The following is a 57,671-nucleotide window of genomic DNA, read 5'->3' on the forward strand; positions in this document are numbered from 1 at the left end:
AAAATTACGTGAGTGATCCATTGCCCTTCGGTAACATTTTTATATGAGTTGACACGGCGCTTCCGCCGTCTCCGCCCGGTCGAATCCTTCCGGCATGCGGGGGACGAAGGGAAGGTGCAGGAGCCGCAGGCGCCATGCCGAGCGGCGGCTTTCGAATCCGGCATGCAGCACCCCGATGTCCAGTTTCACGGTATTGTCCGCCTCTTGCACGGCCAGCCGGTACAGATTGTATCGGCCGTTCTCATAGTCGAAGGTCAGCCCGTCATCCTCATAGAGCTCGAAGACACCGTACGCGGCGCCCGAACAATGGATATCCAGGTACAGCACGTCGGATTCCATTGACGCGGCTGACTCTGCCGGTTCGACATATGGGATGATTGCGCCTTCCTTGACGAACAACGGCAGCGTGTCCAGCGGCGCGTGAGCCAGGATGTGGCGGCCGCCTTCCCACTTCTGCCCCGTCCAATAGTCGTACCAGACGCCGCGGGGCAAATAGACCACGCGGTGCTCCGTGCCGGGCCGATAGATCGGCGCAGCCAGCAGCCGCTCGCCGACCAGAAACTGATCGCACAGGTTTGCCGCGTACGGATCGTCCGGATAGTCCAGCACCAGCGGCCGCATGACGGGCAGGCCGGTGTGCGCCGCTTCGCGGAACAGCGAATAGAGATACGGCATGAGCCGGTAGCGCAGGCGGATCGCTTCGCGGCATATCCGCTCGATTTCCGGTCCGAAGCTCCAGGGCTCCTGACGGGAGGAGGACAGCTCGCTGTGATTGCGGAAAAACGGGAACAGCGCCCCCGCCTGCGTCCATCGGGCCAACAGCTCTCCGCTCGCATGGTGGGCGAATCCGCCGACATCCGGTCCGGAGAACGGAACGCCCGACAGCCCGAGGTTCAGCACCATCGGCATCGCCATGGCCAGATGCTCCCAGAAGCTGCGGTTGTCCCCTGTCCAGACGGCCGCGTACCGCTGAATGCCGGCGTATCCGGCCCGCGTCAGCACGAACGGACGCCGGCCTTCCAGCAGCCGTTCCAATCCCTCCGCGGTCGCTTTCGACATCAGGAGGCCGTACAGGTTGTGGACCTCCCCATGCGTGACCGGGGAACCGTTGTTGCCGTGCAGCGTGTCCGTATCCATCGTCTTCGTATCGTTGAATACCGCGGGCTCGTTCATGTCATTCCAGATGCCCTCGATGCCCAGGTCCGTGTAAAACCGGTGCAGGCCGCCCCACCATTCCTGCACCCGGTCCTCCGTAAAATCGGGAAAGACGCTCATGCCGGGCCATACCGGTCCGACGAACGGCTCGCCGTCCGTTTTCCGGCAGAACATCCCTTCCGCCGCGCCTTCATCGTAGACGCGGTAGCCCGGATCCAGCTTCACGCCGGGATCGACGATCGGCACGACCCGAAAGCCGAGCGCCTTCAATTCGGCGATCATCGCCTTCGGATCGGGAAACCGCTCCGGATCAAACGTAAAGACGCGATAGCCGTCCATATAATGAATGTCGAGATAGATGGCGTCGCACGGGATTTTCTTCTCGCGGAACGTACGCGCAAGCCGCAGCACTTCATCCTGCGTCATGTAGCTGTACCGCGACTGGTGGTACCCGAGCGCCCATACTGGCGGCAGCTTCATTCGCCCCGTCAGCGAAGTGTACCGCCGCACCACATCCTTCAACTGCGGTCCGGCGATCCAATAGTAATCGAAAGGTCCGGTTTCCGTCCGGATCGTGAACGCGTCGGGCTCGCCGCGCATGTCGAAGCACGACCTGCCCGGATTGTCGAGGAATATCCCGTACGCGCCTCGCGGCTCATGGACGAGCAGGTACGGAATCGACTGGTACAGCGCTTCGATCTCCGGCACATGGGGAGCGTAAACGTCGGAGTTCCACATTTCGTACCGTTCTCCCCGTTTGTCGAGAAACCCGGTCTTCTCCCCCAGCCCGTAATAATGCGTCTGTTCGCTTGACGCGAATCGGGCGCTCACCGCCTTCGAATCGTTCCAGGCCATCGGGGACTGGCAGGCCAGCAGCTGCCCTTCGCCGCCGAAGAACCGTATGGCGCAGTCCCGCTTCGCGATTTCAACCGTTGCGCCCTCCGTCTCGATTACATAGGCCGCGTCGCGTTCCTTGACCGCAAACGGCAAGCACGTCTTCGTGCCGACGACCGCGGCCGTCGTCCCCATGTCCGGCTCGTCCTCCGCCGCGGCTTCAGCGAACAGTTTGATCCGGATCACGCCTTCCAGCGCCGGACGGACGGCGAGCAGGCCGTGCTCCGCGATGATGGTGACGCCGTGCGCTTCCCGCTTGCATTGCTGCGCTCGTCCGAGCGAACGCGTAAATTCCGAGCCCGCATCCTCCCTCGGCCTGTCGGGCGTGATCGCCTCGCTGGTCAACATCAGTTGGCTTCCTCCTTAACCTTTCACGGAACCGAGTGTGATTCCCTTGACGAAATATTTTTGCAGAAACGGATAGATCACCAGCAGCGGCAGCATGGAAATGAAGATCTTCGCCGCGTTCAACGTCTGGTCGGACAACATCGTGAGCCGCTTGGCGGTCTCTTCGTCCACCTCCGTCGGATCGAAGGCGACCGCAACCTGGCGGATGTACGACTGCAGCGGATAATGATCGTTCTTCGTCATCAGGACGAGCGCCTGGAAAAATTCGTTCCAATGGTACACGATCGTAAACACCAGAATCGTCGCCATGACCGGCATGGACAACGGCAGAAGCACGCTGAAGAGGATGCGCCACGGTCCCGCTCCGTCGATCAGCGCGGATTCTTCCATTTCTTTCGGCAAGTTGCGGAAGTAGTTCATTACGAGAATGATGTTGAATATCGGAAGCCCGCCGCCGAGCACCAGCCCCCAAATGCTGTTGATCATCCCGAGATCCCGCATCGTGATGTACCAGGGGACCAGCCCGCCGTTGAACAGCATGCAGAAGATCAGCAGCCACATCACGTAGTTTCGTGGTCTGAACTCCTTGGCGCTCTTGGAGAGCGGATAGGCCATCAGCAAGATCACGAGGAACGAGAGCGCGGAAGCGTACAGCACGCGCTGGACCGAAATCCAGAAAGACCGGAAAAACTGATGATCGCTGACAATCGCCTCATAGGAACTCAGCGTGAAGCCTTTGGGCCACAGAAACACCTGCCCGGCGGCCACGTACGATTTCTCGCTCAAGGAGATCGCGAGCGTGTACCAGACGGGCAGGATGCACAGAACGGCGATCGCAATCAACAAGAGCACGTTCAGGCCGTTGAGCAGTCTGGACACGATCGATTGTTCGGCTACCACATCTTCACATCCTCACACTCAGAAAACTCGATAGTTCGCGAAGCGGTAGGCCAATCCGTACGAGACGGAGATCAGAATAAGTCCGGCAACGGATTTCAGCAGCCCAACCGCCGTAGCCAGACCGTACTGCATATTGATCAGACCGGCCCGGTACACCCAGGTGTCGATGATGTCCCCTGTCGAATAGACAGCCGGATTGTACAGATTGAAAATCTGGTCGAAGCCGGCGTTCAAAATGTTGCCCAGGCTGAGCGTTCCGACCAGCGCGGCAACCGGCAGCACGCTCGGCAGCGTAATGTTGAGCAGCCGTTTGAACTGGGAAGCGCCGTCGATGGCGGCAGCTTCGTACAGCTCCGGATTGATCGAGGTCAGCGCCGCGAAGAAAATGATTGCGGCGAAGCCGAACTCCTTCCAAATGTCGCTCCCCACCACCAGCGCCGGGAACAGGTCCGCGCGCGCGAAGAAATGGACGGGTTCGGCGCCGAGCGCTTCCAGTACCCGGTTGACGGGACCGTGCAGCGAGAACATGTCCAGCAGGATGCCGGCGACAATGACCCAGGACAAAAAATGGGGCAGATAGACGATGGTCTGCACCGTTCTGCCGAACAGCCGGTTCTTCACTTCGTTCAGCATGAGGGCAAATACGAGCGGTACCACCAGGTTGCCCACCATTTTCGCAAACGCGATCGTTACGGTATTCTTGAACACTTGACTGCTGTCGTCGAGCTCGAACATGTACTCGAAATGTTCAAGACCGACCCAGGGGGACTTCAGGATGCCGGCGCCCGGGTTGAAGTCCTTGAACGCCATGAGAATGCCGTACATGGGGAGCACATTGATGAAAAACAGCCAGACGAGCCCCGGGATCAGCATCAGCCAGAAATGCTTGGTGAACGCTCTGTTGAGCATGACGCATATCTCCTTGTCGGCAGGGAGATCAAGACAGGCGGGCTCCGCCTGTCTTGACCTTGCGGTTCGTTATAGCAGTTCGTTGACTTCCTTGGTGATCTGATCGCCGCCCTGATCCTTCCATTTGGCGACGAACGCGTCAAATTCGTCGAGCGGCACGGTGCCCAGTATGATCTTCAGGAACGTTTCGTCTTCCAGCTTCTTCAGATTCGCCCATTTCATCTCCATCGTCTTCGTCTGGGAGGTCGCGATGCTCCGCACATAGTTCACATCGGCATCCACGAAGGTCGAACCGCCGTTCAGGTGAGCGTACACGTGCGGGAAGAAGGCTTGGTCCGTTTCCTTGTCCCAATACTGGATGTCATAGTTGTCGTACGGCTCTTTCTTGATGTCCTTCGCGTGCTTGGCCAGATCGGTGGCGAAACCGTAGTTGACCGCATCGTAATCTTCGATGCTCATCTCGCCCGCGAGATATTTCCGCAGCGAATTGACGGCGTATTCCAGCTGGTCGCCGGCACCGCCGATGATGAACAGCGGAATTTCCTGCGACGTCATTTCCTTGCCCTTGACCGCCTCTTCATAGCTGGGATCCTTGGCGCCCCAGTGGATGTTGAGCATCTTGATGACGGCTTCGGGATGCTTGTAATTTTTCTTCACCACGATGAACGTGCTTCCGGTCGCCTGGTTGGAGTTGAATTTGCCTTCCGCATCGAGCGGCGCGATGTACGGACGCCAGTTCGCGTTCGGATCGTTCTTGATGCCGTCGATAATCGAATACGGCGACCACCACGGTCCGAAGAAAATGCCGGCTTTGCCGCCGATGACGACTTCCTGGCCGCTTTTGCGCATGCCGATTTCCTTGTCCAGGATGCCTTTGGCGTACCAGTCGCGCATCATGGCCAGCGCCTCTTTGGTCTCCGGCTGGATCGAACCGTACACGGCCTTGCCGTCCTTGTCCTTGATCCAGATGCCCGGATACGCGTTGTGGGCGAAGAACAGCGGCGAGAAGTTGAAGAAATGGTCGGTGGAAGTCAGGAACGTCGCATACAGCGATCCGCCCTGGCCGGTGCCCACGATGCCCACCGTGTTTTCGCCGCCCATCTTGTTGTCAATGAACGCCTTCGCAATATTCTCGATGTCCTGCAGCGTTTTCGGCGGTTCAAGCCCCAGCGCGTCGAGCCAGTCCTTGCGGATCCAGGTGAGCGGCGCCGAAGGCAGCGTCGTTTCCGGAAGCGCATACAGTTTGCCGTCGAATGTGACGCTCTCGAGCAGGCCGGGGTTCGAATCATATATCCGTTTCACGGCGTCGGAAGCGTATTTCTCGTAGACTTCCGTCAAATCCGCGAGCTGACCCGCCTTCACCATCAGCTTGAGCTGCGACTCGTTCACGAGCATCGCGTCCGGCAGATCGTTGCTGGAAATGGCCAGGCTCACTTTCTGGTTGTAGTCGGCGGTCGACGCTTCCCAGGCGTGTTTGACGACAATGTTGTACCGGTCCTTGAGCCAGCGCGTATAAGCATTGTCTTCCGCCGTGTCGTTGCCGTTGAACTTGTAGTTCGGATCGATCGCCCGGCCGATCGACACCTCGACCGGTTCCGGATATTTTTCGAACGGATCGATGACTTCCTGTTCGGCGCCCGAATTGACGCCGCCGTTCGAAGTTGCGGCTGCGCCGTTGTTGTCGTCCGCCTTGTTGCCTCCGCAAGCGCTTAACAATCCGGCGACAAGCAGCGCCGCCATGATGGTCAGCCAAATTTTGCGCATGGTCTTCCCCCTCAGGTTAATGGTCGTTTGGCAATATGACTATAGCACGGAGACGGCGCGCGCCGGGATAGAAAACGATGGGGATTTCGGGTCGGTTTCCTCACGAAAAAAAGGGATACGTTCGAAAATTGTCACCCCTCGTTTCGAACGTATCCCTACCTGAAGGTCGATATTTTTTATTCGGAGCCGTCGACGGCGGCCGCTTGTCGGTATTCGCTCGGCAGCATGCCCACCTCTTCCCGGAACAGGCGGCTGAAATATTTTTCGTCGCTGTAGCCGACCTGCTCGGCAATCCACTGTACCGTCTTCGTCGTATGGGCCAAATATCGCTTCGCCCTTTCCATCCGGATGGCGCGCACGTAGTCCGTGTAGGTCCGGCCGACGATGTTCTTGAAGCACTGGCTGAAATAACTGCTGCTCATGTTGACCATCTGGGCGATATCCCCCGCGGTCAGCGGCTGGTTCAGCATCTGGTGGGCAAGATTCATCGCCTTCACGATGCTCTGTTGAATCTCGGGCGAGTACATCGGGCGGGCGTTGGTCTGCCGGATGGCCTCCCGTGTGCCGCTCAGCCACGACTCGAAGTGGCACCAGCTGGGGAAGAAATCGTCGATGACGATCAGTTCGGGCAAGATGGGGCGGTAAAGCCGGTTCCATTCGTCCGCCAGGGAAAAGAACATGCGCGCCAGCCTTGCCGGTGCGAGCCGGATTCGCCGCAGTTCGTCCGTCATGGCGGCAAAACGGCCGTCGTCATAGATCCACTCGAACGAAACCCATCGCTCCCTGATGCGATCGATGTCCTCCGCCGTTCCCGCCCCGTCGCCCTCCGGCGCCGCGGCATCGCGCCGTACGGTCCAATGCGGACGCGACGGATCGTAATCGTAGAACAGTCCGGTTCTCCGGTAATCCCGAATGAGCCGCAGCAGCGCTTTCCGGTCCATGCCCTTCACGTTGCGGAACAACACGAGTGCGCCGTCCGGGCCGGGAAGGCGCTCATCCGGCGGCACGCGCGCCCAGACCCACACGCCGGCCTCCGCCTCGACCGCCTGTTCCGGCACCGCGAAGTCCGCATGGTCCGTTCCCGTCCCGCCGACCGGCGACGTCAAGGCGTACAGCGCGTACACCTCGTCCGCCTGCCCGAGTTCGTCCGGTCTGGGCAGCGGCGTCTCCGCGGCGGTTTTCTGCCGGAGCAGCGCGGCGATTCTGCCGAGCACTTCCTCGAACTGCTCGCTCTCCAGTTCGATCTTGGCGATGTAATCGAGGGCGCCGAGCCTGAGCGCCTCCTGCACATACTCGAAATCCTGATGCAGCGTCAACACGACGATCTGGATGTGCGGATACCGCCGACGCACCTCCCGCATCAGTTCGATGCCGGACATGACCGGCATGGCCAGGTCCGTCACGAGCAGGTCGACCTGATTCTCTTCCATGAATTTCAGGGCGTTCTCGCCGTTGTTGGCCTCCCCGACCACTGTCATTCCGAATTGCTCCCAGGGCATGGCCGAGATCAGCCCTTTGCGAACCAGCTTGTCGTCGTCGACCACCATTACGCGAATCATGCGTCAAGATCGCCTCCGGATGCGGGCAGGCTGAGCATGACCGTCGTTCCCCGGTCATGCCCGCTTTCGATCTCCAGGCGCGCCTTGTCGCCGTAATGTGCCTTGAGGATGCGTCGGACATACCGCATGCCGATGCCCATGCCCACCTTCTCGCTTTCGTTCGCGTCGTCGTGCAGCAGCTTATCGATCGTCTCCCGGGACATGCCCGCGCCATTGTCCCGGACTTCGATCTCCAGACGGTCGTCCCGCAGCCGGATGCCGACGTAAATATACCCGTCGTCGCTTACGCCGTGATAGAGAGCGTTCTCAACGAGCGGCTGCAGAATGAAACGGGGACTGGGCAGCGACAAGGCCAGCTCATCCACGTCGATGTCCACATCGAACCGGAAGTCGTACCGGATTTGCTGCAGCTGCAAATATTCTTTCAACGCCTGAATTTCGTCGCCGATCGTGGACGTCTCTCCCTTCTTGCCAAGATTGTAGTACAGCAGCTTGTTCAGGGAGAGCACCACGCGGTCAATCTCTTTCTGCCCGTTCATGACCGCGAGCCAGTGAACGGTATCGAGCGTGTTCATGAGAAAGTGCGGGTTGATCTGGTACAGCAGCTTTTCGACTTCCAGATCGGCTCTCCGCCTCTCCTTCTGCTCGATTTCCTCGTACAAATTCCAGATCTTCCGCTTCATGCTCCGGATCTGGTAGAGCGTGTAGTCGAATTCCGGGATGCGCGTCAGTTCCGTTTCCTCCGGCGCATGGGACAGAATCAGGGATTTGATTTCCTTGTTGAACTTGTCCAGCGGCTTGTACACCATCTTCCGGAGCAGCCACGCGAAAAATACGGCGATCAGCAGCACGACTACGGTGAATCCCGTAAATTGCCACAGCCAGCGGTTTCGCTCCAGGTTCAGTTCATTCTGGGGCAGAATGGAGACGATGCTCCATCCCTGATTGCTCGTCTCCTTGCTCCAGAAAAAGTTCCCGTAGTAGCCGGAGTCGGACAAGGACTCGGCGTCGTACGCGGGAAACCGGGTGGATTCGGGAAAGACCTCCCGGTTTTCGCTGAACGCGATCATGCCGTCGTTATCCAGAATGAGCAGCCGGCGTGAATCGGATTTCCGGTTCTGAGGCGCGAACAGGGTTTCCAGCGCGTTGCGCCCCGTCTCGATGTACAGGTAAACGTTCCGGCCTGCCACATTCACTTGCCTCATCGTGCTGAACACATACTGGTTGATGGAATCGTTGTAGCTCCGGTGCGGCCCGTAATACGTAATTTCCGGGTAACTGGCCATGATCGACAGCCGTTCCGGCGCAAACGGAGTCCGAACCCGGAAATTTTCGAACTGGACTGCGCCCGTATCCGGGTAATAAAACAGCAGCAGACCGATGTTCGGATTGGAGAAGGTGATCACGTTCAGCTCGCTCTTGATCTCGTTGAACAGCTCGACGCGCTCGTAAGGCTGGTCCGTCTGGTGCAGCCGTTCGATCAAGGCCGGGATCCGGCCGCCGATCGCGAGCTGCTGCGAAACGTGGTTCAAGTTGTTGAGCGTGTTCTCCAGCGTCAGCAAGTCCTGTTTCAGCCTTCCCTGAATGGTGCTCTCGACCTTGTTGTCGATGATCGAGTCGATGGTGTAGAACGAAAGGAAGCCAAGGCAAACGAACGGCGTCAGGATGCTGACGAGAAAGATGAGAATGATCCGCTTCTTGAACGTGACCGGTCTGAACCGAATCCCCATGGCTTTGATGCTATCGATCCCCTTGCCGGCGGATATCGTGCTACAGCCCAGTATAGTACAACGTCTTTTATTTTTCTATTTACTCTTTGTGCCTGCCATGGTGCCTGCTCTCCGCCTTACGCCGCCGGCTGCTCCATCAGCCCGGCCGCGATCTGCTGAACCGGCGTCAGCAGCAGCCGGTACAGGAGCGCCGCTTCTTCCTGCCGCTTGAGCAGATCCGCGCCGTCAAAGACCGGAACGCCGCTCGCCGAAGGCGCCACTTCCGGACCGTGCAGTCCCAGTGCGACCATCATGCGCACCGCGGGCAGCGCCCATTCCGCGGTATTCCCTTCCACCGGAACGTCGGCGAAGATCGTTTCCGGGAACAGCAGTTTGTAGGCGTTCCAGACGATGACCGCCGCTTCCTGGCGCGTTGCCGGCCGGTCGGGATCGAAACGGCCGTCGCTGCCTCCGCTCACCAAGCCGAGCTCGGCCGCCGCCTGGATGTACGGCGCCAGCGGATGGCCCGCGATATCGGTGAACGCGTACGTGTCCGATGTCGAGCCGCGTACCGCGCTCACGGCCATCAGATGCCAGACCAGCTCCGCCCGGGTCACCGGACGCCCGGGCTCGAACGTCAGGCCTTCCTCGTTCGGGTAGTAGCCGAGCGACTGGATGCCGAGTATGAACGGCGCATACGGATGATCCGCCGCCACATCTTCATACCCGACGGGCGTCTCTCCCTTGCGCGCATAGCCGAGCGGATTGAGCGCCGACTCCTTCATATAGACCGTTCCGTCTTCATCGACCCGGAATGCGGCGAAGCGCTGCATCATCTCATCGACGAACAGGTTGCCGCCCGCATGGCGCAGGCTGCGCTCTCCGATGAGCGCGTCGGACAGCGTCAGCGTGCCGTCTTCGCCCTTCTCGACCGCATAGACGATGGAAGGCAGGCGCAGGTCGGCATACAGCCCTTCCAGATCCTCGAGCCGGACGGCCGGATCCTGCCCGAACGCCTCAAGATCGGCGGGCGCCCCGTACGACGGGAAGAACGACGCCATGAACTGCATATAGAACAGATCGCGCAGCGCGCCCATCTGATTGTACGTCAGGAAGACGCCGGTTTCTTCTTCCGGCAGAAGCAGCAGCATCGAGCTGTTGCCCGGCAGATCGCCCAGCTTGGTCAGCACGTCGCGGCTTGCGCCTGCCATCGGAAGCTGCGCGGCCGATTCGAAGCCGTAGGTCGTATCCGGCAGCAGCGGATGGATGGCGTTCCGGTATTCGCTCATTGCGGCGACGGATTCCGCGGAGAGCACCCGGGCGCCGTCCGGAGCCGCGCCTTCGTTCAGGAACGCGATCATGAACTTGCCGATATCTTCCGCCGTCGCTATCATGCCGCCGTGGGGCATGACGGTCGGACGGAACACATACGGCTCGATCGGTTCGCTGCCCGGCGCTGTGTATCCCGTCGCCAGCCGTTCAAGATTTTCCCGGTTCAGAATGAATCCGCTGCTGTCCATGCCGAGCGGCCCGAACACATGGTTCTGCATGTAATCTTCGAACGGTTCGCCGCTTACGTTCTCCACGATCAGCCCGAGCAGCAGATAGGCGAAGTTGTCGTACATGTAAGCCGTGCCCGGCTCGCGGACGACCGGCGGCATGTGCTGCTTCGCATAGTCTTCAATCGAAACGTACAGATCGAAGTCCCCGTGCAGATCTTCGCTCTGCGGATCTCGGACTTCGAAACCGCTGCGGTGCGTCAGCAGATGGGCCGTCGTCACCGGCGTGTCGAACGGGTTCTCGAATTCGAGGCCCGGCAGATAGGTGCGGATGTCCTCATCAAGGTCGATCTTCCCCTGCTCGACGAGCTGCATGACCGCGACGGCCGTGAACGTTTTCGAGACGGACGCCATCCGGAACAGGGTATTCGCCGGATCGACGGCTTTCTTCTTCGCGTCCGCGAATCCGAAGCCTTCCTGCGCGATCACTTCGCCGTCCTTCACGATGACGACCGCGGCTCCCGTATAGAACGGTTTCGCTTGTTCGGACGCGAAGAACGCTTCCAGGAACTCCGCCGCCGACTCCGCCGTCAGCGGCTCCCCCGCCGGCTGCTCCGCTGCGAACGCCTGCAGCGGCACGGCCATCAGGAACGCGGCGGCCAGCGCCAGCATGCGCAGCGCGCGCGGCAGCGTGAATGTTGCGGATTTGCTCAAATTCATCAAGTTTTCCCCTCCCATGTAATGGTTCATGTATTGCTCGGACTGCCAACACTGCTACATACGTTTTCCGTGCTATCCGCGTTCCGCCAAATAGACCAGCAAGACGACCACCAGAATCGGCGCGAGGAAAATGATCCATGCGAGCGGGCGGGCAAAATTGAACGTCCAGCCGATGCCGAACCTCTTCTCCAGGAACAGCGCGGGGTCGTCGGGATTGAAGTAGAATTGTCCAAGGATCCAATATTTGTCGTCGTCGCGGTTCACCTTGCCGTCCGCGGCCGGGGGCGCCTCTTCCGGCAGCCGGATGCGGCTTCCGCCCTGCCCGGTGACGAAACCGAGCCGGACGGCCCACAGCAGGGTGATGATGACAATCGACAAGATGAAAGCCAGCTGGACGCTGAAGTCAAACCCGAGAAGCTGCTGCAGCGGAATCGAGCCGAACAGGACGATGAGCAGAAATCCCGTCACCAGGGTGAACGCGGACCATTTGCGCCGGAAAATCAGGTTGCGCCGCAGCGAATTGCGCGGATTGGCGGCGTCGATCTGCTGTTTGCTCGCGGAGATGCTGTAGTTCACGACGGCGAAAATGGCGATCATCAAGAGCTGAATCCACACCGGGAAGAGCACGATTCCCGGACTTTTGTCCACGACGTTCGTCGGCGTGCCGTCCATGCCGTACTGCATGACGATCCGGTCCGGGAAGTCATCGTAATAGGCGATGCATATCCAGGCCGTGGCGGCCGCGACGAGCAGATGGGGAATGAACCAGGCCATGGAGTAGGCGCGTTTCTCCCGGTAAAATTCGGTGTCGACGACCGTCTGCTGCATCCCGGCGGACACCAGGCCGCGCTGCTTCTTCATCGCCCGCATGCGGAAATGAAACCGCAGGTACAGCGCCAGATGCACTGCCAGCATGACCCCCACCGCCGCCGGCAGCAGCCAGCCGAGCTGCTCCTCGTCCAGTCTCGCGGCGGCAATCAGAGAAGCGATGACGACCAGCAGGCTGACCGCCCCCGTCACGGTCGCGTAGGTCCGGCGCATGGCGCTGATCTCGGGGTCGTCGAAATATTTCTCCTCGATTGATACGCCGAAACTTTCCGTTCGCCGCGTCAGGTACGGCATGCACGTGATGATCACGCCGAGCGGCAGCGTTACAATTGCAAGCAATGCGAATCCGATGCCGTTCATGTCAGGATTCCTCCTTCGTGAAATGTCTGTAGATGCGTCTGCACATGTCAAGGAAATCGGCTTCGTCCATCCGGCGGCAGACCGCTTCGGCAACGATCGGGCGCATCTGCGATTCGAGCCTGCTGCGGAAGGCTTCGTCGGCCGGCGGCATCGGGTCCGGTCGGACGAGCGCGCCGCGCTGCCGGTGCACCTGGATGAATCCTTCCTGCTTCAGATGGGTGTATGCCTTGTTCACGGTGTGCAGGTTGATGCCCAGATCCGCAGCCAGCGCCCGCACCGACGGCAGCGGCTCGCCCGGCTTGAGCTCTCCGGACGCCATTCCCTCGATGATCTGGTTCGTGAGCTGCACATAGATCGGAACATCCGACTGATAATCAATTTGAATCAGCATGCCCGGCACCTCCGTTCTGTATGACTGTTCTATTTGTAATATAACAGTTGTCTCATAAGAAGTAAAGCAATTCTTCTGTTTTGAATGTGCCGTTTTCTATGTGTATAATTTTGAATGTCCGCTGACGCTCGGGCTTGTTCGCGGGCGAGACTACAATGGGGCTGATTTTTTATGGGTGTTGCGAAGAAGAAACGGCTGCTGCACGAGGCGCAGCAACTTCTGATGATCGCCGTCGGGGCCGTCATCGCGGGGATCGGACTCGAACTGTTTCTCGTTCCGAACGATATTCTGGACGGCGGCGTCATCGGCCTGTCGATCATCGCGGCCAAAATGTCCGGTCTGCCGATGAGCATTTTTATCGTGGTACTCAATCTTCCGTTCCTTTACATCGGCTTCCGCAAGATGGGGCTGCGCTTTACGTTCCATACCCTGTTCGGCGTCGCCATTCTTTCGGCGACCACCGCTTACCTGCACCATTTTGAACCGATCACGGACGACATGTTCCTGGCCACCATCGTCGGCGCGGTCATTCTGGGCGCCGGCGTGGGCCTCGTCATCCGCACCGGCGGCGCGCTGGACGGCACCGAAATTGTCGCCATTCTGGTCAGCAGGAAGAAACCCGTCTCCGTCGGCCAGTTCATCATGATCATCAACGTGTTCATTTTCCTGCTGGCGGCGATGCTCGTGTTCAGTCTGGAGACGGCCATGTACTCCATCATCACCTATTTCATCGCCTTCAAGATGATCGACATCGTCGTCGAAGGTCTCGAGGAATTGAAGTCGGTCAATATCATCTCGGACAATCCGGAGCCGATCGCGCAGGCCTTGACGAAGAAATTGGGCCGGGGCATGACGTACATATACGGCGAAGGGGCGTTCACGGGCGAACCGAAGAAGATCATCTACATCATCGTCAGCCGGATCGAACTCAGCGATCTGCGCGAAACTGTACACGAGCTCGATCCGAAGGCCGTCATTGCAATCGAGAACGTCGCGGACGTCTCCGGCAGCAACTTCAGAAAGAAGGCGGCGCATTAAATCGAGTAGGAGGGGGCGGCTAGCCCCCGATCTCTCACACCACCGTACATGCAGGTCCGCATACGGCGGTTCCGAAAGGTTAACGAAACGCCATATAGCGATCAAGCAGACTGACAAGCCCTTGCGACCGCCAATAGCGGGTGTCAAGGGCATTGTTTAGGTTGCGGGACATTTCCCATGGGCCACGGCGAGAATTAGCCATGATATGGACGAAGTATTCCGGCACACTCAACGCCCGGAGTTACACGTTGACGTGTCCGTACCCGTTTCCATTGCTTCCACAGACACATGCGCAGCCGTCGGCGAATCCATTGGTCGAACGTCGTGCAGTGCGTTTTCGCCGAAGCCAGTCGGAAGTGTCCAATCCAGCCCACCATGTACTGGTTCAATTCCCGAATTCGTTGATCCATGGAGACGGGCCGGGTTCCGGAGGTCAGCTCTCTGATGCGACTCTTGAAGCGCTCGACCGTCTTCGGAGCCAACCGGATGGTCGCTTCCCGATCGGGAAGAAAGCTGAATCCAAGGAACCTCCTCTTCCACGGCCGATCCACCGCGCTTGCCAGCCCCCATTCCGGACTTTCACCGTAGAGATGACGCCTATGCCGGGCGTACTGCGGCAAAGGCTTCGCTCCCGATGGGAACGAAGCCTTTTCTGCTGCGGGCATGGACCGTATGAAGGCACGATTCCGACGTGGTGCATTTTTGCACTCTATCCGGATCATTTTGCGGGCATTCGGTGAAATGTGGTGCAAATCTGCACCCTATCAAGCCTTCCGGCATTTGACGAGCGAAATGTGGTGCATTTTTGCACTTGATTGCCGGTCAGACGATGCGAATCCGCACGGTCTCCCGCACCGCGCCATCCCGCCCGGCCGCCGCGACGCGGATTGCCAGGCGCTCCCACACCGCCTCGAGCGCATGGCGCTTGTCGAACGTCCGCCATGTGTTCATGTTGAGCGGATCGTCATAATCCAGCAAGTAATCCGCAGGAAAATGCGACTTGCCGTGCTCCGACCCGGTGAACCAGAAATACTCGACGAGCGGCGCAAGCCACTCCCGATCATCCTTCAGCGGCGACGCCGGATCCGCGATCCGGAATTCGCCCGCATCCGCCGTTTCGGCCGCCGGTCCAGCCCCCGGATCATGCCGCTCTCGCGCGGCTTGCCGGACCCGCTGTTCCTGCAGCCGCCGGCAAGCTTCAAGCCGCTCTTCCAGCCGGTCCGCCGGGATGCCGGCCCATCGGCATGCTTCCGCCAGCCCGTCCGGCTCCACATCCTGCACGATCACCGGTGGATGCGCCGCCAGCGATTCGATTCGGTATCCCATTCCGTTCATGAAGATGTCGCACTTCGCGCCGGCCGGCGCGGGCCGAATGCCGACGCTGTCCGCCAGCGCGGCGATCTCGCCATTGTTGAGCCTGCCCAGCGTCGCCACGCCCAGATCCGGCGGCAGCTCTCCATATTCTCTCACAAACCCCGTGGTCTGTATCCGCCCCTGCATCGCGCGCCGGTCCCGGGCCAGCACCAGCATCAGCTTGAGCAGCAGCCTGCTGCGTTCGAACGGTTCCATGCCGTCCTCCTTCTCGTCCGTTGTCATTACCTTGCTCCATTATCGCGCGCCGGTCCCGGAATCGCAAGCGCCGCCTTCCGGCCCTGCGGTCACCTGCAGCGCCGGCTTCACCTTCATGCCGAACGCTCCGCCTGCAGCGGCAGCTCCACGATCACCGCCGTGCCCTGCCCCGGCACACTGTCGATGCGCAGCTCCGCCCGCCCGCCGTACAGATGCCGCAGCCGCTGGCGCGTATTCGCGAGCCCGATATGCCGCATCCCGCTCCCGCTTCGCGCCGGCGGCCGCTCCAGCACTTCGGCGAGCCGCTCCGCCTCGATGCCGACGCCGTCGTCCTCCACGCGGATGACCAGCGTATGATCGTCCGCGCAAACCGCCGAAATGCGGATCGTGCCATGCCCGTCCTCGTCCGGACAGATGCCGTGGAAGATCGCGTTCTCGACCAGCGGCTGGAGCAGGTGCCGGGGCACCAGGCCGTCCATCGCCCGCTCGTCGAGCTGCCACTCGACCTCGAACAGGTCCGTATAGCGGTACGCCTGAATCGCGACATAGTCCTTGAGCAGCGCAATTTCTTCGCGCAGCGTCACGAGCGCGTGCTCGCTGCCCGTGCGGGCGGCATCCTGCAGCAGGCGGATGAAGGAGCCGACCATCTGCACGATGTCGTCATTTCTCCCTCTGCGCGCCATATAGATCACCGCATTCAGCGTGTTGTAGACGAAATGCGGGTTCAACTGGGACAGCAGCAGATGGAGTTCCAGCTCCCTTTTCTCCTGCTCGTGGCGGATCGATTCCTCCAGATGGACGCGCAGCTCGCGGACCATCCGGTTGAACCCCTGCCCGAGCCGCTCCAGCTCGTCTCCCGTGCGGATGTCGACGGAGACTAGCAGATTGCCGCTGGAGACGGTATTCATCGCCTGGTACAGCCTGAGAATCGGCCTGGACATGCGGAGAATGGCCGGCATCATGAGCAGCAGGTTCAGCGCCATGCTGACCAGCGAGAACACGACGAGCAGGTAGATGACCACCCGTCCCCGAATCAGCAGCGCGCCCTTGTCGATGACGGCGGCCAGCTTCCAGTTCTGCTTCTCGAACTTGTCGACCAGCACGACCGCGCCATCCCGCTCGAACCGCTCTCCGGCATCGGAAGTGTCCGCGAAGATGCCGGCGGCCGCTCCGATTTCGCCGCGCGCATACAGCACATCGCCGGCGTCGTTCAGCCAGACGAGGCCTTCGAACCCTTCGCTGCCGTAATCGAGCAGTTCCCGAAAATGGCTGTAATCAAGGTTGACGATGAACTTGCCGATCTCCCGGTTCGGCTGCGCAATGTCGCGCACCGCCACGATGAAGCTGATCATCTCGCTCTCCTCGTAAGCACTCGCCGTCAGCAGCATCCGGTGCGGCACGGTCAACGCGAACTGCGCGCCGGAGCGAACGAAGTTGGCATACCACGGTTCCTGCAATTTCCCGGCAAAATAGTCGTCATACCCCGCCTCGCTCCAGAACGTCTGGCCGTCCGGCAGCACGAGCGCGAAACTTGCAACCTCCTTTCGCAAGCCGCGGTAGCTGTCCAGATGATCCATCGTGCGGTCGAACAACGCGAACTGATCGTAGATCGGCAAGTCGTTGTACGTTTTGAAAAAAGACTGCACCGGTTCCGAAATGATCAGCGTGAACGCGAAGTTGGCGATATCATCCGACATGTACTCCAGCTGGCGCGCCGTCTGGGCGAGTTGCGCCCGATCTTCCTGGATCATCTGATCCTTCAGAATGTATTCGAAGAAGAAGTACGTGAACATGCCCGAAATGACAAAATTGACGCACGCCGTCAGGACGATCCGCTGCAGAATGACCGACCGCAGACGCTTCACGGCAGGCACTCCTCCCGAAACTGATGGGGCAGCAGGCCGGTCACGCGCTTGAACATTCGGCTGAAGTGCTGCGGCGAGCGATAGCCGACGCGCCCGCTGATATCCGCCATCTTCGCGTCTTCTTCTCGCAGGATGCGCTTCGCCTGCTCAATGCGAATTTCCGTGAGCACATCAAGATACGTCCGGCCAAGTTCGCGCTTGAACAGGTGATGCAGATACGAGGCGCTGATGCCGACAGCGCGGGCGGTATCCTCGATGCGCAGATCTTCCGCATAGTGGGCGCGGATATGCCCGATCGCCTTGCGCAGCTTGCCGGACAGCCGGTTCTCCCCGCTGCCGGCCGTCTGCGCGAACGCCGCGGCGAAGGCGCGCGCGATATCTTCGATGCGGAAGGCCGGCCCCACGGCGTGCGCGGCAAGCGGATCTTCCTCCGGCAGGCCGGCGGCGGTCCGGCGCTCGTTGTACAGGCGCGTCAGGATGTGGACCGTCTCGTACAAGCCCGGCAAATCCCATTCCGGCGTCTTCAGGCGTTCGAACAAGCTTATGACAGCGCTTTCAATCAGCTCGGGATGACGGCTGTTCAGGCCATGCGCCAGCTCATCGAGCCGGACGCCGCCCGCGCATGAGCCCGCCCGCCGCGCCGGATACGGCACCGGCACGGCATCCGCGTCCACGACCGCCTGACAGCCGCAGAACACCGCGTGCCGGGCCGCCTCGATGGCCTTGCCGAGCGCATCCCGGAGAGCGGCCCCTCCGCCGCTGCTTGCGGCATGGAAGCAGGAGACGCCGGAGCCGAGGCGTCCGGCCGCGCGCGTCCGCACGGCGGCGGCCGCCGTGCGGAGCGATTCCCGCGACAGACCGCGCGGACCGCTGAACAGCACGGCCAGCCGGCCCGTACCCGCCGTGAACGCGCCGATCCGTTCCCAGCCGGAGACGGCCTGCGGAATTTCCGCTTCGGGAAGTGCAAGCCCTCCCCCCGGTCCGGACGGTTCGGGGACATGCGGCACGCTGGCGAATGGCCGGTCCGCCTGCAGCAGCACCACCCCGTAGACCGATCCCGGCGCGTCCGGGAACCGTCTGCCCAGCACGGCCTCCCGCAGGCGCTCGGACCGCTCGGCGGCCCGCCTCGCCTCGTCCGCTTCCCAGGCCGCCCGCGCTTTCGCCAGCTCTTCCAGCAGCCGCGCCTCGTCCAGTTCGTACTTCACCAGATAGCCCGACACGCATCCGAGCGTCAGCGCCTGCCGCGCATATTCGAAATCCGCATGGGCACTCATGACAATGAACCGGATCCCCGCGTTCCGCTCCGCCGCGGCCCGGATCAGCTCCAGCCCGTCCATGATCGGCATGCGGATGTCGACGATGGCAATGTGCGGCCTGAGCTCGAGGCACATGGCGAGCGCGCGCTTCCCGTTCGTCGCCGTCCCGGCGATCTCATACCCGTGCGACTCCCAGGGGATGAGCGTCTGCACATGATCCAGCGTGATCCGCTCGTCATCCACAATGAGAACGCGCATCGGCCGCATCCGCATCACTCCCGCATCCATGGCATTCTGTGCCTTCGATTATACATGAAGCATCCGGAGACGAGGCAAGCGGAGTGCAGAATTCCGACCAAGATTGCAGAATCGGCGTATTTACGCCCTTTGCCGGACCCGTGTATAGTGGGAGGCACGAACCATCCCGATGCACACCGATAAAGGAGGATGCCGTTCACATGACCATTCGTAAGCGCTTACTCCCTCTGCTTGCCGTTCTCTCGTTGCTGGCCGGCCTGCTCGCCGGATGCGGCGGCGGAAGCGGCGGCAAGGGCGGAGACGACGGTGCCGGCGGGAATTCCGGAGGAAGTTCCGGGGAAGTTTCCGGCGGCTCGGGTGAACTGAAGGGGGAATTCGTGCTCTGGACGTGGGAGCCGGAGCATCCGATCGCTCTCGAAGCCTTCTACCGGAAATATCCGGGCATCAAAATGAAACGCGTGGAAGTGGCGGCGGAAGACGTCCCGAAGAAACTGCAGACGACGATCGCATCCGGCGGCGAGCTTCCGGACGTCATCCGGATCGAACGCGGCCAGAAGGCGAAAATCTTCGACATGGACATCCTGCAGAACCTCGAGGCTGTGCCGTTCAATGCCGATCTGTCGGTGCTGTTCGAGTATGACATCGCGGCCTTCTCGATGAACGGGCACATGGTCGCCATACCGGACGACATGAGCGTCTCGGGCATCGCCTACATCAAGGAGCTGGCGCGGGAACATTTCGGCACGGACAATCCGGAAGAGATGGAAAAGCTGCTTCCGGACTGGGACACGTTCATCGCGAAAGGGCAGGAGGTCGTGCAGAAGAGCGGCGGCAAAGTGCTCATGTTCCCGAGCCTCGGCGGCGTATGGGACATTCTGAAGGGGCAGCGGTCCGAGCCGTTCTTCGACGGCGATACGATGAATACGGACGTCGTGCGGGAACGCGTCGCCCTGCTCGTCAAATTCCGTGACTCCGGCATCGTCGGCAAACTGGACCAATGGACGCCGGCGTGGAACGCCTCGTTCGCCACAAGCGACTACATGTTCGCGGTCTCGCCGGTCTGGATGCCGCAATACGTCATCGGTCCGAACGACCCGGCGGACGACCGCTGGGCGTTGATGGTCGCGCCGGGCGGCGGATTCATCCGGGGCGGCTCTTCCCACGGCATCCCGAAGGGCGCGAAGAACGCCGAACTGGCGTGGAAATGGATCGAGTTCACGTCCATGTCGCAGGAAGGCGCGGAAGCGCAGAAGACGGACGGGGTTTACACGCACTACAAGCCGGCCTATGAAGATCCGGAGTTTACGAAGTGGAACTGGCGCAACTTCGGCGATCAGGATATCGGCAAGAAGTTCTTCGTGGACATCTCGAATGTCACGACCGACGTGCCGGAGAACCTGAACGATTCGCTGCTCGACGAAGCGATGGCCATCATCATCCAGACGCTGGCGAAGGACAGCAGCTTCGGCTTGGAGGATGCGATGGCGCGCATTGAACAGGAACTGAAAGCGAAGAACGCCAACATCGTCATCAACTGACCCAAGCATGACAGGCGCGCGGCTCGCGGATGCGGCCGCGCGTCGCCATCCCCGGCGGACCGGCCGGGTCCGTCCGGAATCCCACGCGCCAGGAGGGTGGAGCATGGAAGCGGCCAAACGCAGGCGGATGCCGTATCTGTTTCTCTCGCCGTATCTGTTGTTCTACGCGGCTTTCGGGCTGTTCCCGATCATTTTCTCGTTCTATGTCAGCCTGACCGACTGGGACGGCATCCGGGACAAAACGTTCATCGGGCTGGACAACTACCTGCATCTGTTCAATCCGAATTCCTACTTCTTCAAGTCGATCGGCAACACGCTGCTCTTCGTCGCCGTCTCGCTGCCGCTGCAGATCGTCCTCGGCCTCGTCATCGCGACGCTGCTCTACAGCCGCGCGGTGAAAGGGCGGGCGTTCTTCCAGCTCGTCAATTTCATGCCGTATATCGTCACGCCGGTCGCGATCGGCCTCATGTTCAACCTGCTGTTCGACTGGCAGGCCGGCGTCGTGAACAAGCTGCTATTGCATTTCGGCTTCATCGACGAAGCGATCTACTGGCTCGGCGAGGCGTTCTATGCGCGGATGGTCATCATCCTGATGCTCGTCTGGAAAGGGTTCGGCTACACGATGATCTTCTACCTGGCCGGGCTGGCGAACATTCCGAAGGACTTGCTCGAGGCGGCCCAGGTGGACGGGGCGACGGGCCTGCGCGCCTTCTTCTCGATCACCTTGCCGCTGCTCCGGCCCGTCACGATGTTCATCGTCATCACGGGCATCATCGGCGGGTTCCAGCTCCTCGAGGAACCGATGCTGCTGCTGTCCGGCTCCGGCATGGGGTCGTCATCCGCCGTCATCGGCGGACCGGACCGCTGCTGCCTGACGGCCGTCTGGAACATGTACGACACGGCGTTCGGCAGCACGACGCGCTACGGCCTCGGCGCCGCGATCGCCTGGGGGCTCTGTCTCATCATCGCGCTGTTCTCGTTCCTCGGCGTGAGACTGTACAAGGGGGATGCGGAATGAAGATGAACATGACGCTGCGCTCGATACTCGCCACGACGGGCATCGCGCTGCTCTCCCTGTTCTCGCTGCTGCCGTTCTACATCATGATCATCATGGGCACGCATGTGAACGAGGATCTGTTTCGCAAGATCGTCCTGTTGCCGGGCAGCTATCTGATCGAGAACTTCAAGACGGTGGCGGCGAGCCGTTTTGATCTGGCCTACTGGAACAGCTTCGTCGTGTCGGCCGCAAGCACGGTGCTCTCCGTCTTCGTCAGCGCATTCGCGGGTTTCGCCTTTGCCAAATACGATTTCAAACACAAGAACCTGATCTTCTCCGCCATCCTGCTGACGATGATGATTCCGTCGCAGCTCGGCATCGTCGCCTACGTCATCGAAATGCGCTACCTCGGCCTGTCGGGCACGCTGATGCCGCTCATCCTGCCCTGGATCGCCAACGCGTTCGGCGTCTTCTGGATGACGCAGTTCATCAAGGGCGCCGTGCCGAACGAAGTGCTCGAGAGCGCCCGGATCGACGGCTGCTCGGATCTCGGGCTGTTCTTCCGCATCGTGCCCGCGTTCATCATGCCGGCGGTTACGACGCTGTCGCTGCTCGTGTTCCTGTGGTCCTGGAACAACTATCTGCTTCCGCTTATCATCATCAACAATCCGGATCTGTATACCATTCCGCTCAGCATCACGACGCTCGGCGACGCGTACCGGACCGACCTCGCCGCGCAGATTCTCGGGCTGTCGATCGGCACGCTGCCGGTGCTTATGCTGTTCGCGTTCGGCTCGAAAAGTTTCATCCGCGGGCTGACGGCCGGGTCGGTGAAAGGCTAGGCGCCCGTGGCCTTCTCCCTCAAAGAAAAGCGACCGCCAGACCCGCGAGGGTCGTGACGGTCACGGCAAGGAACGATTTGGACGAGATCATGTCGGTCACCCGAGGACGATGCGGTCATCGGACAGTTTGTGGCCGCTGATTTGTTCGAATTCGCCGAGCAGCCGCTCGACGGTGAGCGACTTTTTCTTATCCGGATCGATGTCCAGGATGATGCGGCCCTTGTCCATCATGATGAGCCGGTTGCCGAGCCGGATGGCCTGTTCCATATTGTGCGTCACCATCAGCGTCGTCAGCCGCTGCTCTCTCACGATCGTCTCCGTCAGCCGCGTGATCAGATCCGCGCGGGCCGGGTCGAGCGCCGCCGTATGCTCGTCCAACAGCAGGATGCGCGGATTCGTGAACGTCGCCATCAGCAGGCTGAGCGCCTGGCGCTCCCCGCCCGACAATAGGCCGACTTTTGCGCGCAGCCGGTTTTCCAGGCCGATGCCGAGCCGGGCGAGCTGCTCGCGGAACATCTCCCGTCTCCGGCGGGTCACCCCGAGCCGGAGGCCGCGGCCCTGCCCTCGCTTGTAGGCCATCGCCAGATTCTCTTCGATCGTCATGCGTGGCGCGGTGCCCGCCATCGGGTCCTGAAACACGCGGCCGATGAAGATGCTGCGCTTGAACTCGGGCATCTGGGTGACGTTCTGGTTGTCGATCAGCACGTCCCCCATGTCCGGGCGCATCGCGCCGGAGATGATGTTCATCAGCGTCGACTTGCCTGCGCCGTTGCTCCCGATGACGGTCACGAAGTCGCCCGGATTGAGCTGCAGGTTGATGCCGGCGAGCGCCGTTTTCTCGTCGACGGTGCCCGGATTGAACAGCTTGTAAATATTCGTCAGACGAAGCATCAGCGTCCCGCCTCCGATCCCGCCAGCTCGCGAGAGCGTTTGTAGGCCTGCTTCTTCATCGTCCACGATCGCGACGCCGTCGGCACGACGAGGGCAATGATGACGATGATCGCCGTGATCAGCTTGACGTCCGACGACTCCAGCCAATCGACGCGCAGCGCGAGCGCCACGACGATCCGGTAGACGATCGAGCCGAGCACGACCGCCAGCGTCGCGCGGAAGACGGTCTTCGCGCCGAACAGTGCTTCGCCGATGATGACGGACGCCAGACCGATGACGATCATGCCGATCCCCATCGAGATGTCGGCGAACCCTTGCTGCATGGCGATGACCGCGCCGGACAGCGCCACCAGGCCGTTGGACAGGCTGACGCCGATAATTTTCGTCGTGTCCGTATTCGCCCCGAAGCTGCCGATCATTTTCGCGTTGTCACCGGTCGCCCGCAGCGCCAGCCCGAGATCGGTCTTGAGGAACGCGTCGATGAGCAGTTTGATGATCACGATCACGACCGCGATGACGATCAGCAGCATCCATCTGCGGTCCCGTTCAATCGGCGGAAAGATCGTGTCCATGCCCAGCAGCGACATGTTGGGCCGGCCCAGAATGCGCAGATTGATCGAATAGAGCGCAATCATCATCAGAATGCCGGACAAGAGGCCGTTGATCTTGCCCTTCGCATGCAGCAGGCCTGTAAGCGAGCCGGCAACAAGCCCGCCGGCAAGCGCCGCCGCCGTCGCGAGCCACGGGGAATAGCCGGCGTTGATCATCACTGCGGCGATCGCCCCGCCGGTCGTGAAACTGCCGTCGACCGTAAGGTCCGGGAAATCCAGAATCCGGAACGTGATGTAGACGCCGAGCGCCATCAGGGCGTACAGCAGCCCGGCCTCCACCGATCCGGACATCGAAGTCCAAATTGCTTGCATGATGCTCGTCCTCCTGACACACGAAGGGAGTGAACGAAAGACCGCTCACTCCCGTTGTCGTCCTTTTACTCGATAATGTTGTTCTCCGGATCTTGCACGACTGCTTTCATCTCATCGGTCACGTCGATGCCTTGCTCAGCAGCCGCCTTCAGGTTCAGGATGAAATCGAGTTTGTCCGGAAGCGTGACAGCGAGTTCAGACGGTTTCTTGCCGTTCTTCAGAATCTCGACAGCCATCTGTCCGGCCTGGTAGCCGTGGTCGAAATACTTGAACCCGACGGTGGCAAACGCGCCGCGCTCTACCGTATCGCGGTCGCTGGAGAAGAACGGAATGTCATTCTCGTTCGCGACCTGGATGACCGCATCGACGCCGCTGACGACCGTGTTGTCGAGCGTGATGAAGAACGCGTCGGCGCGGCCGACCAGCGACTCGGCTGCCTGTTTCACTTCGGAAGTGTTCGCGACTGCCGCTCTGACCGCCTGGATGCCGTGCTTCGCCAGTTGCTGCTCGGCGTTCTCGGCCATGACGACGGCGTTCGTCTCGCCTTCGTTGATGATGATGCCGACCGTCTTGACGTCCGGGAAGTGCTCGGCGATGAAGTCCATGAGCTGCTGGACGGCAGCCGGGTTCGTGTCCGAGGCGCCCGTGACGTTGCCGCTCGGCGCTTCCATGCTGTCGACAAGCTTGGCTGCCAGCGGATCGGTTACGGCAGCGAACAGCACCGGCGTATCCTTCACCATCTGGGCGACGGATTGCGCGGACGGCGTCGCGATGGCCAGCACCAGATCATTCTTGTCCGCCGCGATCTTCTGCGCGATCGACAGGTTGTTCGTCGAGTCCGCCTGCGCGTTGTTGTAGTCGATCGTCAGGTTGACGCCTTCCTCGAGACCGGCATCTTTCAGCGCCGCGATGAATCCTTCACGGGTTGCGTCAAGCGACGGATGCTCCACATACTGGGAGATCGCGATCCGGAACGACTGCTCCGCGCCCCCGTCCGGTTGCTCCGCATTTCCGGCCGGCTGTTCCGCGTTCGTGCCGCCGGACGCATTCGAATTGCCTCCCGCATTGCCGCCGGCATTGTCATTCTTGCCTTGACCGCAAGCCGCCAGCATGACGGCCAGCAGGCCGATCAATAACAAGTACCCCGCTCTTCTCATATCCCACTTCTCCTCGTCATAACGGACGTTGATCCAGCTTGTACAATTCCGCGGAAAGAGCGCCCCGCCGCGAAGGCGAACGCTTGAAACAAGCAGCTGCGCGGAATGTAAGCGTTAACATCCATAAAGTATGAAGTAACATAAACTATGATATAAGGAGTGTCAAACATTAGTCAATTGATAAAATTTACGAATTTGGTCTCACTTGAAAATTAATTTAATTAATTAACATTTCTGCATGTCGATACGTCATTTTCTTGCGGGAAACCGGCCGGCCGTGGCGTAGTCGAACCGGTATTCTCCTGATCCGATCTCCACTTCCACGCCGTGATCCGTCGCGGCGATTGACTGAACGCCTTCCGGATACGAACCGTCCGCTCCAACGAGCCTTCCGTCGATGTTCAGACCCCCGACCGCCGCCCCGCGCAGCACCACCCGGGCCGTCGTATTGGCCGGGACGGTCGCTTGCACGCGTATCCGGCCGCCGTCCGTCTGCCATGACGTCTCGATCCTGCCGTACATGGACCGATACGATGTCTTCGCGCGGCTTAGCAGCCCCGCGCCGAACAGCGGCTCAATATGAAGCCGCTTGAAACCGGGAACGGCGCTGTCCATGTCCAGACCCGCAACCCTTCGGTACATCCATTCTCCGACGGCTCCGTATGCGTAGTGGTTGAACGAGTTCATGTCGTCGCTCCAGAACGTGCCGTCCGGCTTGATGCCGTCCCAATGCTCCCAGATCGTGGTGGCGCCTTTTGAAATGGAATAGATCCACCCCGGGTATCCTTCCTGCAGCAACAGGCGGACGGCCGTGTCATGATAGCCGTAATCGGACAGCACCAGGCAAAGATAAGGCGTTCCGAGGAAGCCCGTCGTCAAATGATAACCGTTCCGAATGATCATTTCGTTCAGATCCCGGGCGATGCGCGGCGCGGCGTCTCCCGCCAGATCGAAGGCGAGGGCCAGCACTTGGGCCGTCTGCGTCTGCGCCGTCATTCGTCCGTCGCCGGTGATGAATTCGTTGCGGAACGCCTGGACGACTCGGGCATGCAGCTCGCCGTATTTCGCCGCATCCTCCGTCTTGCCGAGCACGCGGGCCGCTTCGCTCAGCAGCCTCGAGGAGTAAGCGTAATACGCCGTGGCAATCAGCGGCCGCGGCGTGGCGCCGACATAGCTTCCCTCCTCGGCATCCAGCGCCACCCAGTCGCCGAAATGAAAACCGGTATTCCACAGGTATTCGTTGTCGCCCTGGGCGCGGATGTATTCGACCCACGCCTTCATGCTGTCATACAGCTCGGCAAGCAGCCGGCGGTCTCCATAGTAACGGTACACCGTCCACGGGCAAATGACCGCCGCGTCTCCCCAGCCGGAAGAGTTGGCGTCGCCGATCACGTCGGGAACGACGAACGGCACACCGCCGTCGGGGCGCTGTTCGGCCTTCAGATCGCGCAGCCATTTCGTGAAGAAAGGACCGCCGTGATAATTGTACAGCGCCGTGGCGATGAACACCTGGGCATCCCCGGTCCAGCCGAGCCGCTCGTCCCGCTGCGGACAGTCGGTCGGCACGTCGAGGAAGTTGCCGCGCTGCCCCCACCGGATGTTTCGCTGCAATTGGTTGACCCTTTCGTCGGAACAAGAGAATTCGCCCGTAAGCGGCATGTCCGAATGCATCACTTCCCCGACGAAGGCGTCGAGCGGCAGCTCGTCTCCCGGCCAGCCTTCGACTTTCACGTAGCGGAAGCCCATAAAAGTGAAATGAGGCGCGTACGTTTCCCGGCCTTCTCCCCTGGCGGTGTACACAACGGTTTGCTTGGCCGTGCGCAGATTGCCGAAGTAAATGTTGCCGTCCTTGTCCAGCACTTCCGCGTGGCGTAGCACAATCGTCGTGCCTGCCGGCGCCTCGAGCGTGAACCGGATGCGGCCGACCATGTTCTGGCCCATATCCAGCACCTTGTCGCCGGCCGGCGTCACGAAGGATGCGATCGGCCGGATCGTCTCCGTCACGCGGACCGGCCAGTTCTCCTGCGGCACGAGGGTCTCCATCGGCAGGTCGATCGTTTCCGCCGGCGCCCAGTCGTCATCCGCATAGCCCGCTACACTCCAGCCGTCCCGCTCCAGGCGGGCGTCGTACGTCTCGCCGTCATAGATCGTCGAGTACGTCACCGGGCCGGTCGCCGCGCGCCAGGATGCGTCGGACGCGACCATTTCTTCGCTTCCGTCTTCGTAACGAATGTGGAGTTGAACCAGAGCCGCTCTTCTGTCCCCGTATTTGAAATTCCTTTTGTCGAATGCGAGGCCGCTGCGGTACCAGCCGTCGCCGAGATGGACGCCGACGGCGTTGGCCCCGGCCCGGAGCAGCTCCGTCACATCATAGGTCTGGTATTGCAGCCGGTACTGGTAGCTGGTCCAGCCGGGCGACAGTTCTTCGTCGGACACCCGCCGGCCGTTCACGTACAGTTCGTACACTCCCGCCGCCGTGGCGTAAATCCGGGCCTCCTTCACGCCGTCCTTCACCCGGAACGCCTTGCGCAGCAGAAACGCCGCGTCCGTCTGCGGATCGATGGCGGAAGCCGCCGGCGCAATCCACCTCGCCTGCCATTCGGACCGGTCCAGCAAGGTCGTCTCGAATACGGCCGGCTCGCTCCAGGGCGATTCCTCGCCGGCGTCATCCCATACCTTGACCCGCCAGACATACTTCGTGCGCGATGCCAGCTCCGGCCCGCCGTATTCCACCAGCACGGATTCGCCGCTTTCCACCCTGCCCGAATCCCAGACCGGCCGGTCGAAATCGCCGTCTTCCGCGGCCACCGCAAGCCGGTACGCCCGCTGCAGGACTCCCCGCCGGCCGGCTTCCAGCCGCCAGCTGAGCCGCGGCCTGCGCACGCCGACGCCGAGCGGATTTCGCCGGTATTCGCAGGTCAAATCCGTCGCAACCAAATTCCCCATAAGCGTTCCCTCCTCCGCATTCGCTCATCTCGAGTTCCATCATTATACAAAGGATCGTTCCGATTGGGAAGCATTTGTTATATTCAAATAGATTATTATATGGAATAAACAAAGCCGCATCTGCGATGCGGCTTCAATAATGCAAGCATGATTCATTTCTCTTCCGCGAGCTCCTCCAGCACCCGTTCGACCATCTCACGGGTCACGCGGCTCATGCCGTTCTCCGCCAGCTCCCGAAGCGTGGATGTGCGCAGGAAGTTGAGCGACGGCGATCCGAACAGATGGGGCATGTGGCGCCGGACCGCCCGTTCCGCGCGTTCGTCGGTCAGCAGTTCCAGCAGCCGGCTAGACGTCGTGTACCGCTTGCGGAACAGATTCACCGCCTCGTAGGCGAACCGATATTCTCCTGATCCGATCTCCGCTTCCACGCCGCGATCCGTCGCGGCAATCGACTGGACGCCTGCCGGGTACGAACCGCCCGCGCCAACGGGCTGACCGTCGATGCTCAATCCCTCGACCGCCGCCCCGCGCAGCACCACCCGGGCCGTCGTATTCGCGGGGATGGACACCTGCACCTGCACCCGATTGCCGTCGATGCTCCATGCCGTCTCGATCTTGCCGTACATGGACAGATGGGACGTCTTCGCGCGGCTCAGCAGCCCCGCGCCGAACAGCGGCTCAATATGAAGCCGCTTGAAACCGGGAACGGCGCCGTCCATGTCCAGACCGGCAACTTTGCGGTACATCCATTCCCCGACGGCGCCGTAGGCGTAGTGGTTGAACGAGTTCATGTCGTCGCTCCAGAATGTGCCGTCCGGCTTGATGCCGTCCCAGTGCTCCCAGATCGTGGTCGCGCCTTTGGAGATCGAGTACAGCCAGCCCGGATAGCCGTCCTGCAGCAGCAGGCGCATAGCCGTGTCGTGGTAGCCGTGATCGGACAGCACCATGCACAGGTACGGCGTTCCGAGGAAGCCCGTCGTCAGATGGTAGCCGTTCTCGATGATCAGATCGTTCAGATCCCGGGCGATGCGCGGCGCGGCGTCTCCCGCCAGATCGAAGGCGAGCGCCAGCACGTGGGCCGTCTGCGTCGGCGACGCCATCCGGCCGGTCTTCGTGATGAATTCGTCACGGAACGCCTGGACGACGCGGGCATGCAGCTCGCCGTACTTCGCGGCTTCATCGTCCCTGCCGAGCACGCGGGCCGCTTCGCTCAGCAGTCTCGAGGAGTAAGCGTAATACGCCGTGGCCACGAGCGGCAGCGGCGTCGCGCCGACGTAACTGCCTTCCTTGGCGTCGAGCGCCACCCAGTCGCCGAAATGGAACCCGGTCTCCCACATGTATTCGTTGTCGCCCTGGGCCCGGATGTATTCCACCCACGCCTTCATGCTGTCGTATTGCTCGGCGAGCAGACGCCGGTCGCCGTAATACCGGTACACCGTCCACGGACAGATGACCGCCGCGTCGCCCCATCCGGACGAGCTGTGGCCGTCCGCCACGTCGGGAATGACGAAGGGCACGCCGCCATCGGCTCTCTGCTCGGCCTTCAGGTCGCGCAGCCATTTCGTGAAGAAGGGACCGCCATTGAAGTTGTACAGCGCCGTGGCGATGAACACCTGGGCGTCCCCGGTCCAGCCGAGCCGCTCGTCCCGCTGCGGGCAGTCGGTCGGCACGTCGACGAAGTTGCCGCGCTGACCCCACTGGATGTTCCGCTGGAGCTGATTGACCCGCTCGTCGGAGCAGGAGAAGTCACCCGTCCGCGGCATGTCCGAATGCATCACTTCCCCGACGAAGGCATCGAGCGGCAGCTCGTCTCCCGGCCAGCCTTCGACTTTCACGTAGCGGAAGCCGAGGAACGTGAAACGGGGAGCGTAGGTTTCCTTGCCTTCACCTTTGGCGATGTAGGTGACCGTCTGTTTCGCGAAGCGCAAATTGCCGAAGTAGATGTTGCCGTCCTTGTCCAGCACTTCCGCATGGCGCAGCACGATCGTCGTGCCGGCCGGCGCTTCCACCGTAAAGCGGATGCGTCCGACCATGTTCTGCCCCATGTCGAGCACCTTGTCGCCGGCCGGCGTCACGAAGAAGGCGATCGGCCGGATCGTCTCCGTCACGCGGACCGGCCAGTTCTCCTGCGGCACGAGAATATCCATCGGCAGGTCGATTGTTTCCGCCGGCGCCCAGTCGTCATCCGCATAGCCCGCTTCGCTCCAGCCCTTCCGCTCCAGGCGGGCGTCGTACGTCTCGCCGTTGTAGATCGTGGAGTACGTCACCGGGCCGGTCGCCGCGCGCCAGGACGCGTCGGTCGCGACCATCTCTTCCGTGCCGTCTTCGTAGCGGATGTGGAGCTGCAGCAGGGCCGCGCGCCTGTCCCCGTACTTGTAGTTCAGTTGCTCGAATCCCATGCCGCTGCGGTACCAGCCGTCACCCAGATGGATGCCGACGGCATTGTCGCCGGACTTCAGCAGTTCCGTCACATCGTAAGTCTGGTACTGCAGACGGTATTGATAGCTGGTCCAGCCGGGCGACAGTTCTTCGTCGGACACCCGCTGTCCATTCACGTACAGTTCGTATACTCCCGCTGCCGTGGCGTAAATCCGGGCCGCCTTCACGCCACCCTTCACCCGGAATGACTTGCGCAGCAGGAACGCCGCGTCCGTCTGCGGATCGATGGCGGAAGCCGCCGGCGTGATCCAGCTTGCCCGCCATTCCGAGAGCTCCAGCAGCGTCGTCTCGAACACAGCCGGTTCGCTGGCGGCCTCCCGGCCGGCGTCATCCCATACCTTGACCCGCCAGACATACTTCGTGCGCGATGCCAGCTCCGGCCCGCCGTATTCCACCAGCACGGATTCGCCGCTTTCCACCCTGCCCGAATCCCAGATCGGCCGGTCGAAATCGCCGTCTTCCGCGGCAACCGCGAGCCGGTACGCCTGTTGGAGGATTCCCCGCCGGCCGCCCTCCAGCTTCCAACTGAAGCGCGGCCTGCGCACGCCGATGCCAAGCGGGTTCGTCCGGTATTCGCAGGTCAAATCCGTCACGATCAAGTTCGCCATTTATAAGTCTCCTCCGTCCTCATGTTTCCGTTATCCTTTGACGGATCCGGCCACCATGCCCGCCACAATTCTCTTGTTGAAGAAAATGAACAGAATCAGCGGCGGAATCGTAATCAGCAGAATGTCGGTAAACAGCAGATTCCATTTCGAAATGAACTGGCTCGTAAAGTTGTACAGGGTAAGCTGCAGCGTGACGTTCTTCGAACCCGGCAGGAAGTAGAGCGGATTGACGAAATCGTTGAAGATGACGACCGCCTGCGTCACGATGATCGTCGACGTCACCGGTTTGAGCAGCGGGAAAATGATCTGGAAAAACAGCCGGTAACCGCCGTATCCGTCCACCACCGCCGCTTCGTCGATATCTTTCGGGATGGTGCCCATGAAGCCCCTGTACAGCATGACGCAGAACGGGAAGCCGAGCGCCACTTCCACCAGCACGAGGCCGGTCATCGTCTTGAACAGACCCAGGCCGTTCAGCACCCAGATGGTGGGCACGACCGCGGGCGGAATGATCAGCCCCGCCAGCACGAAGAAGGAAATCCAGGGCGAAGCCTTGTCCTGGCGGCGTTGCATGACGAAGGCCGCCATGGAGCTGACCACGGTCAGCACCACAATGGACAGCACCGTGAGCAGCGTGCTGTTCCAGAATGCGCGGACCAGCATGTAGTCGCGGAAGACGAACACTTCCTTGATGTTCTGCCACAACCGGATCTCCGTCGGCCAGTCCAGATTCATGCGCGCCGCTTCCTGCGGGTTCTTCAGCGCCGTCAGGATGACGAAATAGAGCGGCACCCAGAACAGAATGATGCTGAGCGCCACCGATACGATTTCGATGGTCAGCAGACGCCCCTTTCTGCTCACAGGTCCACCTCCTTCCGGGTCAGGAAACGGGACAGCGGGAAGGCCAGCAGGCTGACGAACAGGAACAGGATCACGTTGCCCGCCGTCGACAGACCGTAGAAGCCGGCCTGATACTGCTTATAGATAATTGAAGCGATGACGTCCGTGGAAAATCCGGGGCCGCCCTTCGTCATGGCCCAGATCAGATCGAAGCTGCGCAGCCCGCCGATGAAGGCGAGGATGATGACCGAGTTGGTCGCCGGACGGCTGAGCGGCAGAATAATATGCCAGAACTTGTGCCACGAGCCGCCGCCGTCGATCTGCAGCGCTTCGTAATATTGCTCGGGAATGGACATGATCCCGGCAATATAGATCACCGTCGCAAAACCGACGCCCTTCCACACGTCCACCATCGCGACGGACAGCAGGGCGATGGACGGGTTGCCGAGCCAGTCCGGACCCTTGATGCCGAAGAACGACAGCGTCTCGTTGATGAGCCCCGTCGTCGGATGCATCATGACGCTGAACGTGATGCCGACGGCGATGGTGCTGACCAGTGTCGGGAAGAAGACAACGGACCGCAGATAGTTTTTGATCCGGAGGGCGCCCGTGAGCAGCACCCCGAGCAGCAGACCGAGCACAACCTTGAGTCCGCACGTGACAACCGCGTAAATAAACGTGTTCCGGAACCCGATGGACAGATAAGGCTCCTTGAAGAACGTGATGAAGTTGTCCAGTCCGATGTATTCCCAGTCCGACAGCGTCCAGCGCGTCAGACTGAAGAAGAAGGACAGAAATGTGGGGACGATGAAAATGATGATGTAAACAATCGCCGCCGGCACCAGGAAGCTGTAACTGTAAATCTTTCTTTGCAATTTGCTCAAGCGGATCTCCTCCCGATACTGAAGCAAACGGCTCTGCCTTGCCGCAGAGCCGATTGCCCGTTGAGCGGATGGTGCCGGGTATTACCAGCCTTCCAGACCGAGTTGCATTGCCTGCTTCGCGACGTCCTGGTCATACAGGGCCGCCGCGTCTTCCGGGGAGCGCATGCCCGCGCCGACTTCGACCGTCAGTTGCTCCAGCATCGGCCCTTTGACCGGGGACAGGAATTCGAGTGCCGGAGACGTCTGGCCTTCCGCATTGAAGTAAGGCATCATGTCTTTGACGACTTGCGGCACATCATCCGGCAGTTCCGCGCCTTTGACGACGAACGGACCGGATGGCGTGGTCACGCCGGAGATGATTTCCGCGCCTTCCACCGATGCGATGAACGCGAGGAACTGTTTCGCTTCTTCCGGATGCTTGGTGTTGGCCGAGATGTAGGCCGAGTCCGGCATCCACACCGTCAGGCCGACTTTGTTCGGATCGTCGCCGGGTTGGGCGAAAAAGCCGATGTCGTCGATGAGATCCGGGAAGTTTTGCTCGATGACCGGAACGGCGAAGCTCAGCATCGGATAGTGCGCGCCCTTGCCTTCCGCCAGCATCGCCAGCGCGGTGTCATAAGTGGTGGCCAGCAAATCTTCGTTGTAGTAGCCGACCGTCTCGCCGAGCTTCTGGAAGCTGCGCAGCGCGGCTGGCGTGGTCGCGTACTTCGCCTTGTTCGCCGTGTAGTCGTTCGCGAAGTTCGGCTCCGCTTGCTGCACGTTGTAGTAGTCCGCCAGCACGATCAGCTGGCTCGTCCAGGTATCCTTGTAGGAACCGATGATCGGCGCGACGCCGGTGCCTTTCAGCTTGTCGAGGTTGGCCATCAGTTCGTCCCAGGTCTTCGGCACGGACAGACCGTGTTCTTCATAGATTTTCTTGTTGTAGAACCATCCGCCGGCGACCGAGGAGCGGAACGGCACGCCGAACACTTTGCCGCCCGAGGATACGACCGGGAGGTACGATTCGAGCAGGTTGTCCAGGAACGCTTCGCCCGACAGGTCGAGCAGATTTTGTTCCGGATTGAGCGCCTGCAGAAGCGAGCCGGAGTTGTAGAAGAAGACGTCGTTCATGTCGCCGGTCGCCAGGCGCGTCTTGACGAAGTTGTCGCCTTCGGTGCCTTGCGGGCGCGTTTCCAGCTCGATTTCGATGTGGGGATTCTTCTCGGTGAACGCCTTGCTCAGGGCTTCCCCGATATTGATGGAATCCTGGCTGTTGTCCACGAGCAGCGACAGTTTGACTTTCTCCTTCTTCTCGGCCGAGCTTCCTTCGGACGCGCCGTTCGTGCCGGACGTACTGCCGCCGCTGTTGCCGTTGTTGTTGCCTCCGCAAGCGGACAGGAGGCCGGCGAGCAGCAGCAGGCATGCCAGAATCATGCCGATGGATTTGCGTTGCACGGATGGTATCCCCCTTTGATGTGCGATAGTCGCGGTTGCAGGTCCCGGGTTCCCGCTTGCGTCCATTTTAATTGCAAACGCTTCCTTCATAAATCGCGATCTTTTTTGGATCGGGGTCCGAATTTTTAGTGCCGGCCGGATGCTCATGACGACAACTGGGAATCCCGGTATTGTCCGGGCGTCATGCCGGTATGCCGCTTGAATACTTCGCCGAAATGGCGGGGATTCATGTAGCCGACCCGGTCGCTCACTTCGCTGATCTTCATGCCTTTGCGCAGCAGCGACTTGGCCAGTTCCACCCGGTTGCGGGTCAGGTACTGAATGAACGTCTCGCCGGTCGTTTCCTTGAACAGCACGCTCAGGTAGGCGGGATGGAGACCGACGAAGGACGCCGTCTCCTGCAGGGACACGTCGCGGAAGGCGTTCTGCACCACGTATTCCTTGGCCTTCTCGATCGCCGAATGCTTGTCCCGGTCCCGGCTCGCGGCGGCCTGTTCCGCAAGCCGCTTCAGCCGCTCGCGGAACCATTCCGACAGCCGGCCTTCGGCGGCGGCTTCGGCGATCTCGATGTGGGGTTTTCCGGACGGGTCCCGATGTTCGCCGACCGCTTCCTCCGCCGCGTAAATGATTTTCAGCATTTCGCTCTCCACCGTGTCGGGGTCCGGCTTCGACTCGAGGATCTCCCGCAGGAAGCGGTCCGCCTCCTCCGCGACCATCGTTCTGCTGCCCGCCCGCAGCGCGAGCAGGATCGCCTCTTCGAGGGCCGACAGGTGGCTCGGGTTGTCCGATCCGGAACCGAGCTCGCCGAACCGGACGGCTCCGCGGATGCCCAGCAGTTTGGCGGCCTTGTGCGCCTGCACGGCCTCCCGCCAACTGGCGTGCGCCTCCTCCGGCGGATGCGTCAGACTGATGCCGACCGCCAGGCCGGCGTCGTCCAGTTCGTCAACCAGGCTGTCCCAATGGGCGGACGGAAGGTCCATATAATGGAACATCACGGCCAGATGATGCTTGTCGTCCCGCAGATGGATGGCGCGATAGGCCGGATGCTCCGGCAATCGGAACGGCTCCGCGGCCGCCAGCACGGTGACGCCGGCCACGCGGTCGCCTTCCGGGCCGAATTGCTCCCGCCAGGCCTGCTCCGCCTCCTTGCCGAACAGCAGCAGCTCCCAGACCGCCTTCTCGAGCAGCGCCTCGTCGGTATCCTGCAGCTTCCGCTCCATCGATCGGATTGCCGATTCCCGCTCGATCCGGCCGAGCACCTTGCCCAACGCCCGCTCGATGGCCTCCTCCGTGATCGGCTTCTCCACGTAGTCGGCCACGCCGAGGCGGATGGCCCGCTTGACGTACTCGAACTCGTTGAATCCGCTGAACACGATGCAATGCGTATCGGGCGCTTCCGAGAGCACCGTCTCGATCAACTGCAGTCCGTCCAGTCCCGGCATGCGGATGTCGGTGAGCACGATGTCCGGCTTCACCCTGCGGATCAGTTCCAGGGCGGACAGTCCGTCTTCCGCCGTGCCGACCAGACGGATCCCGAGGCCTTCCCAGTCGATCATGATGCTCAGGGCTTCCAACACGATATACTCGTCGTCACACACGACCGCCTTCCACATGCACCGATCCCCCTTTGCCAGGATTGAAGCGAATCTCGATCCGGGTTCCGTCGCCGGGCGAGCTCCATACCGTGAAGGCGCAATGGTCCCCGTAATAGAGCCTTAGCCGTTCCCGCACATTGCGCAGCCCGTATCCCTGCTCGATGAGCGCGATATTCTCCATGCCGACACCGTTGTCTTCCACGACGAAGACCAGCTCGTCACCGTCCTGCCTGCCCGTGATCCGGATCAAGCCGTCCCCCGGCTTCGGCTCCAGTCCGTGATACACCGCGTTCTCCACCAGCGGCTGCAGGATCAGCTTGAGCATCTCATATTTCATCACATCCGGCTCCACATCCATTTCAAGGCGGATGCGTCCCTTGTAGCGGATGTTCTGGATCGTCATGTAATGCTCGATGTGCTTCAGTTCCTTGAAGACTGGGATCGTCTCCTTCCCCTTGTTCAGGCTGAGCTTGAAGCTTTCCGACAGCGCCAGGGCCATCGTGGCGGCTTCCTCCGTCTTCTTGAGCCGGGTCATCCAGTAGATGGAGTCCAGCGTGTTGTACAAGAAGTGGGGGTTGATCTGCGCCTGCAGCGCGCGCAGCTCCGCTTCCCGTTCGCGCAGTTCCGCCTGGATGAGCCGGGCGTCCAGCTCCATGTTCTGATACGCCACGCGGAGGAAGGTTTCTCCGATTGTCCCGACTTCGTCGTCATTGAACTTCACGTTGAAATCGAGGGTGCCCTTGTTCCAGTCGACCATCATTTTCTTCAGCCGCAGCAGGGGGCGCGTAATCCCGCCGGATACCAGGTACGAAATGGTGAGCGCCACCACCGCGATCAGCGCGGCGATGAGTCCCGTGTAGGTGCCGATCCGGTTCGACCGGGCAAGCAGTTCCTCTTTTTGGAGGAGATGGATGAAGTGCCAGCCGGTCGAGACGTTGCGATAATCGCTGACCAGATAGCCTTCGTTTTCCCATTCGGCGATCAGATCGTCATAGGTGACGGCCTCGTCCCGCGGGCCGCTCCACGCCTCGGGATAGAGGATATGCACCGCATCGTCCGTCGCGTCGACGACCACGAAATGGCCGTAATCCCGGGTGGCCTGAGAAACGTTCTGGAACAAGGAGACGGACAGATTGGTGACCAGCAGGCCGAGCGGTTTTCCCTGAATGCTCTCCGGGTCGCGGAACAGCTTGACGGTCGAGAACGAAGTTGTCGATCCGTCCAGCACGTTGTAGCTGAAGAACACGACGCGCCCCTGCGCCTCCACCGCTTCCCTGTACCAGTCCGATTGTTCGATCAACGTCTTCTTATCCGGCCCCTCGTACTTCCCCGCATTGTCCGGCCGTCCGAGACAGTAGGTCTGATAATAGTTGTCGAAAATGCACAGCGAATCGACGAAACGCGTATCGAAGGAGTTGCTGTTGATGACGCGCTGCAGCCGGTTGATGGTCAGTTCGTTCATTTCACTGAGCTCCCGGCTGTTGCGGATTTTGCTGTTCCTGAGGTCGTCCAGAATCTCGTCGTTCAGCACGATGAACCGGTTCAGATTGATGATGTTGCGAAAGAGCAGGTCGGCCACTTCGCTCGTCGTCTGCAGATGGTCGCCGTTCGACTCCAGAATGGACTCCGTCAGCGTGTCCCTGGCGATGTTGAATGACAGAAATCCGAGAAAGAACAGGGGCGGAAGGGATACGACAATCATCGCCGCAAACAGGCGGTCGCGGATGCGGAGCCGGCGGAATCGGGCCATCCATTGTCGTTGTTTCTCGGGCATGACGCATCCCCACCCTCGATCGCTTTTGTCCGAACCTTTCGGGAGTTCAATCATTATAAAGAGTCTCACGGAAAATTGAAAGCGCTTCTTATTTGGGTGGATGTCCGAATTTTTAATGCGGCCGACAAAAAAAGCCGGCCAGGATGATTCCCGACCGGCTGCTTTGACATTTCGGTTTCATGATGCAAAATGAATCCGCCATTCGCTCGCACACTCGTCCGTCTTGATATACAGATCGCCGCCTTGCACCGCGTATCCGCCCGGCTGCAGCACGTGCGGCACTTCGACCCGGCGCAGATCCCTCGACGCGCCGTCCGTCACCGACCGGACGCCAGGCACATCGCGCACGACGATCGTGACCGCCGGAGCCGCGCACCGTCCGTCGAGGCGGACATGCAGCCCGTCCGGCGTACGCTCCGCCTGAATGCGGACGCGGCTTCCCAGATCGTCCTCGAACGTCTCGTCCAGGCGCTCCCGCACGAACAGGCTGAACGTCAGGTTCACATAGCCGTCGACGCGGTTGCCGACGTCGCCCGGCAGCGCATAGTCTTCCGGCAGGTTCCAGGCCACGACGCTGTCCTGCCGTTGGAACACCGGTATGTCCTCGATGGCGGCTTCAACCCGCACCATACGGCCGCCCAAGACCGAATCGCCGCCGAACAGCGGCAGCCACAAGCCTGCCGGCAGGTAAACGTCCTTCACGGTCCGCCCTTCCTCCACGACCGGCGCGACGAGCAGCGCGTCTCCGAACATGTATTGCTCCTTGAGCCGGGCGCAGCGCGGATCGTCCGGATACGCGAGGGCCATCGCCCGCATCAGCGGAATGCCTGTCCGGCTCGTCTTGATCGCCTGGTCATAGATATAAGCCAGCAGGTTCATCCGCAGGTCGGCGTAACGCTTGTACAGCGTCAGCACCCACGGCTTGCCCGTCCGCTCCGCCACGTTCCACGGTGTGCGATCCTGGTTGAACTCGCCCTTGGATTCGGCGTGGTATTGCATGACCGGGCAGAACGCCGCCATCTGCGCCGACCGCACGTACAGTTCGGCGGTCGGGATGTCGCCGTGGAAACCGGCCAGATCCCAGCCCCAGAACGGCAGCCCGGACATGCCGCTCGCAAGCCCCGCGATGACCGAGCTGCGGAACGCCTCGAAGGTGGAGCGCTCGTCTCCGGCCCAGTGCAGCGGGTAATTCTGCGCACCGGAATAGCCCGCGCGGCTGAACGTGACGGCGTCGCCGCCGGTGAGCTCCCGGGCGAAGTCGTAATAGGCGCCGACGTATTCATTCGGATAGAGATTGCGCATCTCGAGGCCGCTCCGTCCGTCGTGAAAAACGACATCCCCGTAGATGCACTCGCCCCCGTCCGTCTTGAAGCCGTCCACGCCGATGTCCTCGATCAAATACCGCCGCTTGCCGAACCACCATTTGCGCGTCAGCGGGTTTGTAAAATCGGGCACGAGACTGTCCTTGAACCATTCATAAGGCGGAATCCGGTACGGCTCGCCGTCCGCCCGGCGGACGACCAGCCCGTGCTCCAGGGCGGTCTTCTCGTCTTCATCCCGCTGGGCATGGGGAAGACCTTCCATGAACTTGATGACCGGAATCTGCCACAGCAACACGCGGATGCCTTGGGCGTGAATGTCCTCGACCATCCGTTTCGGATCCGGCCAGCGCCCCCATTCCGGGAAGCGGAAGTCTTCGTACCGGTGCGCGTCCAGACCGGGCTTCGGCTCATACTGGCAGTCGTTGAAGATGTAGAACGTCGCCTCGTCGCTCCATTGCTCCAACACGATCACCGTGGCCGGTATCCGGTGGCGGACCGTCTGCTCCACCTGCTCCATCGTGACCGCCTGGCTGTCCCAGTTGTTGCTGGACATCCACGGTCCGAACGCCCACTTCGGCGGCAGCGCCGGCTTGCCCGTCACGTCCGTGTACGCCTGAAGCACATCCGACGGCGCGCCCGGGAACAGGTGCAACTCCGTGCGGGGACGGTCGGGCAGCACGTCCACTTCGGCTTCGAACCGGTCGCTCAGCCGGGTACCGAACCGGAAGACGGCATACATGCCCGTATGGAGGTACAGGCCGTACCCCTTCGAGCTGATCGCGAGCGGGACCGGGATATACGTCCGCATGCCCTGGCTCCGGTATTGGTTGAACACATAGTGATCGACGTCGCGGCCGGCGTACTCCAGGTCGGCGTACCGCTCGCCCGTGCCGTACATCCGCTCGTCCGGCTCCAGACGCAGATTGAGCCGCAGCTTGTGCACGGCGCCATCCCCGTCGGTGAGCGCTTCGAACGGCGCCGTCCCATCGAGGTCGTACGTCCGCGCGACGATCCGGCCCTGTGCGTCGCGCAATACCAGATGACCGCTCTCGGCGTCCACGCGCAGCCTGTAATTCCCGGCGACAATCTCACCGTCCCACGCCGGATCGTCCGCCGCCTCCAATTCGCCGCCGACATCGAAAACACAGCGCAGCGACCGGCCGTTCTCGACGGTAAAGGCAATGCGCGGATAAACGGCACTTCCTTCGAGCGGGCGGAAGATCAGCTCCGCTCCGCCCTCCCGCTTGCGCAGCGACGCCGGCTCAAGCGCCCGCCAGCCCCGAACCCGGAACGCGTGCGGCTCGGACACTGCCGTCGTCTGCTCGTCAGTTGCGACGAACCGGTAAGCCACCCGGCTGCCAAAGCCGAACCTCCCCAGCTCCGCGCGCCAGACCGGCAGGCCGTCCTCCGAAACGCCGGGTTCCATCGGGATGGACGCTGCGCTCTCCCAGTCGTCCCCGTCCGCCGCCAGCTGCACAACCAACTTCTGCGACGGGCGATACGGCTCCGTCCGGACACTTACCGTCACCGCGTCGCCTTCTTCGGGATCCCTGGGGAACCGCTCAACCGCTTCCTTAATATACGGAGAGCGGCTGCCGGCAGGCCGGTGCGCGATCCGCAAGCTCCGGCCGCCCGCGGGCCCGGAAGCGGACTTCTGCTCCAGATTGATCCTCGCAATTTCGTACACGATGCAGGCCAGATCGCTGTCCCGCGGGGGACCGGACGTCTCCAGATCATACCGGGCATAGAGCGGCACGACTGCGGAGGCGATGTCGTATTCCGCCAGCTTCCCGTCACGCTCCTGCTGCCGCCGGACGGTTTCCAGCAGCTTCGCGGCCCTGGCGAGGTTGCCGCGCTCCGAGTAATACCAGGCGAGGAGCGCCGTCAGATCCGGCCGGACGCATCCCCCGTACCGCGTATCGTGCAGTGAGAACCGGACACCGCCGTTTGCCAGATGTTCTTCCAGCCAATCCACCGCGCCCGTCAGCACAACATCTCCGGCATTGAACAGGCCGAAGGGAACCGCCGCGATGCCGATGTCGCCGGTGATCTCGCGGCTGCCCAGCACGCCGGTCACGCCGCCCTGGTGCATCATGCCACTGAACACGAATTCGCGGATGTCCCGCAGCAGGCGCCCCGCCTCTTCGTCCTGCAGATGGAGGGTTGCCGCCCGAAGTCCGCCGGCGGCAATCGCCAGATTGCCGAGATACACGGCGCGGCCGTCCGGAACGAGCCAATGCGGATGCGGCCGGTTCCATTCACGGCCGATGACGGCCACGGCCTTCCGCGCGGCGCCGGCGTATTCCTGCAGCGCGTCCGCTCCTCCGGAAGCGGCCGCGTATTCGCCGAGCGCCCACAGCCAGAAGGCGGACTCGAGAAAATCTTCCCGCTCCTCCACCCGAACCGCCAGTCGCCGCAAGTACGTCCCGCATTCGTCGTACCGCTGTTTCATTTTCACATCGAGGTAGCAGAGAAATGCCGCCGTCCTCACGTCCAACTCATCCAAGCGGGCGCGAATGGCATCCAGTTGTCCCAGCACATCGTTCATCCTTTCACACCGCCCACTTGCAGGCCGGCTTTGAAATGTTTCTGCGCGGCGAGATAGACGGCCACGATCGGCACGATCGAGATCAGGCTGCCCGCCATCAGCGTGTTGTAGTCCGTCGCATATTGCCCGCTCAGCTTGCTGAGCGCGAGCGGCAGCGTCATCTTGTTCGGGTCGGACAGCATGACAAGCGGCCACAGATAATCATTCCATGCGTCCATGAACGCGATAACGGCAAGCGTAGCCAGAATCGGCGCGCTCAGCGGCAGCATCAGCCGGACGAAGATCGTGCGGTGGGTGGCGCCGTCCATCACCGCCGCGTCGAGATACGCGTCGTTCACCGTCCGCATGTGCTGACGCATCATGAAGATCGCGAACGCGTTGAAAATCGACGGCGCGATGAGACCCGTGAACGTATTGATGAGCTGCAGTTCTTTCATCACCAGGAAGAGCGGGATGAACGTGACCTGCTGCGGAATCATCATCGTCGCGAGCACCGCGGCAAACAGGATGTCGCGGCCCCGGAACCGCATCTTGGCGAACGCGTACGCCGCCATGGCGGCCGCCGCCAGCCTCACGACGGTCGTCAAACCCGCGACGAATGCGCTGTTCAGGATCGTCCGTGCGAACGGGAAGACATCGAACACCTTGCGGTAGCCTTCGAAACTGATCTCCTCCGGAATCCACTCGATCGGTACGGCGGTGAGCGCCCCTTTGCTCTTGAGCGACGTACTGATCATCCAGAAGAACGGGATCAAAACGATGACCGCGATCGCCGTCGCCATCACATAGAAGAAAAAGGGACCCGCGTATCGCCTAAGCATCGTAATGCACCCACTTCTTCTGCAATTTGAGCTGCAGCCATGTGAACAGGAAGATGATCGCGAACAGGATGAAGGAGAAGGCGGAAGCATACCCCATCTTGAAATAACTGAACGCGTAGCGGTAAATGCGTTCCACCATGACCTGCGTCGCCCCGTGCGGTCCCCCGTCCGTCATGATCATCACCTGCGGGAACAGCTGGAACGAGAATATGAGGCAGATGACCGTCACGAAGAACGTGATCGGCGACAGGAGCGGCAGCGTAACGTGCCGGAACCTCCGCCAGGGGCCCGCGCCGTCAATCTTCGCCGCTTCATAGTAGGACGAATCGATGCCTTGCAGCCCACCGAGAAAAATGAGTGCGAAGAAACCCATATCCTTCCAGATGCTTGCGAGCACGATGCCCGGCATTGCCCAATTCGGGTCGTACAGCCAGCCCGGCCCCTTGATGCCGAATTGGTTCAGCAGATCATTGACGCCGCCGTATTCCGGGCTCAGGATCGATTTGAAGATGAGCGCCCCGGCCACCCAGGAGGTCAGCACCGGAATGTAGAACAGCACCCGGTAGACGGAGACGCCCCGGTAAGGACGGTGGAGCAGCATCGCCGCAGCGATGGACGCGATCAGGATGAGCGGGATATAGAGCACGATGTATACGGCGGTGTTTCGCAGCACGCGCCAGAACTCGTCGCCGCCGAGGATCGAGGCATAGTTGTCCAGACCGACGAATGCCGGCACACCGTCTTTCGGCGCGATCGGTTTGAGCCCGTCCCAATCGGTGAAACTGAGCGTGAACGCCCCGGCCACCGGGATGAGGTTGAACAGGATCAGCCCCGTCAGGCAGGGCAGGAGAAACCAGATCGCCGCGAACCACCCGTTATGCTTGCTTACGCGCGGCATGCTTCCCTCTCCTTCAAGACTTCAAGAATGGCATGATTGGTGCCAGAATCAATGAACGGTGTTACTGCAGCTTGATTCGCTGCTCAAGCTCCTTCTGTGCATCCCGGAGCGCGTCGGCGGGCGATTTCACGCCGTCGCGCGCGGCTTGCAGATGCAGCCCGATAATGTCGGTCATCTCCGCGTTCTGTTCCACGACCGGCGGCGTAACCAGGTAGTTCAGCGAGTCGAACACCGCCTTCTTGTTGTTCGGAGGCGTCACCTGCAAATACTTGTCGAGCACGTCCTCATAATTGACAGCCGGCAGTTCCCAGCCCGCGTCGACGCGGATTTGCGCCGCTTCCCTGCTGGCCGACATGAACTTCAGCCACTCGAACGCCGCCTCGGCCACCTTGCTGTCCTTGTTGATGACCAGGCCGTTGGAGAAGAAGTGCGTCGCCTTGGCCGTGTTGCCCGGCTCCACTTCGATATCCCAGTTGAACGTGATGTTCTGGGTGAAGTCGGGGAACGCCCAGATGCCGGTGACGAGCATGCCCAGCCTGCCGGATTTGAACAGATCCCAGTCGCCCATGCCGGCCATCTGCGCTTCCGTCGGCATGACGTTCGTCTTCAGCACGCGGTCCACCATGTGTTGAAGCGTTTCCACGTTTTGCGGCGTGTCGACCGTAAATTGCGTCATGTCCGCGTTCATCAGGCTGCCGCCGTTCTGCTGCACCTTTTTGTAGAATTCCCAGAACTGGATCGGCTGATAGATGCCGAAAATATTGTCCCCGAGCGACCGGATTTTCTCCGCCGCCTGCTCCGCGTCCGCCCAGGTCCAATCGCTCGTCGGATAGCTCACATTGGCCTGGTCGAACAGATCTTTGTTGTAGAACAGCACGACGTTCGAGAAACTGGCCGGCAGTCCGTACTGCTTGCCGTCCGTGCTGAATGCTTCCAGCGCGTTTTTGTTCAGCACCGATGTATCGAAGCCGCCGAACATCGGCGTCAGGTCGAGCAGCACGCCTTTCTTCGCGTACGAGACGAAGTTTTCGTAGTTCAGTTCGTAGGCGTCGGGAGCCGTGCCGCTCGCCACCCGGGTCTGCATCTGGGTGAAATAGTCGTCATAGGCCAGCGTCTCGATTTCGACCTTGATGTCCGGATGCTGCTTTTCGAACTCTTCTTTCATTTTCTGCAGATGTTTCTCGTTATCTCCCGAAGCGGAGAAGTTCGTGAACTTGACCGTGACCGTCTCAGACTTGCCGCCGGAATCGCCCGAACTTTGGTTGCCCTGTGACGATCCGCCACCGCTGTTCGATGTTGTTCCGCCCGTGTCGCCGGTCGATTTTCCTCCGCCCGAGCAGCCCGCAATCAGCATCGCCATGACCAGCAGGCAAAGCGCCAGTAATTTCCACTGTTTCCCATTCCACTTCATCGCTGATTTCCCCCTATTGCGTGGTTTGTGCCAAATGCCTTGTGCCATCTGATAACCCAAACGATCGAACGCCGAATCTCGGGTCTCACCTCCGATTCAGACTAAGCCGCGTCAATCCGCGCATTTCCGGGATCGGCGGCTACAGCGAACGCACGGTCTGCCGCTCCACGATGGACAGCGGGATCTCCTCCATTTTCCTGTCGACGACGTCCGGTTCGTCGGATTCGATAATCTCGAGCAGCAGTTCCGCGGCTTTCCTTCCTTTCAGGGCGATATCCTGCCTGACCGTCGTCAGCGGCGGCACGAACATGCGCGACAGGAAGATGTCGTCGAACCCGATCACCGAGAGGTCTTCCGGGACGTCCTTGCCGGATTCCTTGATCCCTTGGATGACGCCGAAAGCGACCATGTCCGCCGTCGCGAAGACCGCCGTAATCTCGGGATGGCCGGCGGCGATGGCTTTGCCGGCTTCGTAGCCGTACGCGTAGCTGACCGAATGCTCGAACACGTAGTCGGGATTGTAGAAAATGCCCGCTTCCTGCAGGGCGCGCTTGTATCCGAGGAACCGTTTCTCGACGACGCCATCCTTGCGGATGCTGCCGGTGACAAGTGCAATATTGCGGTGCCCGCGGTCGATCAAGTACCGGGTGGCCAGATAGCCGCCCTGCTCGTCGTCGATGCCGACCTTGCTGAAATAGGTGTCGTTGATGTAGCTGTCGATCAGCACGATCGGGATCTTCACTTCCTTCAGCTCCGCGTAGAACTGCTCGGGATAGATGCCCATGATGATCGCGCCGTCCAGATTGCGCTGCACCGAGATGTCCAGGTAGCTTTTGCCCTTGTCGACGCCGGACAGGATGAGATGGTATCCGTGCTCGCGCAGCTTCGATTCGATGTTGCTCACCATTTCGCTGTAGAACGGATTCTCGAGAATGAGCTGCTTGCTGTCCTCGGTCTGCGGAATGATGACGCCGACCAGCTTGGACGCGTTCTTCACCAGGCTCCTGGCCGAGAAATCCGGTATGTAGTTGAGCTCCCGGATTGCTTCGCGGATCTTCTCGACCGTCTCGGGCGACACCCGGTTCTCCTTGCCGTTGAGCACGTACGACACCGCCGCGGTGGATACGCCGGCGTGTCTGGCCACGTCTTTGATCGTCGTTCTTCGCTTCAAGATCATGACCCCTTTAATGTTAAGCGTTTAACCTCGGTTTGAAAAAAATATGCGGGAAACATGGGGGATTGGCACGGACAAGCCGAATTTTCTCCCGTGTATTCGCAGTGATTTGGTTCGTTATTACGCTTGTTTCCCGTTTTTCTGTGTGGAATCATGCTGTGAGGGCACCGGTTTTTATTAAACGTTTAAGTTAAGTATAAACGCTTTCATTTTGGATTGCAAACCCTTATTTTGCTCCGGACGGACTCCCGAAGGCCATCTAGTGCAAACATACATCACATTCGGCCTGTCAGAGACGGAAAGGCTTCATGTGATGCAGATCCGCAGGATATGGATCGAATTTCGCAAAAACCGCGCTCATAAAATGTAAGAATGCATCCGGTCAACGCTTCATCAGGTTAATCATTCTTTCGGTTAAATATTCATAAGACCGCGAAGACCGTTCCGGCCAGCCCGAACAGCAAGATCGTCCGAAGCATGCTGCCGCTCAATCCGAAATCGTAACGCAAATCCCTGACCAGCAAGAACAACAGGCCAAACCCGGCACCCAAGATAAAATAAACCGCCTCCCGCGATACAAACCGGTGTCTGCTTCGATATGCAATGCGGTCCGCCATCACGGACGGGATGCCGACAAGGAGATAGAAGGCGGCAAGGACCATGCTCCCCGTAAAAAACACATATCCAAACGAATCGTTGTCCGGCGCGTTCCTCTGGTTGAACGTAAATATCGCCGACAGGGGGATGGCGGACAGGAATGCGGAAAAGGTTTTGGCCATCATCATATTCGGTTCTCCCTTCTCTCCGGCCGGCCACGTTAACGCCCACATTTGGCGATAGATCTTTCATGGAATATCCATATTTTTACACAATATCACTCCGCGGTTCATCAACAAAAAAGGGGGATGCGCCGTCACGCAAACCCGCCTGTCTCACAGAAATCCCTGACCAAATCTTCCACAAGCGCTTCCTGATGGACCTTCCGACCGACTTCCCGCATCACGGCGCACAATGAGCGATCCCATTCCACCACCATATTCGCCAGCCTTGAAAGTTCGCCTCCGTCGAACGCCGGGCCCGGCAAAGACCGGATCGCCGTCAGATAAGACTCGCTGTCAAACCGCCATGGCGCAAACCGCTCCGGAAACAGACCGGCCAATGTCCGGGCCATGGACAGCCCCTTGATGTCGAAGTCTCCGGAATAGTAAAGCTTGCAGCCGTCGCCCGAATACTCCAACGCGCGCTGCATCCAACGGATCGCCGCCGCGCTGGCCGGTCCGCTCGTGCAGATCAGCGCGGGAGGATCGCCGTCCATCACCACCGGTCCGGCCGCATCCACAATCGTTGAAAATACGGCGGGATTCTCGACGACATAGAGCGAAGAACAACGCGGAATCCGTTCGGCCGCCTCCACCTGCCGCAATGTCCACACCCGCGGCATCGCCGGCTCGTCCGGAACCGGAACATACCAGTGAACGATAGAAGACAGGTCGTCATCCAGGATGCCGAATCGGCGGTACAGTTCCCGCAGCTTCAACGTCCCGGAACCGTCTTCCTCTTCCCGCGAATCTCCGGCACCCAACTCGGAGGCGGCATCGCCGCCGCCCGTCGAGGCGACGCCGTCCTCCATATCCGCGCGTTCCCTGAGCACCGCCAGCAGCATCCGGCCGGCGGGATGTCCGGCATCCAGCGCGTGGGCATCGCCGCTGATCCGGGCAGCCAACACCGGGAGCCGGATCGGCCGACCCGCACCCGCGAACAGGAAGTCCAGCACGCGCACGACAACCCGAAGCGACGACAGGGCCTCTTCCGGATCGGCCTTGTACAGTTCCCGCAGCGCGGGCAGTCCGGCCCCGCAACCCTGTTCCAACCGGGACAGCCATTCGGCGGCAACCGAAGATGCCACCGTTCCCGTGGATTCCCGGGCCGCCAGCAGAAACCGCCGCCATGCTTCGTCCCGCAGCGACCGTTGCTCGCTCTTGGCCAGCAGCGGCCGGCCTTCCAGCACCTGATGCAAATCCAGGATGCCGATCGCGAACGCCGAGTCGCGCAGCTCCGTTTCGAACAGGGTGAGCGGGATCTCGGCCGTGTCCCCGGGCCTTAAGTTCCAGCCGAAGAACTCGCCGATCGCCTCGCATTCGTCCGGCGACAGATCCGGCACGACCGCCTTGCCGCCGATCCGCCCGAGCGATGCATACTTCCTCCAGACAGCGGCCAGCATGCGCCGGAAGGCTGGCCGGCCGAAATATTGGGCCGCCCTCCGCGGACCATCGCCCCGCTGCTCGTCCGTCCTCATGACGCATCCGCCTCGTCCGGCACATATTCCCTGACGCGCCCGTTCCACCGGTAGCGGAACAGCGTGATGAAATCGGCGTCCTTTGGGCGGTGGATTTCATAGATGGCCAGCCGGGGTACCGTGTCGTAACAGCCCCACAACACCTGCGATGTCATCATGTAGTCGAAGCCCATTTCGGTGAGCAGTTGGAACATGTCGCGCATGTTCTCTTCGTCGACCCCGGCGAACGCCTCGTCGAGCGAGATGATCCGCGGCGCGTCGGGACGGGCGTCGGAATACCTCGACCAGGCCGCGGCGAACAGCGGAATGTACATCGCCATCGCCTTCTCGCCGCCGCTCAGCACATTGAAGCGCGAATCGGTGAGCGGCCGGTACCCGGTCTGTTCCCCTTTGCGATACTTCAGCTCGAACTGGAACCAGTTGCGGTAGTCAAGCACCTCGTACAGATGCTTGCGCAGCGACTCCTTCTCGCTCAGGGCGTTCTGCTTCGCGTAGCCGATCTGCGAGCGGAAATGCCGGATCATGGCGTCAATCTCGTCTTCGCGCAGCCGGTGGGCGTCCCGCTTGAGCAGCTCGACGAGCACCGCCGTGTCCAGCTGCTGTTCGTTCGCCGCCGCCTTCTCCCGCCATTCCAGCTTCAGCCGCAGGCCGCTCGACGTGTTGCGCTCTTCCATGAGACGGTTCATGCGGTCCACCCAGCTTTCCGCGCGGTGGATGCGCTGGCGGATCGCCTTGCCGACGCTGCGCAAGATGATCTCCTCGTACAATTCGCGGTCCTTCTCGCTGAGCAGCGCGCTCTGCTGTTCCTCGTCACGCTTCAGTTCCTCGAGCAGCAACGAAGGCGGCTGCGGATGCGCGCGGTCCCTTTTCGAGGCCAGCACGATCCGTCCTGTGTCTTCCTCGATGTCCAGCTCGAGCACGTAGTCGGTCAGAACGCTCCGCACTTCATTGAACTGCTCCAGCAGCGTGTTCTTGACCGTGTCCGCGTTCCGGCCGGAGAACGCCGCGTCGTAGCGCTGCCGGATCGCATGGGCCAGCTCTGCCGCCCGTTCCGCGCCCGCGGATGCGGCTTCGGCCGCCGCGTCCCGCCATTCGTCCAGAAGCCGCCTGCCGATCTCGCGCCGCCAGCGCTCCAGAGCGTCTTCCAGCAGCCGCCGGCACTCGGCTTCCCGCTCCCGCACCAGTTCCACGCTTGCTGCCGCCTTGCCCGCCGCCTCGGTGGCATCCGCCAGCCTCGCGGACGCCGCCTTCCGTTCCAGCAGCAGCCGCTCCCGCTCCCGCTTCAACGTCTCGATGCGGCGGGAAATATCGGCCAGCCCGAGATCATCCATCAGCCTGCGCAATGCGTCCACCTGGGCGCGCAGCACGCGGCGGCGATCCTCCAGTTCATCCGTCAGCTGTTCGTCCTGTCCGATCGCGTCTTCCGCGGCTTGCCGCGCATGACGCAAGTCGTCTGTCCGCCGCTCCAGATCGGCCTGCCGCCGCCAGGCGGAATGCAGGTCCGAGAGCGCCGCCTCATAGTCCCTCGCCGCGGCCAGCGCCTCTTCGAGGTCCCGTTCCCGCTTCAGCCGCGACCAGGATTGTGTCAGTTCGGTCAACTCCCGCTGCAGTTCGCGCCATTCGGCCGACTTCGCCTTGAACCGCTCGAGCGCGCGATGCTCCTGACCGAGTGCGGCCTCCAACCTGGAAGCCGCATCGTTCAGGTCCTGCAGCCGCTGCTCAAGATTGGCCGTGTCCGGGAAACCGCCGCTCTCCTCAATCGCCTGCCGCTCTCTGGCGGACAGGTCGGCCAGCCCGCGGTCGAGATCGGCGATCCGTTCGGCCAGCGCCTCCAGTTCCCGCTGCAGGCGCGCGATCTCCAGCAGCCGAGTCCGGCGCCGCGTCTCCTTGCCGATATACTCGGCGCGCGCCTTGCCGGCCGTCTGGCCGGCGAGCGGACCGATCCGCCAGGCTCCGGCGCCCGACAGGGCGGCCCCCTGCGCGTCAAGTCCGTACGCCCCTCCGTCATCGACCCACAGCACCGTCCGCAATACCGCGTCAATCGTCTCATTTGAGAGTCCGGATTCCGCCGGGGGCGACGGAACGAGCACATCGGCCAGCGTGTAACCGAACTCGATCGGCTGCGGAACAATCCAGGCCTCCTCTTCATCGTCGCCCGCCGCGCCGATCCGTCCGTCCGGCGAAATCCAGGCGTCCAGCAGCCCCGCGCGCTCCAGCGCTTCCTCGATCCGCGCCCGCCGCGCATCGTCCACATCCGCGCGGAAATCGCAAGCGGCGTACAGCGGCGCACCGCTTCCGGGCGCGCAGCGCTCGCGCCGGCGCGCGCGCGCATCGCCCCGGGGCGGCTCGGGCTCGCGCTCCGCTTCCCATGTCCGCTTCTCCTCCGCGAGCCGCTCCCGCTCCAACTCCAGCATCCGCCGTTCATGCTCCAGCCGCAGCCGCTCGGCGGCCAGTTGTTCCCGTCTTGCGGCCAGCGCTTCCCGCATCGGCGCGCGGATCGCTTCGGCGGACCGGGTGTTCACGCCGAACGCCGACACCGCCTCGAACGTCTCGCGGACCCGATCCTCGCCGAACGGCAATTCGACGAGCGCATCGCGCCACATGACGATTGTTTCGCGCAGCGCGTCCTTGCCTTCTTCAAGCGCCCGCGCACATTCATTGCGCTCCCGCTCCCGTTCGTCCCTTCCCTTGCGCGCTTCGCCCAGGTCCGCTTCCAACTCCCGCACCGCCCGGGCGGCGGCCTGCTCCTCGCGCGCCTTCGCAAGCGCCATTTCCAACCGTTCCCTGTGCCGCTTCAGATCGCGCCGCCAAGGTTCCCTCCACACATCATCCGCGGGTTCGCCGCGCTCCCACAGCCGATGATGGACCGCGTGATCGGCGAATTCGATCTCTTGCGCGATTGATTCGAGCTCTTTCAACAACTCCTGTTGTTCCGCGCGCAACCGGCCGCGATGCAGTTCGGCTTCCTCAAGGTCGCGTTCGACCGCCAGAAGACGGTCGCGGTTCCTGCGCAATCGTTCATGCGCCAGTTCCAGATGTTTCTCCGCATCCGCGAGCGCGGCCGCCGCCGCTTCCAGCTCCCGCTGCTTGCCGATCGCCTCGTGGTTCTCCAGCACGTCCAGCTCGCTCTCGGCCTGCCCGATCGCCGCTTCCAGACGCGAAATGTCCGCCATCGCGGCCCGTTTGTCCTCTTCCGCCTGCTTCAGGTTCGCCTCGCTCTCGCGAAGCCGCGTCTCCTGCCCGCGATGTTCCGCGCTCGCCTCCAGCAACCGCGCCGATTCGTCGTACAGCGTCCGCCGGTTGTAGCGCTCGTACGTCTCCTGCAGCCTGCCGAGTTCCCGCATATGGAGACGCAGCTCGTCCAGCCGGTCGGCTATCTGATCCATGTCCTCCAGCACTTCGGAGAGCGGCCTGAGCTCATCCTCCTGCAGCGGCGGGAGCGCGCTGTGCAGAATGTCATAGATCGCCGACGGCTTGAATTCCTTCGACAGCTTCGGGCTGCGCAGCTGGATCATCAGATGCAGAAGATCCTGATAGCTCTCCGCGTCCGCGAAACCGAACAACTGCCGATTCACCAGATCGCGATAGGACGCCTGATCGTGCACCACCTGGCCACCGGCGCCGATCGCCTTCTCCAGCTCCTGCCGGCCGAGTGGAATCCGGGTATGGTGTTCGAGCCAGTGATTCCGATCGTACAGCCAGAAATCGATCCCGATCCTCCGCCCGTCGTCGAGCAGAAATCCCCAGAACTGCACCTGGGCCGCTCCCCGCCGCGCGCGAAGACCGATGCCGATCGTCTTCGTCAGCCCCCTCGCGGGATGGACGAATTCCATCCACAAATAGCCCGTGACGTCCGTCTTGCCGCTGTCCGGCTCGCCGAGCAGATAATACTCGATGCGCCGGTCGCGCGAACCGAACGGATCGAGGCGGTGCGGACGCTTGTCGCCGTCGAGGACGAGCGGGAGAAAACTTTGCATCGTCACCGACTTGCCCGATCCGTTCGCCCCACGCAGAATGAGCCGTCCATCCTCCAGTTCGAACACTTCTTCATCGTAATGCCAAAAATTGAGGATGCCGACGCGCCCCATCCGCCATCTGCCGTCCGCGTTCCCCGTATAGACCGTCATTCCGTCGCCTCCTCCGGTCTTTCTTTATTCTCCGCATCCGTTCTATGGTTCGTCATCCGTGCCCGCGATGTCGTATTCCCCGCTCCAGCGCGACAGCACAGGAAAGATTCTGAAGCGGTGCCCGTCCTCCCACTCGCCCAGCCGCCACTCCGCCATGTGGCGGGTGCATTCCTCCGCCAGCTGGGCCGAGGACATTCCGCGGTATTCCTTGCTCCAATAAGTCTGATGCTGTTCCTGCAGGCGCAGAAGCATCCCTTCCAGCTCCGACCGTTCGAGCAGGATCGTTCCGTCCGGTTCCGGCCGCAAGCCGCCGTCTTCCATGCCGAGACGGCGGCGCAGCTCACCGGCCAGCAGCAGGACGAGATCCGACACACCGGCCAGCGTCGGGAACAGCTCCGCCTCGCTCGTCAGTTCGGGATGGAAGAACAGAAGTCCCTCGCGGTATCTTCGGCCTTCCCATCCGAGCATCCGCTGCAGATGGTCCATGATCGACCTGCGCTGCGTCAGCACATAGGGCAGCAAATCCGCTTCCCAATCCCGGTCAAGCACGGCCGGCTCCATCAAGAACCGCCGGTAGACGCGATGGCGCCGGCGCATGTTCTCGCCGTCCGGCGTGTCCGCGTATCGGATCGGATCCGTCAGTTCCTCCATCCGGACGTACATCGTCAGATCCTGCGGGAACCGGCGGAGCACATAGCGGGCATGGGACGAACATTCGTAGAGCGCGTTCCGTTCCTCGCTCTGCGCCCAGCCGCTTTCGTCCCCGTCGACCGCGATCAGCACGCCGAGCGACGTCAGCTTGCGCAGCGCCCGGGCCATCGACATCCGGTGATGATAGATCTTCCAGTCCGCTTCCAGGCCCGCCGCGTTCATCTGTTCGCGCACTTCTTCCACCAGCTCCGACAGAAGAAACTGGTCCATCTCGGTCTTGTCTTCCAGATACCACAGCACATAGGTGAAAAAAACGTAGTCGCTGACCTCGCGGAACTCCTCGAACCCCATCCACGGGTGCGGTATGGCCGGCGTCTTTTCCAGCTTGGCGAGACTGCGCGTGACGATGAGGGGAAGACCCGCCTGATCCATGAACCAGTCCCGCAGCTCCTCGTAGTCATCCCGGATCGCGAAGTAGAGGTCCGGATCGTCTTCCTTCAGGATCCATGGCCGGTTCAGCAGCGCGTGGACGCATTCCCGCTTGCGCTCCAGCGCCTGCGCCGAAGCCGCCTCCGTGCGGGCCGCCCGCTTCGCCCGCGCGATCGCGCTCATGCCCGCGTTGCCGCCGCTCATTCGCCCCGTCCTCCTTCCGCCGCCGCGGCCGCCATCCGGGCCGCGTCTTCCATCGCGAAGACGAACTCGTAATCCGGCAGCTCCAGGTCGCCGTCTTCCGATCGGAGGATGGTCCGCCGCGCCGTCCGGGGATTCGTCATGGCGATGACGACGCCTTCCGGCGTCATGAACGAATGCCGAGGCGACGCGTTGCATCTTCCGATCCAGTGCAAGAGCCGCAAGCGCACGGCGGACGGCACGACGCCGAGTTCGGATACGACGAGCTTTCCACGCCGCAGCAGATCCTGCATGACCGCCCATTCCTCCGCCTGGCGCCGCCGGTACGCCTCCCGCTCGCGCCGCTTCCGTTCGGCATGCTCGGGCACCGGCTCCGTCTCCTGCCGCCCGATGCGCTTCCGGCTGCGGGAGCGCAAGGCGCGTACCGTCGGCTCCTCGTCCCACATCGACTGGTCGGCCCGGTCGGTCAACCGCAAATCTTCACCTTGCAGATGGCGTGTCCGAAACAAGCCGAACACGAGCCCGGCCAACCTGTGCGCGTCCTCCAGCCGCTCCATCCGCGCGAACCAGCCGGCGAGATGTTCCAGTTCCTTCTTGCGGCTGACGCCGGAGCGTTTTCTTTCTTGCAGGCGGATGACGCTGCGCACGACGCGCGCGATCGTGTCCTTCGTCGCCCGCTCGAGCAGCGCCAGCTCGGACGGGGCGCGCCCGTCTCCGCGGAACCATCGGTCCAGATTGCTCCAGCCCTGCCGCAACTCGCCGACCATCGACGCCTTGTCCGGCACGTCCTCAAGCCGGGGCCTGTCCAGCTCTTCGTCGGCGACACGCTCCAGGAACATGTCGCGCAGATTGGCCGATATCTGCTCGAGATTGCCTTCGATCTTGTATGCGCTCCGCTGCAGCGCCTGAACGAAATTCTGCAGGTAATGGGTGAGCCGGTCCTTGTAGACGAGGAACGATTCGGTTACCATCATTTCCTCGGCCTTGGCCGTCTGCATGCTCGCGATGTAGTCGGCCGCGTTCTCGTGCAGTCGCTTGAACGCGTCATGGAGCGACGTCCACAGTTCAAGCGCGGCTCCCGGCTCCTTGTCCCAGTCCATCCGCCGGATGGCGAAAAGTTTCTCCGCAATCGAGTCGAACAGCGTCGGCTCCAGCGAGCCGCCGTATCCCGTCACTTTCTCGAGCGATTCCAGCAGCCGCTCGATCTCGATTGAATACGGCGTGAGCAGATATTGCAGCTTCTTGCGCATGTACTCTTCAAGCGTTGTGGCGCGCCCCGCGTCGTGCCGGGAAGCGAGGTTGCCCCACTCCTCGAGCTGCGCGAGATCGGCCATGCACTGCTCCAGCGTGTAATCGGGCAGCGCGCCCCACCGCATGACCCCGTTGTACACGTCCTCGGGCTTCATCCAGTAGCGCAGACGCTTGTATTCCTCGTAGAAAAATCGCATGATCACGCGGTAACGGGCGACGTTGTCCGCGTTGACATACTTGAGTTCGGGGATGTTGCGCGTCAAGCGGCCGGACAGCGGCAGATCCATTTTCCGACTCCCTTCGCCATGAAACGTTCTATTCCCAACTGTAAACAAGAACACGGGCGGTTGGCAAGCCGCGGAATGTTGGGAAAGCGAACAATTGCGCAAGAAGAAACCCCGCCAAATAGGCAGGGACATGACCCAATCATTTTTCAGCCGTCTCATCCAACTTCAATTTTCTACGCCATTCCAACGTTTCCTTGAGCATGTTCGCTTCCATGATGGCGATCGCTTCCGGATCGCCGGCCGTGATCAGATCGAGCGACGTGCCGATCCGTTCTTCCATCCGGCGTTTCGCCCGGAAAAATCCCGAGGTTTTCGGCAGTTCGATTATTTCCGGATTGACCGCCTCCCTTCAAAGCGTCACGGCGATCCTGCATCATCGCTTTCAAACCATTCGCGAACCATCATACTTGCGGCAGCCGGCTCAGGCTCTCCCGCAGCGCTTCTTCCGAATACGGCGTATCCTGCAGGGCGCCGGACAGATACGTCTCATAAGCCGACATGTCGAAATGACCGTGGCCCGACAGGCCGATCAGGATGACCTTCTTCTCGCCGGCTTCCTTCGCCCGCAGCGCTTCGTCGATCGCCGCACGCACCGCATGCGCCGACTCCGGCGCCGGCACGATGCCCTCGGTCCGGGCGAACTGCACGGCCGCCTCGAAGACGCGGGTCTGGTCGTACGCGACAGCCTCGATCAGCCCGTCATGATAGAGCTGGCTGACGAGCGGCGAGTCGCCATGGTAGCGCAGCCCGCCGGCATGGATGCCCGGCGGCATGAACTCGTGGCCGAGCGTGTACATCATGAGGAGCGGCGTCATCTTCGCCACGTCACCGAAGTCGTACGCGAACGTACCGCGCGTCAGCGTCGGGCAGGCCGACGGCTCGACGGCCACAAGGCGAACCTTCCGGTTCTCCGTCAGCTTGTCCCTCAGGAACGGGAACGCCAGCCCGGCGAAATTCGAACCGCCGCCGCAGCTCGCGAACACCACGTCGGGATACTCCCCGACTTTCTCAAGCTGCAGCTTCGCTTCCTGGCCGATGACCGTCTGATGCAGGCAGACGTGATTCAGCACGCTGCCGAGCGAATAGTTCGTGTCGCTGCGCTTCGCCGCATCTTCCACCGCCTCGCTGATCGCGATGCCGAGCGATCCGTTCGAGTCCGGATCGGCGGCGAGCACGGCGCGGCCCGCTTCCGTCAGGTTCGACGGGCTTGCGACGACCTGGGCGCCGAATGTGTTCATCAGGATGCGGCGGTACGGCTTCTGGTTGTAGCTGACCTTCACCATGTACACCATGCATTCCAGCCCGAAGAATCGGCAGGCCAAGCTGATGGATGAGCCCCATTGGCCGGCGCCGGTCTCCGTCGTCAGCCGCTTGATGCCCGCTTCTTTGTTATAGTAGGCTTGCGGAATCGCCGTGTTGAGCTTGTGGCTGCCGGCCGGGGAGACGCCTTCGTACTTATAATAAATGTGCGCCGGCGTATCCAGCTCCTTCTCCAGCTGCAGGGCGCGGTACAGCGGCGCCGGACGCCAGATCTTGTACAGCTCCCGCACCGGCTCCGGAATTTCGATCCACCGTTCCGTCGATACTTCCTGCTTGATCAGCTCCATCGGGAAGATCGCCGCCAGATCTTCGGGACCGGCCGGTTTCCCGGTCGCCGGGTTCAGCGGCGGCTGCGGCAGGTTGGGCATGTCCGCCATGACGTTGTACCAATGCGTCGGAATCTCGCGTTCGGACAGCAGAATTTTCTTCTCGCTCACCGGCATCGACTCCTTGGGGAAGTTTCTACAAAACATTCAACGCGAAGGGGAAATTTCCTTTTCATCGTCTTCAATTCTGTTCCGGAATACGGAGGAATCGGCAATGTTCATGTTGAAGTGGAAAATGGCACTTGTGCTGATGGAGGTTTCGGTCGACATGACGTACTGGGGGGAACTGCTCTCCGGCGTGTCGGAGGGGAAGGCTGTATGACGATGCTGCTGGTAAACGGCCGAGCCTATGAGATCGACGGCATCCTTTTCGACAAGGACGGCACGCTGCTTGATTTCCTCGGGTTATGGGGAGCCTGGGCGGATTGTCTGTACGAACGGCTGCGCGCCGGTCTTGCCGCCCTGGGAATCGAGTGGCGGATGAACGAGTGGACCGAACTGCTGGGCACTTTCCATGCGGCGGACGGCCCGATGATCGGCTATGACCGCAAAGGCCCTTTCGCGATGGGGTCGATCGATGATGTGACGGCCATTCTGGCGGGCAAGGCGTATCGTTGCGGGCTGCCGTGGAATGAAGCGCTGGAACTGGTCCGCAGCTGCCGCATCCAGGCTGCAGCGGAACTGGACCGGATGCGGCCGGCCCGGGCGCTGCCCGGCCT

39 protein-coding genes and 1 pseudogene (1 of these 40 running past the window's edge) are annotated in these 57,671 nt (G+C 61.5%); 5 read left to right on the forward strand and 35 right to left on the reverse strand.

Going from position 1 to position 57,671, the window contains the following annotated elements; translation table 11 throughout:
* Positions 1 to 39 precede the first annotated feature (39 nt).
* The 9 genes from KJQ12_RS05805 to KJQ12_RS05845 form a co-directional block, all read right to left on the reverse strand.
* Positions 40 to 2,397, reverse strand: coding sequence for a glycoside hydrolase family 31 protein (locus KJQ12_RS05805; RefSeq protein ID WP_213483860.1), 2,358 nt, complete (start codon positions 2,395 to 2,397; stop codon positions 40 to 42).
* Between the two features lie 15 nt (positions 2,398 to 2,412).
* Positions 2,413 to 3,297 (reverse strand): carbohydrate ABC transporter permease, encoded by an 885-nt coding sequence (locus tag KJQ12_RS05810; protein ID WP_015256113.1) that lies wholly within the window; start codon positions 3,295 to 3,297, stop codon positions 2,413 to 2,415.
* An 18-nt stretch (positions 3,298 to 3,315) separates the two neighbouring features.
* Positions 3,316 to 4,206: an ABC transporter permease gene (locus tag KJQ12_RS05815; RefSeq protein WP_015256114.1), complete on the reverse strand. Its 891-nt coding sequence runs from the start codon at positions 4,204 to 4,206 to the stop codon at positions 3,316 to 3,318.
* Positions 4,207 to 4,275: 69 nt separating this feature from the next.
* On the reverse strand, positions 4,276 to 5,970 hold the full coding sequence (locus KJQ12_RS05820; RefSeq protein ID WP_015256115.1) for an extracellular solute-binding protein: 1,695 nt from the start codon (positions 5,968 to 5,970) through the stop codon (positions 4,276 to 4,278).
* 176 nt (positions 5,971 to 6,146) lie between these two features.
* Complete coding sequence (locus tag KJQ12_RS05825; protein WP_213483861.1) at positions 6,147 to 7,529, reverse strand: response regulator; 1,383 nt, start codon at positions 7,527 to 7,529, stop codon at positions 6,147 to 6,149.
* Entirely contained in the window at positions 7,526 to 9,259 is a 1,734-nt protein-coding gene (locus KJQ12_RS05830) for a sensor histidine kinase (RefSeq protein WP_213483862.1), read from the reverse strand. The genes KJQ12_RS05825 and KJQ12_RS05830 overlap by 4 nt, the downstream gene beginning before the upstream one ends.
* 116 nt (positions 9,260 to 9,375) lie before the next feature.
* On the reverse strand, positions 9,376 to 11,457 hold the full coding sequence (locus KJQ12_RS05835; protein ID WP_213483863.1) for a serine hydrolase domain-containing protein: 2,082 nt from the start codon (positions 11,455 to 11,457) through the stop codon (positions 9,376 to 9,378).
* Positions 11,458 to 11,529: 72 nt separating this feature from the next.
* Positions 11,530 to 12,645, reverse strand: a complete 1,116-nt coding sequence (locus tag KJQ12_RS05840) for a DUF1648 domain-containing protein (RefSeq protein WP_213483864.1) — start codon at positions 12,643 to 12,645, stop codon at positions 11,530 to 11,532.
* Position 12,646: 1 nt separating this feature from the next.
* Positions 12,647 to 13,036, reverse strand: a complete 390-nt coding sequence (locus KJQ12_RS05845) for a GntR family transcriptional regulator (RefSeq protein ID WP_015256120.1) — start codon at positions 13,034 to 13,036, stop codon at positions 12,647 to 12,649.
* A 171-nt stretch (positions 13,037 to 13,207) separates the two neighbouring features.
* Between KJQ12_RS05845 and KJQ12_RS05850 the strand changes: the two genes are divergently transcribed.
* Positions 13,208 to 14,074: a YitT family protein gene (locus KJQ12_RS05850; protein ID WP_213483865.1), complete on the forward strand. Its 867-nt coding sequence runs from the start codon at positions 13,208 to 13,210 to the stop codon at positions 14,072 to 14,074.
* A 79-nt stretch (positions 14,075 to 14,153) separates the two neighbouring features.
* Here KJQ12_RS05850 and KJQ12_RS19805 read toward each other — a convergent pair.
* The 4 genes and pseudogenes from KJQ12_RS19805 to KJQ12_RS05870 all read right to left on the reverse strand — a co-directional run.
* Positions 14,154 to 14,631 (reverse strand): annotated as a pseudogene (locus tag KJQ12_RS19805) (group II intron maturase-specific domain-containing protein); the annotation flags it as partial.
* A gap of 265 nt (positions 14,632 to 14,896) precedes the next feature.
* Positions 14,897 to 15,670 carry a hypothetical protein gene (locus KJQ12_RS05860; protein ID WP_041853964.1) on the reverse strand — a complete coding sequence of 258 codons (774 nt, stop codon included), beginning with the start codon at positions 15,668 to 15,670 and terminating at the stop codon, positions 14,897 to 14,899.
* 86 nt (positions 15,671 to 15,756) lie between these two features.
* Positions 15,757 to 17,508, reverse strand: coding sequence for a sensor histidine kinase (locus KJQ12_RS05865; RefSeq protein ID WP_015256123.1), 1,752 nt, complete (start codon positions 17,506 to 17,508; stop codon positions 15,757 to 15,759).
* Positions 17,505 to 19,031, reverse strand: a complete 1,527-nt coding sequence (locus KJQ12_RS05870) for a helix-turn-helix domain-containing protein (RefSeq protein ID WP_213483866.1) — start codon at positions 19,029 to 19,031, stop codon at positions 17,505 to 17,507. Before KJQ12_RS05870 ends, KJQ12_RS05865 begins: the two co-directional genes overlap by 4 nt.
* Positions 19,032 to 19,222: 191 nt before the next feature.
* On the opposite strand from KJQ12_RS05870, the gene KJQ12_RS05875 reads away from it, so the two are divergent.
* From KJQ12_RS05875 to KJQ12_RS05885, 3 genes are all read left to right on the forward strand, one after another.
* Positions 19,223 to 20,560, forward strand: a complete 1,338-nt coding sequence (locus tag KJQ12_RS05875) for an ABC transporter substrate-binding protein (protein ID WP_213483867.1) — start codon at positions 19,223 to 19,225, stop codon at positions 20,558 to 20,560.
* Positions 20,561 to 20,663: 103 nt separating this feature from the next.
* Positions 20,664 to 21,578, forward strand: a complete 915-nt coding sequence (locus tag KJQ12_RS05880) for a carbohydrate ABC transporter permease (RefSeq protein ID WP_213483868.1) — start codon at positions 20,664 to 20,666, stop codon at positions 21,576 to 21,578.
* Positions 21,575 to 22,399, forward strand: coding sequence for a carbohydrate ABC transporter permease (locus tag KJQ12_RS05885; protein ID WP_244860455.1), 825 nt, complete (start codon positions 21,575 to 21,577; stop codon positions 22,397 to 22,399). Before KJQ12_RS05880 ends, KJQ12_RS05885 begins: the two co-directional genes overlap by 4 nt.
* A 96-nt stretch (positions 22,400 to 22,495) precedes the next feature.
* Here the strand turns inward: KJQ12_RS05885 and KJQ12_RS05890 are convergent, their stop codons facing one another.
* From KJQ12_RS05890 to KJQ12_RS05995, 22 genes are all read right to left on the reverse strand, one after another.
* The gene (locus KJQ12_RS05890) at positions 22,496 to 23,290 is read right to left on the reverse strand and encodes an ABC transporter ATP-binding protein (RefSeq protein ID WP_213483869.1); all 795 of its coding nucleotides are present in this window, start codon (positions 23,288 to 23,290) and stop codon (positions 22,496 to 22,498) included.
* Positions 23,290 to 24,213, reverse strand: a complete 924-nt coding sequence (locus KJQ12_RS05895) for an ABC transporter permease (protein ID WP_213483870.1) — start codon at positions 24,211 to 24,213, stop codon at positions 23,290 to 23,292. The genes KJQ12_RS05890 and KJQ12_RS05895 overlap by 1 nt, the downstream gene beginning before the upstream one ends.
* A gap of 65 nt (positions 24,214 to 24,278) precedes the next feature.
* On the reverse strand, positions 24,279 to 25,370 hold the full coding sequence (locus KJQ12_RS05900) for an ABC transporter substrate-binding protein (protein WP_213483871.1): 1,092 nt from the start codon (positions 25,368 to 25,370) through the stop codon (positions 24,279 to 24,281).
* Between the two features lie 249 nt (positions 25,371 to 25,619).
* A complete protein-coding gene (locus KJQ12_RS05905) occupies positions 25,620 to 28,316 on the reverse strand; it encodes an alpha-L-rhamnosidase (protein ID WP_213483872.1) in 2,697 nt (898 codons plus the stop codon).
* A 152-nt stretch (positions 28,317 to 28,468) separates the two neighbouring features.
* Positions 28,469 to 31,363 (reverse strand): alpha-L-rhamnosidase, encoded by a 2,895-nt coding sequence (locus tag KJQ12_RS05910; RefSeq protein ID WP_213483873.1) that lies wholly within the window; start codon positions 31,361 to 31,363, stop codon positions 28,469 to 28,471.
* A 30-nt stretch (positions 31,364 to 31,393) separates the two neighbouring features.
* Positions 31,394 to 32,224, reverse strand: coding sequence for a carbohydrate ABC transporter permease (locus tag KJQ12_RS05915; protein ID WP_015256133.1), 831 nt, complete (start codon positions 32,222 to 32,224; stop codon positions 31,394 to 31,396).
* Entirely contained in the window at positions 32,221 to 33,087 is an 867-nt protein-coding gene (locus KJQ12_RS05920; protein WP_213483874.1) for a carbohydrate ABC transporter permease, read from the reverse strand. The genes KJQ12_RS05915 and KJQ12_RS05920 overlap by 4 nt, the downstream gene beginning before the upstream one ends.
* An 81-nt stretch (positions 33,088 to 33,168) precedes the next feature.
* Complete coding sequence (locus KJQ12_RS05925) at positions 33,169 to 34,521, reverse strand: ABC transporter substrate-binding protein (RefSeq protein ID WP_015256135.1); 1,353 nt, start codon at positions 34,519 to 34,521, stop codon at positions 33,169 to 33,171.
* A gap of 143 nt (positions 34,522 to 34,664) precedes the next feature.
* Positions 34,665 to 36,134 carry a response regulator gene (locus tag KJQ12_RS05930; protein WP_213483875.1) on the reverse strand — a complete coding sequence of 490 codons (1,470 nt, stop codon included), beginning with the start codon at positions 36,132 to 36,134 and terminating at the stop codon, positions 34,665 to 34,667.
* Positions 36,112 to 37,890 carry a cache domain-containing sensor histidine kinase gene (locus KJQ12_RS05935; RefSeq protein ID WP_015256137.1) on the reverse strand — a complete coding sequence of 593 codons (1,779 nt, stop codon included), beginning with the start codon at positions 37,888 to 37,890 and terminating at the stop codon, positions 36,112 to 36,114. The genes KJQ12_RS05930 and KJQ12_RS05935 overlap by 23 nt, the downstream gene beginning before the upstream one ends.
* A gap of 177 nt (positions 37,891 to 38,067) precedes the next feature.
* Positions 38,068 to 41,760, reverse strand: coding sequence for a glycoside hydrolase family 31 protein (locus KJQ12_RS05940; RefSeq protein ID WP_213483876.1), 3,693 nt, complete (start codon positions 41,758 to 41,760; stop codon positions 38,068 to 38,070).
* Entirely contained in the window at positions 41,757 to 42,581 is an 825-nt protein-coding gene (locus tag KJQ12_RS05945; RefSeq protein WP_213483877.1) for a carbohydrate ABC transporter permease, read from the reverse strand. The genes KJQ12_RS05940 and KJQ12_RS05945 overlap by 4 nt, the downstream gene beginning before the upstream one ends.
* Complete coding sequence (locus tag KJQ12_RS05950; RefSeq protein ID WP_213483878.1) at positions 42,574 to 43,479, reverse strand: carbohydrate ABC transporter permease; 906 nt, start codon at positions 43,477 to 43,479, stop codon at positions 42,574 to 42,576. The genes KJQ12_RS05945 and KJQ12_RS05950 overlap by 8 nt, the downstream gene beginning before the upstream one ends.
* A gap of 61 nt (positions 43,480 to 43,540) precedes the next feature.
* On the reverse strand, positions 43,541 to 44,833 hold the full coding sequence (locus tag KJQ12_RS05955; RefSeq protein ID WP_425315962.1) for an ABC transporter substrate-binding protein: 1,293 nt from the start codon (positions 44,831 to 44,833) through the stop codon (positions 43,541 to 43,543).
* A 196-nt stretch (positions 44,834 to 45,029) separates the two neighbouring features.
* The gene (locus KJQ12_RS05960; RefSeq protein ID WP_213483880.1) at positions 45,030 to 46,067 is read right to left on the reverse strand and encodes a LacI family DNA-binding transcriptional regulator; all 1,038 of its coding nucleotides are present in this window, start codon (positions 46,065 to 46,067) and stop codon (positions 45,030 to 45,032) included.
* A 419-nt stretch (positions 46,068 to 46,486) separates the two neighbouring features.
* Entirely contained in the window at positions 46,487 to 46,849 is a 363-nt protein-coding gene (locus KJQ12_RS05965) for a hypothetical protein (protein ID WP_213483881.1), read from the reverse strand.
* A gap of 128 nt (positions 46,850 to 46,977) precedes the next feature.
* Positions 46,978 to 48,360 carry a TIGR02679 domain-containing protein gene (locus KJQ12_RS05970; RefSeq protein WP_213483882.1) on the reverse strand — a complete coding sequence of 461 codons (1,383 nt, stop codon included), beginning with the start codon at positions 48,358 to 48,360 and terminating at the stop codon, positions 46,978 to 46,980.
* On the reverse strand, positions 48,357 to 52,487 hold the full coding sequence (locus tag KJQ12_RS05975) for a TIGR02680 family protein (protein WP_213483883.1): 4,131 nt from the start codon (positions 52,485 to 52,487) through the stop codon (positions 48,357 to 48,359). Before KJQ12_RS05975 ends, KJQ12_RS05970 begins: the two co-directional genes overlap by 4 nt.
* Positions 52,488 to 52,529: 42 nt before the next feature.
* Positions 52,530 to 53,771, reverse strand: a complete 1,242-nt coding sequence (locus KJQ12_RS05980) for a TIGR02678 family protein (RefSeq protein WP_015256146.1) — start codon at positions 53,769 to 53,771, stop codon at positions 52,530 to 52,532.
* Positions 53,768 to 55,306 carry a TIGR02677 family protein gene (locus KJQ12_RS05985; RefSeq protein ID WP_015256147.1) on the reverse strand — a complete coding sequence of 513 codons (1,539 nt, stop codon included), beginning with the start codon at positions 55,304 to 55,306 and terminating at the stop codon, positions 53,768 to 53,770. The genes KJQ12_RS05980 and KJQ12_RS05985 overlap by 4 nt, the downstream gene beginning before the upstream one ends.
* A 139-nt stretch (positions 55,307 to 55,445) precedes the next feature.
* The gene (locus tag KJQ12_RS05990) at positions 55,446 to 55,586 is read right to left on the reverse strand and encodes a hypothetical protein (RefSeq protein WP_157373602.1); all 141 of its coding nucleotides are present in this window, start codon (positions 55,584 to 55,586) and stop codon (positions 55,446 to 55,448) included.
* Positions 55,587 to 55,707: 121 nt separating this feature from the next.
* Positions 55,708 to 57,063, reverse strand: a complete 1,356-nt coding sequence (locus KJQ12_RS05995) for a TrpB-like pyridoxal phosphate-dependent enzyme (RefSeq protein ID WP_213483884.1) — start codon at positions 57,061 to 57,063, stop codon at positions 55,708 to 55,710.
* Between the two features lie 207 nt (positions 57,064 to 57,270).
* Here KJQ12_RS05995 and KJQ12_RS06000 point away from each other — a divergent pair, with 207 nt between their 5' ends.
* Positions 57,271 to 57,671: the 5' portion of an HAD family hydrolase gene (locus KJQ12_RS06000; protein ID WP_015256150.1), read on the forward strand. Its footprint extends 370 nt past the window's final position; only the first 401 of its 771 coding nucleotides appear in the window; the start codon lies at positions 57,271 to 57,273; the stop codon falls past the right edge of the window.

It is taken from the genome of Thermobacillus xylanilyticus, from assembly GCF_907165215.1.
Lineage (GTDB): Bacteria > Bacillota > Bacilli > Paenibacillales > Paenibacillaceae > Thermobacillus > Thermobacillus xylanilyticus.

Bases quoted from the DNA above. Each gene is read 5' to 3' on its own strand.
- KJQ12_RS05945 (WP_213483877.1), bottom strand. From the start codon at position 42,581: ATGCTTAGGCGATACGCGGGTCCCTTTTTCTTCTATGTGATGGCGACG.
- KJQ12_RS05835 (WP_213483863.1), bottom strand. From the start codon at position 11,457: ATGAATTTGAGCAAATCCGCAACATTCACGCTGCCGCGCGCGCTGCGC.
- KJQ12_RS05820 (WP_015256115.1), bottom strand. From the start codon at position 5,970: ATGCGCAAAATTTGGCTGACCATCATGGCGGCGCTGCTTGTCGCCGGA.
- KJQ12_RS05900 (WP_213483871.1), bottom strand. From the start codon at position 25,370: ATGAGAAGAGCGGGGTACTTGTTATTGATCGGCCTGCTGGCCGTCATG.
- KJQ12_RS05950 (WP_213483878.1), bottom strand. From the start codon at position 43,479: ATGCCGCGCGTAAGCAAGCATAACGGGTGGTTCGCGGCGATCTGGTTT.
- KJQ12_RS05870 (WP_213483866.1), bottom strand. From the start codon at position 19,031: ATGCGGCCGATGCGCGTTCTCATTGTGGATGACGAGCGGATCACGCTG.
- KJQ12_RS05965 (WP_213483881.1), bottom strand. From the start codon at position 46,849: ATGATGATGGCCAAAACCTTTTCCGCATTCCTGTCCGCCATCCCCCTG.
- KJQ12_RS05970 (WP_213483882.1), bottom strand. From the start codon at position 48,360: ATGAGGACGGACGAGCAGCGGGGCGATGGTCCGCGGAGGGCGGCCCAA.
- KJQ12_RS05980 (WP_015256146.1), bottom strand. From the start codon at position 53,771: ATGAGCGGCGGCAACGCGGGCATGAGCGCGATCGCGCGGGCGAAGCGG.
- KJQ12_RS05975 (WP_213483883.1), bottom strand. From the start codon at position 52,487: ATGACGGTCTATACGGGGAACGCGGACGGCAGATGGCGGATGGGGCGC.
- KJQ12_RS05880 (WP_213483868.1), top strand. From the start codon at position 20,664: ATGGAAGCGGCCAAACGCAGGCGGATGCCGTATCTGTTTCTCTCGCCG.
- KJQ12_RS05990 (WP_157373602.1), bottom strand. From the start codon at position 55,586: ATGGAAGAACGGATCGGCACGTCGCTCGATCTGATCACGGCCGGCGAT.
- KJQ12_RS05960 (WP_213483880.1), bottom strand. From the start codon at position 46,067: ATGATCTTGAAGCGAAGAACGACGATCAAAGACGTGGCCAGACACGCC.
- KJQ12_RS05930 (WP_213483875.1), bottom strand. From the start codon at position 36,134: ATGTGGAAGGCGGTCGTGTGTGACGACGAGTATATCGTGTTGGAAGCC.
- KJQ12_RS05905 (WP_213483872.1), bottom strand. From the start codon at position 28,316: ATGGGGAATTTGGTTGCGACGGATTTGACCTGCGAATACCGGCGAAAT.
- KJQ12_RS05875 (WP_213483867.1), top strand. From the start codon at position 19,223: ATGACCATTCGTAAGCGCTTACTCCCTCTGCTTGCCGTTCTCTCGTTG.
- KJQ12_RS05955 (WP_425315962.1), bottom strand. From the start codon at position 44,833: ATGCTGATTGCGGGCTGCTCGGGCGGAGGAAAATCGACCGGCGACACG.
- KJQ12_RS05815 (WP_015256114.1), bottom strand. From the start codon at position 4,206: ATGCTCAACAGAGCGTTCACCAAGCATTTCTGGCTGATGCTGATCCCG.
- KJQ12_RS05890 (WP_213483869.1), bottom strand. From the start codon at position 23,290: ATGCTTCGTCTGACGAATATTTACAAGCTGTTCAATCCGGGCACCGTC.
- KJQ12_RS05840 (WP_213483864.1), bottom strand. From the start codon at position 12,645: ATGAACGGCATCGGATTCGCATTGCTTGCAATTGTAACGCTGCCGCTC.
- KJQ12_RS05860 (WP_041853964.1), bottom strand. From the start codon at position 15,670: ATGACAACGGACGAGAAGGAGGACGGCATGGAACCGTTCGAACGCAGC.
- KJQ12_RS05885 (WP_244860455.1), top strand. From the start codon at position 21,575: ATGAAGATGAACATGACGCTGCGCTCGATACTCGCCACGACGGGCATC.
- KJQ12_RS05940 (WP_213483876.1), bottom strand. From the start codon at position 41,760: ATGAACGATGTGCTGGGACAACTGGATGCCATTCGCGCCCGCTTGGAT.
- KJQ12_RS05830 (WP_213483862.1), bottom strand. From the start codon at position 9,259: ATGGGGATTCGGTTCAGACCGGTCACGTTCAAGAAGCGGATCATTCTC.
- KJQ12_RS05850 (WP_213483865.1), top strand. From the start codon at position 13,208: ATGGGTGTTGCGAAGAAGAAACGGCTGCTGCACGAGGCGCAGCAACTT.
- KJQ12_RS05935 (WP_015256137.1), bottom strand. From the start codon at position 37,890: ATGCCCGAGAAACAACGACAATGGATGGCCCGATTCCGCCGGCTCCGC.
- KJQ12_RS05845 (WP_015256120.1), bottom strand. From the start codon at position 13,036: ATGCTGATTCAAATTGATTATCAGTCGGATGTTCCGATCTATGTGCAG.
- KJQ12_RS05985 (WP_015256147.1), bottom strand. From the start codon at position 55,306: ATGGATCTGCCGCTGTCCGGCCGCTTGACGCGCAACATCCCCGAACTC.
- KJQ12_RS05910 (WP_213483873.1), bottom strand. From the start codon at position 31,363: ATGGCGAACTTGATCGTGACGGATTTGACCTGCGAATACCGGACGAAC.
- KJQ12_RS05805 (WP_213483860.1), bottom strand. From the start codon at position 2,397: ATGTTGACCAGCGAGGCGATCACGCCCGACAGGCCGAGGGAGGATGCG.
- KJQ12_RS05825 (WP_213483861.1), bottom strand. From the start codon at position 7,529: ATGATTCGCGTAATGGTGGTCGACGACGACAAGCTGGTTCGCAAAGGG.
- KJQ12_RS05895 (WP_213483870.1), bottom strand. From the start codon at position 24,213: ATGCAAGCAATTTGGACTTCGATGTCCGGATCGGTGGAGGCCGGGCTG.